The 57,193-nt window shown below is 72.2% G+C and carries 50 protein-coding genes (2 of these 50 running past the window's edge); 23 read left to right on the plus strand and 27 right to left on the minus strand.

The annotated features are described in order from the left end of the window. From ACFYZS_RS22665 to ACFYZS_RS22685, 5 genes are all read left to right on the plus strand, one after another. Window positions 1–590, plus strand: the 3' portion of a protein-coding gene (locus ACFYZS_RS22665) for an extracellular solute-binding protein (protein ID WP_389015434.1). The gene continues 682 nt to the left of window position 1, outside the view; the window shows 590 of its 1,272 coding nt (coding positions 683–1,272); the start codon falls outside the window, past its left edge; it ends in the stop codon at window positions 588–590. 8 nt (window positions 591–598) lie between these two features. Next, entirely contained in the window at window positions 599–1,636 is a 1,038-nt protein-coding gene (locus tag ACFYZS_RS22670) for a carbohydrate ABC transporter permease (protein ID WP_389015437.1), read from the plus strand. Window positions 1,637–1,638: 2 nt separating this feature from the next. Further along, window positions 1,639–2,538 carry a sugar ABC transporter permease gene (locus tag ACFYZS_RS22675; RefSeq protein ID WP_389015440.1) on the plus strand — a complete coding sequence of 300 codons (900 nt, stop codon included), beginning with the start codon at window positions 1,639–1,641 and terminating at the stop codon, window positions 2,536–2,538. 75 nt (window positions 2,539–2,613) lie between these two features. Next, window positions 2,614–4,221: a glycoside hydrolase family 13 protein gene (locus ACFYZS_RS22680; RefSeq protein ID WP_389015443.1), complete on the plus strand. Its 1,608-nt coding sequence runs from the start codon at window positions 2,614–2,616 to the stop codon at window positions 4,219–4,221. Further along, window positions 4,209–5,225, plus strand: coding sequence for a LacI family DNA-binding transcriptional regulator (locus tag ACFYZS_RS22685; RefSeq protein ID WP_389015445.1), 1,017 nt, complete (start codon window positions 4,209–4,211; stop codon window positions 5,223–5,225). Before ACFYZS_RS22680 ends, ACFYZS_RS22685 begins: the two co-directional genes overlap by 13 nt. 152 nt (window positions 5,226–5,377) lie before the next feature. Here ACFYZS_RS22685 and ACFYZS_RS22690 read toward each other — a convergent pair whose 3' ends face one another. The 4 genes from ACFYZS_RS22690 to ACFYZS_RS22705 form a co-directional block, all read right to left on the minus strand. Beyond that, on the minus strand, window positions 5,378–5,629 hold the full coding sequence (locus tag ACFYZS_RS22690; protein ID WP_229340233.1) for a hypothetical protein: 252 nt from the start codon (window positions 5,627–5,629) through the stop codon (window positions 5,378–5,380). 192 nt (window positions 5,630–5,821) lie between these two features. Then, window positions 5,822–6,367, minus strand: coding sequence for a hypothetical protein (locus ACFYZS_RS22695; protein ID WP_389015449.1), 546 nt, complete (start codon window positions 6,365–6,367; stop codon window positions 5,822–5,824). A 68-nt stretch (window positions 6,368–6,435) separates the two neighbouring features. Continuing rightward, a complete protein-coding gene (locus ACFYZS_RS22700; RefSeq protein ID WP_389015452.1) occupies window positions 6,436–7,593 on the minus strand; it encodes a hypothetical protein in 1,158 nt (385 codons plus the stop codon). A gap of 52 nt (window positions 7,594–7,645) precedes the next feature. Next, a complete protein-coding gene (locus ACFYZS_RS22705; RefSeq protein ID WP_389015455.1) occupies window positions 7,646–8,710 on the minus strand; it encodes a gluconolaconase in 1,065 nt (354 codons plus the stop codon). 478 nt (window positions 8,711–9,188) lie between these two features. Between ACFYZS_RS22705 and ACFYZS_RS22710 the strand changes: the two genes are divergently transcribed. Next, on the plus strand, window positions 9,189–10,901 hold the full coding sequence (locus tag ACFYZS_RS22710; RefSeq protein ID WP_389015458.1) for a carbohydrate-binding module family 20 domain-containing protein: 1,713 nt from the start codon (window positions 9,189–9,191) through the stop codon (window positions 10,899–10,901). A gap of 142 nt (window positions 10,902–11,043) precedes the next feature. Then, complete coding sequence (gene pulA / locus ACFYZS_RS22715; protein ID WP_389015461.1) at window positions 11,044–16,386, plus strand: pullulanase-type alpha-1,6-glucosidase; 5,343 nt, start codon at window positions 11,044–11,046, stop codon at window positions 16,384–16,386. Window positions 16,387–16,442: 56 nt separating this feature from the next. On the opposite strand, the gene ACFYZS_RS22720 is transcribed toward pulA, so the two are convergent. The 8 genes from ACFYZS_RS22720 to ACFYZS_RS22755 form a co-directional block, all read right to left on the minus strand. Continuing rightward, a complete protein-coding gene (locus ACFYZS_RS22720; RefSeq protein WP_389015463.1) occupies window positions 16,443–16,967 on the minus strand; it encodes a GNAT family N-acetyltransferase in 525 nt (174 codons plus the stop codon). A gap of 22 nt (window positions 16,968–16,989) precedes the next feature. Continuing rightward, window positions 16,990–17,712 carry a TetR/AcrR family transcriptional regulator gene (locus ACFYZS_RS22725; RefSeq protein WP_389015466.1) on the minus strand — a complete coding sequence of 241 codons (723 nt, stop codon included), beginning with the start codon at window positions 17,710–17,712 and terminating at the stop codon, window positions 16,990–16,992. A gap of 31 nt (window positions 17,713–17,743) precedes the next feature. Further along, window positions 17,744–18,790, minus strand: a complete 1,047-nt coding sequence (locus ACFYZS_RS22730; RefSeq protein WP_389015469.1) for a PDR/VanB family oxidoreductase — start codon at window positions 18,788–18,790, stop codon at window positions 17,744–17,746. Further along, on the minus strand, window positions 18,787–19,683 hold the full coding sequence (locus tag ACFYZS_RS22735) for a metal-dependent hydrolase (RefSeq protein WP_389015471.1): 897 nt from the start codon (window positions 19,681–19,683) through the stop codon (window positions 18,787–18,789). The genes ACFYZS_RS22730 and ACFYZS_RS22735 overlap by 4 nt, the downstream gene beginning before the upstream one ends. A gap of 117 nt (window positions 19,684–19,800) precedes the next feature. Further along, on the minus strand, window positions 19,801–21,231 hold the full coding sequence (locus ACFYZS_RS22740) for a hypothetical protein (protein WP_389015474.1): 1,431 nt from the start codon (window positions 21,229–21,231) through the stop codon (window positions 19,801–19,803). 175 nt (window positions 21,232–21,406) lie between these two features. Then, window positions 21,407–23,350 (minus strand): hypothetical protein, encoded by a 1,944-nt coding sequence (locus ACFYZS_RS22745; protein ID WP_389015476.1) that lies wholly within the window; start codon window positions 23,348–23,350, stop codon window positions 21,407–21,409. 98 nt (window positions 23,351–23,448) lie between these two features. Continuing rightward, window positions 23,449–24,246 (minus strand): tyrosine-protein phosphatase, encoded by a 798-nt coding sequence (locus tag ACFYZS_RS22750; protein ID WP_389015479.1) that lies wholly within the window; start codon window positions 24,244–24,246, stop codon window positions 23,449–23,451. A 53-nt stretch (window positions 24,247–24,299) separates the two neighbouring features. Beyond that, on the minus strand, window positions 24,300–24,902 hold the full coding sequence (locus ACFYZS_RS22755; protein WP_389015481.1) for a rhomboid-like protein: 603 nt from the start codon (window positions 24,900–24,902) through the stop codon (window positions 24,300–24,302). 65 nt (window positions 24,903–24,967) lie between these two features. On the opposite strand from ACFYZS_RS22755, the gene ACFYZS_RS22760 reads away from it, so the two are divergent. Together ACFYZS_RS22760 and ACFYZS_RS22765 are read left to right on the plus strand one after the other, a co-directional pair. Beyond that, entirely contained in the window at window positions 24,968–25,684 is a 717-nt protein-coding gene (locus tag ACFYZS_RS22760) for a hypothetical protein (RefSeq protein ID WP_389015484.1), read from the plus strand. A gap of 91 nt (window positions 25,685–25,775) precedes the next feature. Next, window positions 25,776–27,254 carry a PepSY-associated TM helix domain-containing protein gene (locus tag ACFYZS_RS22765; RefSeq protein ID WP_389015487.1) on the plus strand — a complete coding sequence of 493 codons (1,479 nt, stop codon included), beginning with the start codon at window positions 25,776–25,778 and terminating at the stop codon, window positions 27,252–27,254. A 234-nt stretch (window positions 27,255–27,488) separates the two neighbouring features. Here the strand turns inward: ACFYZS_RS22765 and ACFYZS_RS22770 are convergent, their stop codons facing one another. Together ACFYZS_RS22770 and glnII are read right to left on the minus strand one after the other, a co-directional pair. Beyond that, on the minus strand, window positions 27,489–28,094 hold the full coding sequence (locus ACFYZS_RS22770) for a winged helix-turn-helix domain-containing protein (protein ID WP_389015489.1): 606 nt from the start codon (window positions 28,092–28,094) through the stop codon (window positions 27,489–27,491). Window positions 28,095–28,521: 427 nt separating this feature from the next. Then, the gene (glnII, locus tag ACFYZS_RS22775; protein ID WP_389015492.1) at window positions 28,522–29,541 is read right to left on the minus strand and encodes a glutamine synthetase; all 1,020 of its coding nucleotides are present in this window, start codon (window positions 29,539–29,541) and stop codon (window positions 28,522–28,524) included. 263 nt (window positions 29,542–29,804) lie between these two features. On the opposite strand from glnII, the gene ACFYZS_RS22780 reads away from it, so the two are divergent. Continuing rightward, complete coding sequence (locus ACFYZS_RS22780; RefSeq protein WP_389015846.1) at window positions 29,805–30,734, plus strand: Gfo/Idh/MocA family protein; 930 nt, start codon at window positions 29,805–29,807, stop codon at window positions 30,732–30,734. A 24-nt stretch (window positions 30,735–30,758) separates the two neighbouring features. Here ACFYZS_RS22780 and ACFYZS_RS22785 read toward each other — a convergent pair whose 3' ends face one another. Continuing rightward, window positions 30,759–31,343 carry a hypothetical protein gene (locus ACFYZS_RS22785; protein ID WP_389015495.1) on the minus strand — a complete coding sequence of 195 codons (585 nt, stop codon included), beginning with the start codon at window positions 31,341–31,343 and terminating at the stop codon, window positions 30,759–30,761. Window positions 31,344–31,454: 111 nt separating this feature from the next. Beyond that, a complete protein-coding gene (locus ACFYZS_RS22790) occupies window positions 31,455–31,826 on the minus strand; it encodes an ArsC/Spx/MgsR family protein (RefSeq protein WP_389015498.1) in 372 nt (123 codons plus the stop codon). A 118-nt stretch (window positions 31,827–31,944) separates the two neighbouring features. Here ACFYZS_RS22790 and ACFYZS_RS22795 point away from each other — a divergent pair, with 118 nt between their 5' ends. Further along, window positions 31,945–32,202, plus strand: coding sequence for a hypothetical protein (locus tag ACFYZS_RS22795; protein WP_030291668.1), 258 nt, complete (start codon window positions 31,945–31,947; stop codon window positions 32,200–32,202). A gap of 84 nt (window positions 32,203–32,286) precedes the next feature. Here the strand turns inward: ACFYZS_RS22795 and ACFYZS_RS22800 are convergent, their stop codons facing one another. Continuing rightward, the gene (locus ACFYZS_RS22800; protein ID WP_389015502.1) at window positions 32,287–33,441 is read right to left on the minus strand and encodes a PP2C family protein-serine/threonine phosphatase; all 1,155 of its coding nucleotides are present in this window, start codon (window positions 33,439–33,441) and stop codon (window positions 32,287–32,289) included. A gap of 173 nt (window positions 33,442–33,614) precedes the next feature. On the opposite strand from ACFYZS_RS22800, the gene ACFYZS_RS22805 reads away from it, so the two are divergent. The 3 genes from ACFYZS_RS22805 to ACFYZS_RS22815 all read left to right on the plus strand — a co-directional run bounded on the left by ACFYZS_RS22805 (window position 33,615) and on the right by ACFYZS_RS22815 (window position 36,786). Continuing rightward, window positions 33,615–34,298, plus strand: a complete 684-nt coding sequence (locus ACFYZS_RS22805; RefSeq protein WP_389015848.1) for a VIT family protein — start codon at window positions 33,615–33,617, stop codon at window positions 34,296–34,298. A gap of 69 nt (window positions 34,299–34,367) precedes the next feature. After that, window positions 34,368–35,261, plus strand: a complete 894-nt coding sequence (locus tag ACFYZS_RS22810) for a TIGR01777 family oxidoreductase (RefSeq protein WP_389015505.1) — start codon at window positions 34,368–34,370, stop codon at window positions 35,259–35,261. Between the two features lie 268 nt (window positions 35,262–35,529). Further along, on the plus strand, window positions 35,530–36,786 hold the full coding sequence (locus tag ACFYZS_RS22815; RefSeq protein ID WP_389015508.1) for an FAD-dependent oxidoreductase: 1,257 nt from the start codon (window positions 35,530–35,532) through the stop codon (window positions 36,784–36,786). 64 nt (window positions 36,787–36,850) lie between these two features. Here the strand turns inward: ACFYZS_RS22815 and ACFYZS_RS22820 are convergent, their stop codons facing one another. Continuing rightward, window positions 36,851–38,314 carry a regulator gene (locus tag ACFYZS_RS22820; RefSeq protein ID WP_389015511.1) on the minus strand — a complete coding sequence of 488 codons (1,464 nt, stop codon included), beginning with the start codon at window positions 38,312–38,314 and terminating at the stop codon, window positions 36,851–36,853. A gap of 173 nt (window positions 38,315–38,487) precedes the next feature. Between ACFYZS_RS22820 and ACFYZS_RS22825 the strand changes: the two genes are divergently transcribed. The 5 genes from ACFYZS_RS22825 to ACFYZS_RS22845 all read left to right on the plus strand — a co-directional run bounded on the left by ACFYZS_RS22825 (window position 38,488) and on the right by ACFYZS_RS22845 (window position 41,896). After that, entirely contained in the window at window positions 38,488–38,784 is a 297-nt protein-coding gene (locus ACFYZS_RS22825) for a hypothetical protein (RefSeq protein WP_389015513.1), read from the plus strand. Window positions 38,785–38,860: 76 nt separating this feature from the next. Continuing rightward, window positions 38,861–39,658 carry a lipoyl(octanoyl) transferase LipB gene (gene lipB, locus ACFYZS_RS22830; protein WP_389015516.1) on the plus strand — a complete coding sequence of 266 codons (798 nt, stop codon included), beginning with the start codon at window positions 38,861–38,863 and terminating at the stop codon, window positions 39,656–39,658. Between the two features lie 110 nt (window positions 39,659–39,768). Continuing rightward, window positions 39,769–40,716, plus strand: coding sequence for a lipoyl synthase (gene lipA, locus ACFYZS_RS22835; RefSeq protein ID WP_389015519.1), 948 nt, complete (start codon window positions 39,769–39,771; stop codon window positions 40,714–40,716). A 273-nt stretch (window positions 40,717–40,989) separates the two neighbouring features. Further along, entirely contained in the window at window positions 40,990–41,187 is a 198-nt protein-coding gene (locus ACFYZS_RS22840; protein ID WP_030863404.1) for a hypothetical protein, read from the plus strand. 10 nt (window positions 41,188–41,197) lie between these two features. Next, window positions 41,198–41,896: a DUF4191 domain-containing protein gene (locus ACFYZS_RS22845; RefSeq protein WP_389015522.1), complete on the plus strand. Its 699-nt coding sequence runs from the start codon at window positions 41,198–41,200 to the stop codon at window positions 41,894–41,896. A gap of 104 nt (window positions 41,897–42,000) precedes the next feature. On the opposite strand, the gene ACFYZS_RS22850 is transcribed toward ACFYZS_RS22845, so the two are convergent. After that, window positions 42,001–42,468 (minus strand): RDD family protein, encoded by a 468-nt coding sequence (locus tag ACFYZS_RS22850; RefSeq protein ID WP_389015525.1) that lies wholly within the window; start codon window positions 42,466–42,468, stop codon window positions 42,001–42,003. Window positions 42,469–42,652: 184 nt separating this feature from the next. Here ACFYZS_RS22850 and glnA point away from each other — a divergent pair, with 184 nt between their 5' ends. Next, window positions 42,653–44,062, plus strand: coding sequence for a type I glutamate--ammonia ligase (gene glnA / locus ACFYZS_RS22855; RefSeq protein WP_048477813.1), 1,410 nt, complete (start codon window positions 42,653–42,655; stop codon window positions 44,060–44,062). 78 nt (window positions 44,063–44,140) lie between these two features. Here the strand turns inward: glnA and ACFYZS_RS22860 are convergent, their stop codons facing one another. Beyond that, a complete protein-coding gene (locus ACFYZS_RS22860; protein ID WP_389015528.1) occupies window positions 44,141–45,100 on the minus strand; it encodes a hypothetical protein in 960 nt (319 codons plus the stop codon). Window positions 45,101–45,346: 246 nt separating this feature from the next. Here ACFYZS_RS22860 and ACFYZS_RS22865 point away from each other — a divergent pair, with 246 nt between their 5' ends. Both ACFYZS_RS22865 and ACFYZS_RS22870 read left to right on the plus strand, forming a co-directional pair. Beyond that, complete coding sequence (locus ACFYZS_RS22865) at window positions 45,347–46,702, plus strand: hypothetical protein (protein WP_389015531.1); 1,356 nt, start codon at window positions 45,347–45,349, stop codon at window positions 46,700–46,702. Window positions 46,703–46,722: 20 nt separating this feature from the next. Beyond that, window positions 46,723–46,938: a hypothetical protein gene (locus ACFYZS_RS22870; RefSeq protein ID WP_389015534.1), complete on the plus strand. Its 216-nt coding sequence runs from the start codon at window positions 46,723–46,725 to the stop codon at window positions 46,936–46,938. Here the strand turns inward: ACFYZS_RS22870 and ACFYZS_RS22875 are convergent. Continuing rightward, window positions 46,935–47,630 carry a TetR family transcriptional regulator gene (locus ACFYZS_RS22875; protein ID WP_389015851.1) on the minus strand — a complete coding sequence of 232 codons (696 nt, stop codon included), beginning with the start codon at window positions 47,628–47,630 and terminating at the stop codon, window positions 46,935–46,937. The genes ACFYZS_RS22870 and ACFYZS_RS22875 overlap by 4 nt on opposite strands. Before the next feature lie 83 nt (window positions 47,631–47,713). Here ACFYZS_RS22875 and ACFYZS_RS22880 point away from each other — a divergent pair, with 83 nt between their 5' ends. Continuing rightward, window positions 47,714–48,484, plus strand: coding sequence for an SDR family NAD(P)-dependent oxidoreductase (locus ACFYZS_RS22880; RefSeq protein WP_389015537.1), 771 nt, complete (start codon window positions 47,714–47,716; stop codon window positions 48,482–48,484). A gap of 64 nt (window positions 48,485–48,548) precedes the next feature. On the opposite strand, the gene ACFYZS_RS22885 is transcribed toward ACFYZS_RS22880, so the two are convergent. The 6 genes from ACFYZS_RS22885 to lpdA all read right to left on the minus strand — a co-directional run. Beyond that, window positions 48,549–49,067: a DUF4240 domain-containing protein gene (locus ACFYZS_RS22885; protein WP_389015540.1), complete on the minus strand. Its 519-nt coding sequence runs from the start codon at window positions 49,065–49,067 to the stop codon at window positions 48,549–48,551. 134 nt (window positions 49,068–49,201) lie between these two features. Then, window positions 49,202–51,883 (minus strand): pyruvate dehydrogenase (acetyl-transferring), homodimeric type, encoded by a 2,682-nt coding sequence (gene aceE, locus ACFYZS_RS22890; protein WP_389015543.1) that lies wholly within the window; start codon window positions 51,881–51,883, stop codon window positions 49,202–49,204. 220 nt (window positions 51,884–52,103) lie between these two features. Further along, window positions 52,104–52,727 (minus strand): GntR family transcriptional regulator, encoded by a 624-nt coding sequence (locus ACFYZS_RS22895; protein ID WP_030156168.1) that lies wholly within the window; start codon window positions 52,725–52,727, stop codon window positions 52,104–52,106. A 109-nt stretch (window positions 52,728–52,836) separates the two neighbouring features. Continuing rightward, window positions 52,837–54,165 (minus strand): esterase/lipase family protein, encoded by a 1,329-nt coding sequence (locus ACFYZS_RS22900; protein WP_389015546.1) that lies wholly within the window; start codon window positions 54,163–54,165, stop codon window positions 52,837–52,839. A gap of 115 nt (window positions 54,166–54,280) precedes the next feature. Next, window positions 54,281–56,056, minus strand: a complete 1,776-nt coding sequence (gene sucB, locus ACFYZS_RS22905; protein ID WP_389015549.1) for a 2-oxoglutarate dehydrogenase, E2 component, dihydrolipoamide succinyltransferase — start codon at window positions 56,054–56,056, stop codon at window positions 54,281–54,283. 57 nt (window positions 56,057–56,113) lie between these two features. Further along, a protein-coding gene (gene lpdA, locus ACFYZS_RS22910) for a dihydrolipoyl dehydrogenase (protein WP_030863427.1) crosses the window boundary here: on the minus strand, window positions 56,114–57,193 show its 3' portion. Its footprint extends 309 nt past the window's final position; only the last 1,080 of its 1,389 coding nucleotides appear in the window; its start codon lies beyond the right edge, outside the window; it ends in the stop codon at window positions 56,114–56,116.

Genomic DNA, 57,193 nt, shown 5'->3' on the forward strand with positions numbered 1-57,193 from the left:
CGGGCGTCAAGGCGTTCAAGACCGCCCGCGACCTGGTCACCTCGGGTGCGGCGATCACCAACGCCACCGACGGCTGGACCAACATGCAGACCGCCTTCAAGTCGGGCGAAGCCGCGATGATGATCAACGGTCCGTGGGCCGTCGCCGACACCTACGCCGGCGACCAGTTCAAGGACAAGGCCAACCTCGGCGTCGCCGCCGTTCCGGCCGGCTCCGCCAAGGCCGGTGCCCCGCAGGGCGGCCACGACCTGGCCGTCTACGCCGGGTCCAAGAACCGCGCCGCCGCGCACGCCTTCGTCGAGTACATGACCTCGCAGGACGTGCAGGTGCAGTCCACCAAGGAGCTCAGCCTGCTCCCGACCCGGACCGCCGCCTACGAGCAGCCGGACGTCAAGTCCAGCGAGATGGTCCAGTTCTTCAAGCCGGCCGTGGACAAGGCCGTCGAGCGCGCCTGGATCCCGGAGAACGGCTCCCTCTTCGAGCCGCTGAAGGTCGAGTACACCAAGGCGATCACGGGGGCCTCGAGCCCGGAGGACGCGGCCAAGGCGGCCGGCATCGAGTTCCGCAAGATCCTCAAGGGCTGGAAGTAGACAAGACGATGGCTGCTCACACCAGCCAGTCGGTGGCGAAGGCCGCGGGCGGCGACGGGGAAGAACCCGTCGCGGCCCGCGGCCGGAGCCGCAGGACTGACACGGCAACGGCCCAGAACAACGGTGGCGTCAGGCGTGCCCTCGCCACCCACTGGTACGCCTGGGCCATGATCGCCCCGGTGGTGCTCGTCCTCGGCGTGATCATCGGCTGGCCGCTCGCCCGCGGCATCTACCTGTCGCTGACCGACGCCAACGAGCGCAATGTCGGCCGTACGATCGGCGCGAACCACATCGAGGCCACGTACAAGTTCGTCGGCCTCGACAACTACGCCGACGTCCTGGCCGACCCGGTGTTCCTGCAGCGGCTGGTGTGGACGGTGGTGTGGACCGTCCTGTGCGTGTCGATCACCTTCACGCTCGGACTGGCCCTGGCCAACATGCTCAACCGGGAGTTCCGGGGCCGCGCCGCCTACCGGATGGCGCTGATCCTGCCCTGGGCCGTTCCCGGCTTCGTCTCCGTCTTCGCCTGGCGGTTCCTGTTCAACCGCGACAGCGGCATCCTGAACAAGATCCTCGACGGGGGCGGCATTTCGGCGATCCCGTGGCTCGACGACCCGACGTGGGCGAAGTTCTCCGTCGTCGCCGTCAACGTCTGGCTCGGCGTCCCCTTCATGATGGTCGCCCTGCTGGGCGGGCTGCAGTCGATCCCCGGCGAGCTGTACGAGGCCGCCGAGATGGACGGGGCCACCGCCTGGCAGCGGTTCCGGCACATCACCCTGCCCGGGCTGCGGGCGGTGAGCATGACCGTGATCCTGCTCTCCACCATCTGGACCTTCAACATGTTCCCGGTGATCTTCCTGCTGACGCGGGGCGGGCCGGGCGACTCCACGGAGATCCTGGTGACCCAGGCGTTCCGGGAGGCCTTCGTGGCCAGCCCGCGCGATTTCGCCGGCTCCGCCACCTGGGGCGTGCTCATCCTCGCCCTGCTCATGATCTTCGCGCTGGTCTACCGGCGCTCGCTGCGCAAGCAGGGAGAGGTGTGGTGACCGTGACGACGACCGACGTCCCCGCGACCCAGCAGGGCACGATCAAGCAGGACGCGAGCAGGCAGGGCGTGCGCAAGCGGGGGGAGCGCTCCCCGCTCGCCTCCGCCGGACTGCACGTCACCCTGATCGTCGCCTCGGTGATCGCCGTCTTCCCGGTGCTGTGGGTCCTGCTGACCTCGATCAAGCCCGCGAAGCACGCCATCTCCACGGACTTCGTGAAGGAACCGACCCTCGAGAACTACCGCTACCTGGTGGAGTCGACCTCCTTCTTCACCTGGTTCGGCAACTCCGTGCTCGTCGCCGGCATCACCACCGTCCTCGGTGTGTTCATCGCCGCCACGACCGGGTACGCGGTCAGCCGCTTCAAGTTCCCGGGCATGAAGCCGCTGATGTGGACCCTGCTCATCACGCAGATGTTCCCGATGGCCATCCTGATCGTCCCGCTCTACAACCTCATGGGACAGCTCGGACTGCTCAACCAGCCGCTCGGGCTGATCATCACGTACCTCACCATCGCCGTGCCGTTCTGTGCCTGGATGATGAAGGGGTTCTTCGACACCATCCCGGTCGAGATCGACGAATCCGGCCGCGTCGACGGGCTCAACCCCTTCGGCACCTTCTGGCGCCTGATCCTGCCGCTGGCCAAGCCCGGCCTGGCCGTCACCGGCTTCTACTCGTTCATCACCGCCTGGGGCGAGGTCGCGTACGCCTCCGCCTTCATGGTCGGCGACGAACACCTCACCCTCGCCGGGGGCCTGCAGACCTTCGTCACGCAGTACACCTCCAACTGGGGTGCGATGAGCGCCGCTTCGGTCCTCATCGCCATCCCGGCGGCCATCTTCTTCCTCTTCGCCCAGCGTCACCTCGTCGCCGGGATGACGGCAGGCGCGACCAAGGGCTGACGCCCCTCCCGCGACCCAGGGCCGACCACCCTGCCTGCCCCCTCTCACCCCCGGCCCGATCTCTCCAAGGACGACATGACCCAGCACCTCGCCGACGCACTGACTTCGGACAGTGGCCTTCCCACCACCACCGGCACCCTGCCCGGCTGGTGGAGAGAAGCGGTGATCTACCAGGTCTATCCGCGCAGCTTCGCCGACTCCAACGGGGACGGCATGGGGGACCTCGAAGGCATCCGCAGCCGTCTGCCCTACCTGAAGGAGCTGGGCGTCGACGCCGTCTGGCTCAGCCCCTTCTACGCCTCCCCGCAGGCCGACGCCGGCTACGACGTCGCCGACTACCGGGCCATCGACCCCATGTTCGGCACCCTGCACGACGCCGACGCCGTGATCCGCGAGGCGCACGGACTGGGGCTGCGCATCATCGTGGACCTCGTCCCGAACCACTGCTCCGACCAGCACGAATGGTTCAAGCAGGCGCTGCGGGAAGGGCCCGGCACCCCGCTGCGCGAGCGCTTCCACTTCCGTCCGGGGCGGGGGGCCGACGGCGCGGAGCCGCCGAACGACTGGGAGTCGATCTTCGGCGGTCCGGCGTGGACGCGGGTCGCCGACGGGGAGTGGTACCTGCACCTCTTCGCCCCCGAGCAGCCCGACTTCAACTGGGAGCACCCGGCCGTCCAGGACGAGTTCCGCTCGATCCTGCGCTTCTGGCTCGACCTGGGCGCGGACGGCTTCCGGATCGACGTGGCCCACGGCCTGGTAAAGGCCCCCGGCCTGCCGGACCTCGGGCGTGACGAGCAGCTCAAGCTGCTCGGCAACCAGGTGCTGCCCTTCTTCGACCAGGACGGGGTCCACGAGATCTACCGCTCCTGGCGGAAGGTGCTCGACGAGTACGCGGGCGACCGCATCGGCGTCGCCGAGGCCTGGACCCCGAGCGCGGACCGCACGGCCCTGTACCTGCGCCCCGACGAGCTGCACCAGGCCTTCAACTTCCACTACCTGAACACCGGCTGGGACGCGCAGGCGCTGCGCGCCACCATCGACGAGTCGCTCGACTCGATGCGGCCCGTCGGGGCCCCGACCACGTGGGTGCTGTCCAACCACGACGTGGTCCGCCACCGCACCCGCTTCGGCAGCCTGGAGCGGGCGCGCGCCGCCGCGCTGCTGATGCTGGCGCTGCCCGGGTCGGCGTACGTCTACCAGGGCGAGGAGCTCGGCCTCCCGGAGGTCGTGGACCTGCCGGACGAGGTGCGCCAGGACCCCTCCTTCTTCAAGGCCAACGGCCAGGACGGGCTGCGCGACGGCTGCCGCGTGCCGATCCCGTGGTCGGGCGACCGGGCGCCGTACGGCTTCGGCTCGGGCGGCAGCTGGCTGCCCCAGCCGGCCGAGTGGGCGGGGCTGAGCGTCGAGGCCCAGACGGGCGATGCGGGCTCCACGCTGGAGCTGTACCGGGCCGCGCTGCGGATCCGCCGGGAGCGCGGGGACCTGGGCGCGGGCGACGCGGTGGAGTGGCTGGAGGCGCCGGAGGGCGTACTGGCCTTCCGGCGCGGGGACTTCGTCTGCACGGTCAACACGACGCCGGAGCCGGTACGGATGCCCGCCCCGGGCACGGTGCTGCTGGCCAGCGGCGAGGTGGCGGACCCCGGGGTCCTCGGGGCCGACACGGCGGTGTGGTGGCAGGGGTGACCTCCCCGCTCCGGCTGACGGACATCGCCGCGCAGGCCCAGGTCAGCGAGGCGACGGTCAGCCGCGTGCTCAACGGCAAGGCGGGCGTGGCGGCCGGCACCCGGCACAAGGTGCTGGCCGCCATGGACCTGCTGGGCTACGAGCGCCCCGTACGGCTGAAGCGGCGCAGCAACGGGCTGGTCGGGCTGCTGATACCGGAGCTCACGAACCCCATCTTCCCGGCGTTCGCGCAGGTCATCGAGCAGGCGCTGGCGGGCCACGGGTACACGCCGGTGCTGTGCACGCAGACGCCGGGCGGGGCCACCGAGGACGAGCTGGTGGAGCAGCTGGAGGAGCGGGGGGTGACGGGCATCGTCTTCCTGTCGGGCCTGCACGCGGACTCCTCGCTGGACCCCTCCCGCTACCAGCGCCTGTCCTCGCGGGGCATCCCCTTCGTCCTGATCAACGGGTTCAACGAACACGTCAACGCCCCCTTCATCTCGCCGGACGACCGGGCGGCGGCGGACATGGCGGTACGCCACCTCGCGGACCTGGGCCACCGGCGGATCGGCCTGGCCATAGGCCCGACGCGGTACGTCCCGTCGGCCCGCAAGGAGGCGGGGTTCAGGGCGGCGGTGCCCGAGGCGGAGGGCGAAGGCCGGATCCAGCGCACGCTGTTCACGGTCGAGGGAGGCCACGCGGCGGGCGGAGCCCTGCTGGACCGCGGCTGCACGGGCATCGTGTGCGGCAGCGACCCGATGGCGCTCGGCGTGATCCGCGCGGCGAGGGAGCGCGGCCTGCGGGTCCCCGAGGACGTGTCGGTCGTCGGCTTCGACGACTCCCCCCTGATCGCCTTCACGGACCCCCCGCTGACGACGGTCCGCCAACCGGTGCGCGCCATGGCCACGGCGGCGGTGGGAGCCCTCCTGGAGGCGGTGGCCGGGACCCCGGTCCAGCGCACGGAGTACGTCTTCCAGCCGGAACTGGTGGTGAGGGGCTCGACGGCCCAGGTCCCGACGGACTAGGGGGTGTCCGCGAAGTAGCGCCGTGCGCCCGCACGCCGCGGGGCAGGCGGGACTTCGCGGACACCCCCTAGGGGTGTCCCGGTGCCGGCCCCCGGCACGCCGAGGGGCGGCCCGACGGTGACGTCGGCCGCCCCTGCGGTGCGGGCCGGGGGTCAGGCGCCGAGGTGGTGGCCCTTCAGCCACTCCTTCTCGCTGCTCTTCTCGCAGGACGAGTTGTAGACCGGGCCGGCGAACGCGGGCAGGTTGTGCGGCACCGCGGCGAACGTGGAGCAGTTCGACGACTTGGCCGCGTGGCCGCCGCCGAAGTAGTCGATGTCGACTCCGTCGGCCAGGGCGGCGCCGGCGCCGCCGAGCAGGATGCCTGCAGCCAGGACGGACGCGGTGACAGCGGAACGAATGCGCATGACTCCCCTAAGGATCATCGGATGGACGCGCTGTTCGGTCCGCGCGTCGGCCGGTCCAACCGTCCGTGGGCGCCGCGGGGAACGGGCGTTCACCCCAATGCCAGCAGCTGTATCGTTTCGACACTTCGCGCCCCCGCTCACGCCGCCCATTCGGGGCCCGTCCGGCGCGCGGCGCCGGCGGCTCCGGCGCTCTCAGGGGGTACGGGGTCCGCGGCCGACGACGGGGCGGCCGCCGTCGTCCGGCAGGACGACGAGGTAGCGCCACTGGCCGTCCTCGACGTTGGCCAGTCCGATCGTCGCGGCGGAAGCGAACGCCTCGGCGGCGGGCCCGCCGCCGTCGGTCAGCTCGTCGAGCCCGGCGTAGGACGTCGCCAGGTCCGCGGAAGGGCCGTTGATCCACAAACGGACCGCCGCGCCCCCGCGGAGGGCGGCGAGCAACTCCTCGCGAGTCCGGCCCCGGGCCGCGGCCCGGACCCGTTCGTGAAGGCGCTCCTGGACGCACGGCTCCGTCGGGGCCGCCTTCGCCTCCCGGCGGCACCGCCGGCACGACTGCAGGGCATCGGGCTCGAACAGGTGGAGATAGGCCGTAAGGCAACGGGCCGATATGCCGCACAGCGTTCCGCGCCGCCCGCCCAGGGCGTGCTCGACACCGGGAGCACCCCTCACCTCGCACACCCCGAAGCGGGCCGGCACCCGCGCCGTCGCGAACGACCAGCGGTCGCCCTCTCCATCGATCACGCCCAGGAGCATGCCACGGGCGGGCAGGGGCGCCGCCGCGCCCCTGCCCGTTCGGCGGTGAGGACGCCCTACGCCGCGACCTTGCCCACCCCGCCCATGGGCCGGGTGTCGCGCTGGGTGATCTGCCAGAGCTGGGTCTCCCGGTTGCTGACGTAGATCTGCCCCTTGGCGGTGTCCAGGGCGAGGCCCTCGCAGGTCGCCAGGCCACTGGCCACCACGCGCTGCGCGCCGTCGGCCAGGGTGATCTCGTACAGGCGGCCGTTCAGATGGTCGATGGTGAACGCCTGGCCGTCGCCGGTGAGCTCCACGCGCATGGCGCTCGCCCCGGGGAGGGTGGTCACGAGGCGCTTCGCGCCGTCGGCCAGGTCGACCTCGTACACGTTGCCGCCGTGGTCCTTCTGGCCGACGTACGCCTTGCCCCTGCCGTCCAGCGCCACCGCGGCGACGCCGACCGGCAGGCCGGTGGCGACCGTGGTCTTCTGCCCGCTCCGGAGGTCCACCGCGACGAGTTTGCCCTCGCTGTAGCTGACGACGTAGGCCTTGCCCGCTCCGTCGAGGGCGAGGCCGTACGCGCCCGGGACGCTCGCGACCGTGCCGGAGGCGCCGGTGGACAGGTCCACCGAGAGCAGCCGCGCACCGCCGTAGTCGGCGGCGTAGGCCTTGCCCCCGCCGTCCAGCTTCACGTCGCAGATGTCGCCCAGACCGCTCGCGACCACGCGCTGCGCGCCGGTGGCGATCTTCACCGCGGAGAGCTTCTGGCCGCCCCGGTCGGCGACGTACGCCGTGTTCTGCGCCGGGTCCACCGCGAGCCCCTCGGACGTCCCCAGGCCCGTCGTGACGAGGGCGAAGCTGCGCCTGGCGGCGATGAGCTTCGACAGGTCCTCGAGCTTCGGCATGTCGTCCTCGCCGATGGTCGGCCGGGGCGGTCCGGCCGCCTTCAGCGTCGACGAGGCCATGGCGGAGGTCGAAGCGGGGTTCTCGGCGACCAGGCGCTGGGCGGCGGACGAGTCCTGGATGTTCCGGAAGAGGGGACCCAGGAATCCCATGACGTCGAACGCGCCGTGCGCCGTCTGGCGCACGAGCCAGGGGTCGCGCTCACTCTCCAGTTTGCGTACGGCCTCGGAGACGTCCCCCGCGCCGGGGGTGTCCTTGTCGAGGGATTCGGCGGACTTTGCTGCGGAGCCCGCTTCGCTGCCGCCGCCGTCGAAGATGTTTCCGAATGACACGCTGTTCCTCCTGAAGTGGCTCATCTGGCCTGCCCGGTGGGTGGTCGCCTTTTCAGAGAGGCTGTTTCTGGCTCTCGTAGTCGAGCGTTTCGGGCTGGAAGACCCGGTGTTCCCCGGTGCGGACGGCCACGATTTCGGCCGCCCCCTTCTGCAGGAACCTCTTGCCCTCATCGGCCAGATCGAAGTTGGCCCGGTCCTCGACGCAGTCGCCGAGTTTCCATGCGACGACCCGGGAGTACTTCGGCTCCTTGGCCTGCGGGGGAGTTCCCCTCACTTCGACCGGCCGGGGGTAGTACAGGGCGACCCATCCGCCGAAGGTGACCGGGAATTCGTAGTCGAACTGCCGTATTTGGCGCCGGGTCGTGGCCATGACGTCCGCCCGGCTCATCACTTCGAAGCTGACCGAGGACTGGTGCTTCCATTCGGTGGTCAACGAGCCGCTGACGGAGCCGGTGATGCCGAGCAGCAGGTCCGCCCACAGCTCGCCGGTGCCCGTGGCGGACGTCGTGGCCGTCGTCGTGCTCGTCGCCTCCGTCTGCGACTCCTGGTCGACGCCCTGGTTGTCCTTGCTGTTCTTCAGGGTGGTCTTCTGGTACTGCATCATCGCCATGCTCTTCTGCATCTCCTGCTGCAGCGACGCGATGGATTTCGCCCCGAAGGTGAGCTTCACCTCGCCCTGGAGCGACCAGCTGACCGTGTTCGAGACGGAGAATTCGACCGTGTCCGTCACCGTGATCTTGATGGGGTCGGTTCCGTTGACGTACGTCTGCTTGGAGATCATGTCGGGCGGCGGCTGCGTGATGTCGCCGCGCTCCTCGACGACCGGCACGCCCATGTTCATGAACGCGCGCCACCCGCGCTCCTGCGCCGTCTTCTCGTCCTCGGGAAACGCGCCGTAGCGCTTCTTGTTCAAGGAGAAGCCGATGGGGCCGATCGGCTCGCCCCCTCCTTCGGGGGTCCTCTTCAGCGCGCCCCGCAGATTGTTCCGTTCCAGGATCGCCTCGGCCTTGGCCGGTATTTCGAGCTCGTCCTGGTTCCGCGTGGTGAGCGGGTGGCGCATGAACACGTCGTTGACATAGGCCTTGCCCACATCGCTCTTCGCGCTTTTCTCCGACATGTACCTGGGGTCTCCCTGCGTCGCGGAATCGACGGATTTTTCCGGTGCACGGTGAAACTACGCGGCAGGTGTCAGATGATCATCGAGCGGAAATGGTCACGGGGTGAAAATCGGACAACTCCGGTTCCACCTGCCCGATCGTCCGTTCGGCGGAGGCCGGAGCGGGCCCGCCTCCCTGCGGTGCGGGGCGTCCGGGGTGGCCGGATCCGCCGTTTCGGGCGGTGCGCGGGGCCGGAGCGATCGGGAAGTGGCGGGGATGTGCCGCTGTCGGGGATGCGCCGCTCCCGCGGGTGTGCGCCGGTGTGAGCCGGCGTCATGTCGCGTCGTACGCGCGCGGTGTGGGCCTGCCCGACCCGTCTGTCCGGCAGGACACGCCCCGGAAACAATTCTGCAATCTCTTGCGCAAACTCTTGCAGCGCTCTTACCTGGCCCCTACGGTCTCTGCAATCCCCACCTCTCCCGCCAGGAGGCCCCCCGCATGCCTGCCAGAGCCGCCAGAGCTGCAACTCTTTTCACCTCCACCGCCCTTGCCGCCACCGCCCTCCTCACCGGCTCGGCGCCGCAGGCCGCCGCGGCGGCGCCCGGCGACAAGGACGTCACCGCCGTCCTCTTCGAGTGGCGCTTCGATTCCGTCGCCAGGGCCTGCACCGATTCGCTCGGGCCCGCCGGATACGGGTACGTCCAGGTCTCGCCGCCCCAGGAGCACATCCAGGGCCCCCAGTGGTGGACCTCGTACCAGCCCGTCAGCTACAAGATCGCCGGGCGGCTCGGCGACCGCGCCGCGTTCAAGGCCATGGTCGACAGCTGCCACGCCGCCGGGGTGAAGGTCGTCGCCGACTCCGTGATCAACCACATGGCCGCGGCTGACGGGGTGGGGACCGGGGGTTCTTCGTACACGAAGTACGGCTACCCCGGGATCTATTCGGGCTCCGACATGGACGACTGCCGGGCGACCATCTCCAACTACCAGAACCGGGCCGACATCCAGAACTGCGAGCTCGTGCAGCTCGCCGATCTGGACACCGGCGAGGACTACGTGCGCGGGCGCATCGCCGGGTACCTGAACGACCTGCTGTCCCTGGGCGTCGACGGCTTCCGGATCGACGCCGCCAAGCACATGCCGGCCGCCGACCTCGCCAACATCAAGTCCCGGCTGGCGAATCCTTCCGCCTACTGGAAGCAGGAGGCGATATACGGAGCCGGCGAGGCCGTCTCGCCCTCCGAGTACCTGGGCAACGGCGACGTGCAGGAGTTCCGCTACGCCCGGGACCTCAAGCGGGTCTTCCAGAACGAGAACCTCGCCTACCTGAAGAACTTCGGCGAGGCCTGGGGCTACATGCCGAGCGGGCAGTCCGCCGTCTTCGTCGACAACCACGACACCGAGCGCGGCGGCGACACCCTCAACTACAAGGACGGCTCCGCCTACACCCTCGCAGGCGTCTTCATGCTGGCCTGGCCGTACGGATCCCCCGACGTGCACTCCGGGTACGAGTGGACCGACAAGGACGCCGGCCCGCCGAACGGCGGCACGGTCAACGCCTGTTACGCCGACGGCTGGAAGTGCCAGCACGCCTGGCGGGAGATCTCCTCCATGGTCGGCTTCCGCAACGCGGCCCGGGGCCAGGCCGTCACCAACTGGTGGGACAACGGCGGCGACCAGATCGCCTTCGGGCGCGGAGCCAAGGCGTACGTCGCCATCAACCACGAGGGCGCCTCCCTCACCCGCACCTTCCAGAGCTCGCTCCCGGCCGGCGACTACTGCGACGTCCAGAGCGGGCGCACCGTCGGCGTGAACTCCGCCGGGCAGTTCACCGCCACCCTCGGGGCCGGTACGGCCCTCGCCCTGCACGTGGGCGCCCGCACCTGCGCCGGCGGTGGCACCACTCCGCCGCCGGCGACCGCGGGCGCCTCCTTCGCCGTCAACGCCACCACCACCCCCGGGCAGAACATCTACGTCACCGGGGACCGCGCCGAGCTCGGCGGCTGGAACACCGGCAGCGCCCTCAAGCTCGACCCGGCGGCCTACCCCGTCTGGAAGCTGGACGTGTCGCTCCCGGCCGGGACCGCGTTCTCGTACAAGTACGTACGCAAGGACGCCGCCGGGAACGTCACCTGGGAGAGCGGCGCCAACCGCACCGCGACCGTCCCGGCGAGCGGCAGGACGGTACTCAACGACACCTGGCGCAACTGACCTCCACCCGCACCCCCGCGCACCCGTACTCGTACCCGCACCCCTCACCCCACCCCACCGACCAGGGCCGCCCGGCGTCCACAGACCCCGCCATCCGCCGGGCGGCCCTCATCCACGCGACACGTAACCAAGGAGATCCGCCTTGATACGCCCCGCCGCAGGAGTCCTCGCCGCCGCACTGGCCGTGACGCTCCTGCCCGCCCTCCCGGCCGTGGCCGCCGCCCCGCCCGCCCCGCCCTCGGACGCGAAACTGGCCGCCGAGCCCGCGCGGCACGACCTGACCCGGGAGCAGTTCTACTTCGTCCTCCCGGACCGGTTCGCGAACGGCGACCCGCGCAACGACACCGGCGGCCTGACCGGCAGCCGGCTGGAGACCGGGCTGGACCCGACGGACAAGGGCTTCTACCAGGGCGGCGACCTCAAGGGGCTGACCGACCGGCTCGACTACATCAAGGGGCTCGGGACCACCGCCATCTGGATGGCGCCGATCTTCAAGAACCAGCCGGTGCAGGGGAAGGGGGCCGACGTCTCCGCCGGGTACCACGGGTACTGGATCACCGACTTCACACAGGTCGACCCGCACTTCGGCACCAACGCCGACCTGGAGCGGCTGATCGACAAGGCGCACGCGAAGGGGATGAAGGTCTTCTTCGACGTCATCACCAACCACACCGCCGACGTCGTCGACTACCGGGAGCAGTCCTACTCCTACCTGTCGAAGGGAGCCTTCCCCTACCTGACGAAGGACGGGGTGCCCTTCGAGGACTCCGACTACGCGGACGGGAAGCGGAAGTTCCCCGCCGTGGACGCCGAGTCCTTCCCGCGGACCCCCTTCGTGCCCGAGGCGAAGAAGAACCTGAAGGCTCCGGCCTGGCTCAACGACCCGACGATGTACCACGACCGGGGCGACTCCACCTTCGCCGGGGAATCCTCCGACCAGGGCGACTTCTTCGGCCTCGACGACCTGTGGACCGAGCGCCCCGAGGTCGTCAGCGGGATGGAGAAGATCTACGAGAAGTGGGTCAAGGACTTCTCGATCGACGGTTTCCGCATCGACACGGTCAAGCACGTCAACACCGGGTTCTGGACCCAGTGGGCCACCGCCCTCGACAAGTACGCCGCCCAGCGCGGGCGGAAGAACTTCTTCATGTTCGGCGAGGTCTACTCCGCCGACACCGCCGTCACCTCCCCGTACGTGACGCAGGGGCGCCTCGACGCCACCCTCGACTTCCCGCTCCAGGACGCGATCCGCGCGTACGCCTCCCAGGGCGCGGCGGCCTCGCGGCTGGGCTCCGTGCTGGCCGACGACTACCGGTACACCACGGACAAGGCCAACGCGTACGAGCAGGTCACCTTCCTCGGGAACCACGACATGGGCCGCTTCGGGAGCTTCCTGAAGCAGGACCGGCCGGGGGCGGGGGAGCAGGAGCTCCTGGACCGGTACCGGCTCGCCAACGAGCTGATGTTCTTCTCGCGGGGCAACCCGGTGGTCTACTCCGGCGACGAGCAGGGCTTCACGGGCGCGGGCGGCGACAAGGACGCCCGGCAGCCGCTGTTCGGCACCCGGATCGCGGACTACCTGGACGACGACCAGCTCGCGACGGCGCGCACACACGCGAGCGATGCCTACGATCCGGGACACCCGCTCTACCGGCAGATCAGTGCTCTCTCGAAGCTGACGAAGGACCACCCCGCCCTGCGCGACGGCGTCCAGAGTGAACGATTCGCCGACGGGTCCGTCTACGCCTTCGCCCGTACCGACCCCCGCTCCCGCACCGAGTACCTCGTCGCCGCCAACAACGCCGCCGAGGCCCGGACCGTAGAGCTCGACGCCCCGGCCGGGGCCCGGTACCGCACCCTCTACGGCGGCTCCGCGCAGCTTCGCGCCTCCGCGGCCGGCAAGCTCACCGTCACCGTCCCCGCCCTCGGCTCGGTGGTCCTCCAGGGCGCCGCGCCCCTCGCCGCCCCCGCCACCAAGCCCGCCCTCACCCTCAAGGCCCCGGCCCCCGGGGCCACCGGCACCGTCGAGCTCTCGGCCGAGGTCACCGGAGGCGGCCTGAACCGGGTCGTCTTCGCCGCCCAGACCGGCACCGGGAAGTGGCAGGTCCTCGGCTCCGCCGACCACGCCCCGTACAAGGTCACCCAGCACATCACGGCTCCGGCCGGCACCGCCCTGCGCTACAAGGCCGTCGCCGTGGACGCCTCCGGCCGCACCGCGAGCGCCCTCGCCGAGTCCGTCTCCGGCCAGGTCCCGCCCACCCCGGTCCCCACCGCCACCCAGCGCGACTACGCGGTCGTCCACTACCGCCGCCCCGACGGCGACTACACGAACTGGCGGCTGTACGCGTGGGGTGACCTCGCCGACGGCGAGGCCACGCCCTGGCCCGCCGGGCACGACTTCACCGGCCGCGACGCGTACGGCGCCTTCGCCTACGTCAGGCTGAAGCCCGGCGCCTCCTCGATCGGCTACCTCGTCATCGACAAGGACGGCAACAAGGACGTCGCCACCGACCGCACCCTCGACGTCACCAAGAGCGGCGAGGTCTGGCTGGAGCAGGGCAAGGAGGCGGCCACCACCGACCGCCCCGCCCACCCGCCCCAGGACCAGGCCAAGGCCGTCCTCCACTACCAGCGCCCCGACGGCGCCTACGAGGGCTGGGGCCTGCACGTCTGGACCGGCGCCGCGAACCCGACCGACTGGTCCAAGCCGCTGATGCCCGCCCGCACCGACTCCTTCGGCGCCGTGTACGAGGTCCCGCTCGCCGCCGGGGCGACCAGCCTGAGCTACATCCTCCACAAGGGCGACGAGAAGGACCTCCCCACCGACCAGTCCCTCGACCTCAAGGCCACCGGCCACGAGGTCTGGATGCTGGGCGGCCGGGCCCCGTACCTCCTGCCGCAGCCCGCCGGCTCCTCCGCCGCCCTCGACCTCACCAAGTCCGAGGCCGTCTGGATCGACCGCTCCACCCTCGCCTGGAACGCCCCCGCGGCCGCCGCCTCCGTCCAGCTCCTCGCCTCCCGCGAGGGGACCGTCACCACCGAGAACGGGGCCCTGCACGCGGACGGCGCACAGTGGCTGCGCCTGGCCAAGACCGAACTCACCGCCGCCCAGAAGCAGAAGTTCCCGCACCTGGCCTCGTACTCCGCCTACACCGTCGATCCCCGCGACCGGGACCGCGTACGGGAGGCCCTGCGCGGGCAGCTCGTCGCGAGCGCCCGCGCCGCGGGCGGCGCCGTCCTGGCCGCGACCGGCGTCCAGCTCGCCGGCGTGCTCGACGACCTGTACGCCAACACCGCCGCCCTCGGGCCGGTCTTCAAGGACGGCCGCCCCACCCTCTCCGTCTGGGCTCCCACCGCCCGCCAGGTGGCCCTCGAACTCGACGGCCGCACCGTCCCCATGCGCCGCGACGACACCACCGGCGTCTGGTCGGTGCGCGGCGAGCGCGGCTGGAAGGGCAAGCCGTACCGGTACGACGTGACCGTGTGGGCCCCCGGCACGCGCCGGATGGTCCGCAACCTCGTCACCGACCCGTACTCCACCGCCCTGACCACCGATTCCACCCACAGCCTGGCCGTCGACCTGGCCGACCCGAAGCTGGCCCCGCCCGGCTGGCGCGACCTGCGCAAGCCCGCGGCCGTCCCCTTCACCTCGGCGCAGATCCAGGAGCTCCACATCCGCGACTTCTCGGTCGCGGACCCCACCAGCGCCCACCCCGGCCAGTACCTGGCCTTCACCGACAGCGGCTCGGCGGGCATGCGGCACCTGCGCTCGCTCGCCGCCTCCGGCACCTCCTACGTCCACCTCCTGCCCGCCTTCGACATCGGCACGATCCCGGAGAAGCCCTCCGACCGCACCGAACCGGCCTGCGACCTGAAGGTGTACGCGCCCGACTCGCCCGAGCAGCAGGCCTGCGTGGCCGCCGCGGCCGCGAAGGACGCGTACAACTGGGGCTACGACCCGCTGCACTACACCGTCCCGGAGGGCTCGTACGCGAGCGACCCGAACGGCACGGCCCGTACGGTCGAGTTCCGCAGGATGGTCCAGTCGCTGAACGGGGCCGGGCTGCGGACCGTCATGGACGTGGTCTACAACCACACCGTGGCGTCGGGCCAGTCGGACAAGTCGGTCCTCGACCGGATCGTGCCGGGCTACTACCAGCGGCTGCTGGCGGACGGCTCGGTCGCCAACTCCACGTGCTGCGCCAACACGGCCCCCGAGAACGCCATGATGGGCCGGCTCGTCGTGGACTCGATCGTCACCTGGGCCAAGGAGTACAAGGTCGACGGCTTCCGCTTCGACCTGATGGGCCACCATCCGAAGGCGAACATCCTGGCCGTCCGCCAGGCCCTGGACGCGCTGACCGTCGCCAAGGACGGCGTCGACGGCAAGAAGATCATCCTGTACGGGGAGGGCTGGAACTTCGGCGAGGTCGCGGACGACGCCCGCTTCGTCCAGGCCACGCAGAAGAACATGGCCGGCACCGGCATCGCCACCTTCTCGGACCGCTCGCGCGACGCGGTCCGCGGCGGCGGCCCCTTCGACGAGGACCCGCGCGTCCAGGGCTTCGCCTCCGGCCTGTTCACGGCGCCCAACGCCTCGCCCGCGAACGGCACCGCGGAGCAGCAGCGGGCCCGGCTGCTGCACGCCCAGGACCTGATCAAGGTCGGGCTGTCCGGGAACCTCGCCTCGTACGCCTTCACGGACAGTGCGGGCAAGCGCACCAAGGGCTCCGAGGTGGACTACAACGGCTCCCCGGCCGGGTACGCGGCCGCTCCGGGCGACGCCCTCGCCTACGCGGACGCCCACGACAACGAGACCCTGGCCGACGCGCTCGCCTACAAGCTGGCGCAGGGCACCTCGGCCGCGGACCAGGCACGGATGCAGGTCCTGGCGATGGCCGTCGGCACCCTCTCGCAGGGCCCGTCACTGTCCCAGGCCGGTACGGACCTGCTCCGCTCGAAGTCGCTGGACCGCAACTCCTACGACAGCGGCGACTGGTTCAACGCCATCCACTGGGACTGCCGGGAGGGCAACGGCTTCGGGCGCGGCCTGCCGCCGGCCGCCGACAACGGCTCCAAGTGGCCTTACGCGAAGCCGCTGCTGGCCGGCGCCGGGGCACCGGGCTGCGCGGAGATCACGGGTGCCTCGGCCGCCTACCGCGACCTGCTGCGGATCCGTACGACGGAGCCGGCCTTCGCCCTCACCACGCCCGAGGCGGTCCAGGCGGCGCTCGCCTTCCCGCTCTCCGGCACGGACGAGACCCCGGGGGTGATCACCATGACCCTCGGCGACCTGGTGGTGGTCTTCAACGCCACCCCCGCCGCCCGGCCCCAGCGCGTCCCGGCCCTCGCGGGCACCGCCTACGCCCTGCACCCGGTCCAGGCGGCCGGCGCGGACCCGGGGGTCAAGCGGGCCGCGTACGAGGCCGGCACCGGCGAATTCACGGTTCCGGCCCGCACGGTGGCCGTCTTCAAGCGGCACTGACGGACCGGACGAGGGGGCGATGGGGGCGGACCGGACCACGGATCCGGTACCGCCCCTCACGCGGCGAGGCGGCGCTCCAGCAGGATCACCCCGTACACCCGGCCGTCCTTGCCCTGCTTCGACGGGAATTCACCGACCACCCGGTAGCCGGCGCCGCGGTAGTACGAGAGCAGCCTCGGGTTGGAGGAGACGCAGTCCAGCCGGGCACGCTCCCGGCCGGTGGCCGCGATCCGGGTCTCGGCGTGCTCCAGGAGCCGCAGTCCCGTCCCGGGCGGCGCGGTCTCGCGGTCCACCATCAGCCGGTGCACGTAGCCGGCGACCGGCGGCTGTACGCCCCAGGCCTCCTCGTCGGACCACCACAGCTCGTACGCGCCGATGATCCGCCCGTCGGCGTCCCCGGCGAGCCACACCTCGCCCTCGCGCATCTTCGCCAGGAAGTGCGCGGCGCCCTTGTCCCCGGGCTTCCACTGGTCGATCCCGTGCTTGCGCATCCACCGGGCGGCCTGGTCGTACAGGGCCACCAGGGTGGCGGCGTCCTTCTCCACGGCACGCCGGAACAGGATCCCGTCATTAATGATCACGGGCGCATTATCACGCGGATGATCAGCGGGGGTTCGGAACGGGGGTCTCCACGGCCGGGGGCACGAGCCCCACGAGCCGGCCCACCAGCTCCCCGAACGGCCCGTCGGCCGGCTCGTCGGCGAGGATCCGGCCGAGGATGGCGGCCATCTCCGCGTCGTACGCGGCGCTCACGGCGGCCAGCGCGGCGAAGTCGTGCACGAGCTGCAGCTCCAGCTCGGCCCGCGGGATCTTCCGCCCCTCCAGCCAGATCAGCGCGGTGGACTCCGCCAGCGACACCCAGGACCGCACCACGAGCTCCAGCCGCGCGGGCGGGTCCTCGATGCCGATGTGCGTCACGATCTGCTCGTACGCGGCCTGCCGCACCTCGTCGATCATCGCGTTGGTCCGGTTGCTCCCGACGGCCGGACCGCCGCGCATCAACGCCGAGAAGCCGGGCCCGTGGTCGTCGACGAACGCGAAGAACCGGCCCATGACGCGCAGCAGCCGCGCCCCGAGCGGCCCCTCCCGGGGCTCCACGAACCGCTGGGCGAGGTCGTCGGCGGCCCGCCGCAGGGCGGCCTCGTACAGGCTCAGCTTGCCGGGGAAGTAGTGGTAGACGAGCGGCCGCGATATGCCCGCGGCCGCCGCGATCTCGTCGATCGACACGTCGTCGGGCGACCTGAGGCTGAACAGCTCCAGGGCCACCCCGATCAGCTGCTGCCGCCGCTCCTCGACACCCATCCTGCGCCGCGTCCCGGTAGTCATGCGCCACACCCTACTGGGCCTGCGGCAACGCTCAGAGGTCGAGGACCAGGTGGTCGTCCTGGGCACGGGAGACGCACAGCAGCATCGAGTCCTCGCGCTCCTGGTCCGTGAGGAGGGTGTCGCGGTGCTCGACCTCGCCCGCGAGGACGCGGTGTTGGCAGGTGCCGCAGAAGCCCTGCTCGCAGGAGTACGGGGTGTCCGGGAGCTCCCGGCGGACCGCGGCCAGGGTGGATTCGTCCGCCGCGACCCCGATCGTGCGGCCCGAGCGGTGCAGTTCCACCGTGAAGGGGCGGGAGGTTCCGGTCGCCGCAGTCGCGGTGAAGCGCTCCAGGTGGACCGGGACGGCGGGTGGGGCCGCCTCCCGGACCGCCTCCATCAAGGGGGCCGGGCCGCAGCAGTAGACCAGGGTGCCGGGGGCCGCCGCGGCGAGCACGGTCAGGTCGGGGAGGCCCGCCTCGTCCTCCGGGACGACGGCCACCCGGGAGCCGTACGCCTCCAGTTCGGCGAGGAAGGGCATGGAGGAGCGCGAGCGGCCGCCGTACAGGAGGGTCCACTCCGCGCCCGCCGCCTGCGCCGCGCGCAGCATCGGGAGGATCGGCGTGATGCCGATTCCGCCCGCGACGAAGACGTACGAGGGCGACGGCACCAGCTCGAAGCGGTTGCGGGGCGGGCGGACGGGCAGTTCCGCGCCCTCCACCAGTTGGGCGTGCGCCTCGCGGGAGCCGCCGCGGCCGTCCTCGATCAGCCGGATCGCGATCGTGTGGCGGCCCGCGTCCGCCGGGTCGCCGCAGAGGCTGTACTGGCGGACCAGGCCCGACGGGAGCTGTACGTCCACGTGCGCGCCCGGGGTCCACGGGGGCAGTTCCGGGGATTCGAGGGTCAGCATCAGCACCCCGTCCGCGGGCTCCGTACGGGACACGACGAGCGCGGGCAGCCAACGGCGCGGGGAGTGGCCCGAGATCGGGGTCTCCAGCGCGGGGAGGGGCCACAGCGGGGAGCGGGCGATGCGTCCGCGCAGGGCGCGCCGGGTCAGCAGCGCCGCGCCCGCCACCGCCGCCAGCTTCAGGGCGCGGCTCATGCGGCGGCACCGCCGTTCGCGCCGGGGGAGGAGGCCAGGTAGGCCACGGCCTGGGCCGTGGAGCCCTCCTGGGACGGGTGGTACGTCCGGGACAGGTACGTCGGGATCGACTTGAGCATCGCGCCCGCCGAGGGCAGGGTCCCCTGCCGCCCCGCCCGGAAGAACTGGCCGAGCGAGGCCTTGGCGGCGGTCAGCTCCGGGTCGTTCTCCATGAAGAAGCGGGCGCCCCGCTGCCACAGGAAGACGAGCGCCGTGAACGCGGTGGCCCAGGTCCGGGCGCGCCGGCGGTAGCCGCCGTCCACGTGCATGAAGAGGTCGAAGGCCACCGAGCGGTGCTCCACCTCCTCCGCGCCGTGCCAGCGCAGCAGGTCCAGCATCACGGGGTCCGCGCCCCGCCGGTCCAGTTCGTCCGCGTTGAGCACCCAGTCCCCGAGGAACGCCGTGTAGTGCTCGATCGCCGCGATCAGCGCGACCCGCTCCATGAGCCACCAGTGGCGGGCCCTGCCCGGGGGCAGCGTCCGGTCGCCGAGCAGCTTCTCGAAGAGCCAGTCCACCTGCGCCGTGTAGGGCGTCGGGTCCAGGCCCAGCCGCTTCAGGTGGGGGAGCACGTCGTCGTGGGCGGCGGCGTGCATGGCCTCCTGGCCGATGAACCCGACGACGTCCGCGCGCAGTCGCTCGTCCTTGATGTACGGCAGCACCTGCTTGTAGACGTGCACGAACCAGCGCTCGCCCGCGGGCAGCAGCAGGTGGAGCACGTTGATGGTGTGCGTGGCGAACGGGTCTCCGGGCAGCCAGTGGAGCGGGGTGTCCTCCCAGCCGAAGGACACGTTCCGCGCCTTGAGCTCGATGTGCTCCGACGCCACGGGGGCGGGCGCGTGCGGCGTATTAGACATGGCGTCAATGTACTGAGGGGTAGGGGAGAGGAAAACCCCTCTGCGGCCATCAAGTTCGAAGGCCCCCGGGTGCGCGCGGCGCACCCGGGGGCCTTGCGGCGATACCGCCGGCTCCGGCTACCGCTCCGCGTGCCCGCTCGCGAGCGCCCACTCGCGGTTGAGGGCGCCGAGCGGGATCTTGCGCTCGAAGACCGGCGTGCCGAACAGGGACAGCTGGAGGTGGAGCTGCCCGCTCAGGTCGAAGCCGCCGTACAGCGCCCACGAGCCGCTGAGGGAGGTCTTGCCGTCGCTGGACGCGCTCGCCTTGGCGTCCGCCTCGCCGCGCAGGTACGGGGCGAAGTCCGCGCTGACGCCGACGGCCCCGTACAGGCCGACGGAGGCCTCGGCGCCGAGCGCGCCCTTGACCTTGCCCGAGGCGGTGACCGTCGCCGTGACCGGCGTGCTCTTGACGTTGGACTGGCTGACCGGCGTCCACCCCTTGCCCAGCGCGTAGCTGCCGCCGACCTTGAAGTCGCCCTTGACGTCCTGCTGGACGTCGAGGGTCACGCGGCCGTCGGCCTCCACCTGGACGTAGCAGGTCAGGTCGAGGTTGACGACGACCGGCACCGGGCCGACCTGGATGACCGGGGCGCTGTGCAGCTTGGCGAACGGGATGCGCTTGGGCGCTCCCGTGCTCGCGGCGGCGCGGCCCTGGAGCTTCCACTGCGAGGACCAGTCGCCGCTCATGCCGAGGAAGGCGCCGCGCGGGCCGGAGCCGCCGCCCGGGGTGCCGTCGTAGGAGAACTCCACCTGCGGGGCGAGCTGGACGAACCCGGACACCGAGGCGCCGGCCGAGGCGGGGGCGTCGGGGGCGGTGTCGACGGCGGCGTTCACGTCGAGCCGCAGGTTGCCGAGCGGCAGCTTCGCGCCCTCGGGCCCGAACTTCACGCCCCCGCTCTTGGCCCAGGAGAAGGTGACGCCCTTCATCAGGGGCTCGACGGTGACCGACGAGGGGTCGACGGGGACCTTGCCGTCGGCCTTGTCTTCGTTCAGGACGGAGGCCAGCGTGGTGGAGGCGGTCTTGACCTCGGTGCCGCGGTCGGTCTTGCCGACGACCTCGGTGACCTTGGCGAGCAGGCCGTTGGGGGCGCCGGGCGCCGGTGCGCTGGCGATGACGTCGCCCACGGCGACGGGCTTGTCGGCCGCCGCGGAGGCCGATGCCGAAGGGGAGGCGGAGCCGGAGGGCTTGGCGGACTTGGCGGGTGCGGGCCCCTGCGGGGCCTTGGCTATGACGGCCCGTCCGGTCGCCGGGTCGTACGAGGCGACCTTGAGCGAGGACTGCTCCGTCCTGCCCTTCCCGCCGGCGCGGGCCACGGCCGCCGGTGTCGGCGTCCCCTGCGGCGCCGCGGCCACGTCGAGCTGCTGCGACGTGCCGTCGCCGGCGGGCGCGAGGGTGGCGGGGGCGGCCGCGTCGGCGGCGCCGGTGTGCGGGGTCGAGGAGCAGCCGGTGGCGGTGAGCGCGAGTGTGGTCAGGCCGGGGAGCAGGAGCCGTCGGGCGAGCATGCGCACGTGGGTGAACCTTCAGTACGTGAGGGGGGTGTGGGTGGGTTACCGAGTGGTAACCGGAACCCGATCATGCCATGTGCGCCGTGTGGCCGTCATGTCCGGATCCCGCCAACTCCCCGCCCCGTCAGGATGGTTGAGACCCCGACGGTTGAAGATTCACCCACGCCGCCCCGTGGCGCTACCGGAGCACCCCCGCCTTCGTACCGTCCGTCAGCTTGCCCGTCAGCTCCACCTGCGCCCCCGCCGGCGCCTTCACCGCCAGCCGGTTGCCGTTCGCCGAGCCGGACACCGCGCCGCCCGACACCGACAGCGACGCGAACTGCGCACTGCCGGCCGCCAGTACGTACCACTGGCCGGCCTTCGACTTCCACAGCACGCCCGCCAGCACCCGCGGCTCCCGCGCCCCGCACGCCGGCGAGCCCTCCGCCTTCGCGGCCTGCGCCGCAAGCGGGGCGCCCGGGGCCAGGAACTGCGCCTGCACCCTGTCCTCCGTACCCGCCCAGGTCTCGGCCCGGGTGCACAGCCAGGTCGCCGTACCGTCGCCCTCGGGCAGCGGCTGCTTCGCGTACGTCCAGGCGTTGACGCTGCGGACGCCGTGCGAGCGGACCGAGGGCAGCAGGCAGGCGATCCGCGACCAGTCCCCGAGCTCCGCCCCCTCCGCGACGTCGCGCTCCGCGCCCGGCGCGCCCGAGGTCAGCCGGGCCGGGGTCAGCTCGCCGAGGTCGGTGACCAGCCGGGTGGCACCGCCGCCGGTCAGCGCCAGGGCGTTCCAGCCGGTGCAGTTGCCCGTCGGAGCCGGGCTCGCCACCGGCGGGGTGATCCCGTCCCGGCCCAGCTTCAGCGCCGCCGGGGCGTCGCCGGGCTTGAGCAGGTCCCGCAGCCCCACCCCGGTGACCCAGGGCGCGGTCAGGTAGCGGACGTTGCCGTCGACGCGGCTCAGCACCAGCGCGGTCGCGGACTCCGCCGCGGCCGCGTCGGTCCGGGCGAAGTCGAGGGCCGCGACCGAGGTCCCGGTGCGGGGCTCGGCGTACCGGACCACGCGCAGTCCGTCGTACAGCAGGACCACGACCGCCTGGTCGACGGTGCCCGCGAACAGCAGCTGCGGCGGGCCCATCGGAGGCCCGGGCGGGGTGCCCGGGGTGGCCGAGGCGACCACGGTCCGGCCCGGCCGGGCCCACACGGCCAGCGCCCGGCGCAGCAGTTCGGCGTCGTCGGTGCGGTCGCCGCGGGCGGGCCAGGTGGAGAAGCCCGTACGGGAGGACGTGCGCCAGGCGGTGGGCGCGACCCGGACCAGCCTGCCCGGGTCCAGGGCCTGCTCCGCAGCGGCGTTCTGCGCGTACGGCGGGGCCGCCGCCCCGTCCGCACCCCAGCCGCCGCCGGGCAGCGCGAGCAGCGCCCCGCACACGGCGAGGGCGGCCCCGGCGGCCAGGGCGGCCCGCGCGAACCGGCGCCGGCGCAGCAGGTCGGTGGGGCGCGCCTGGAGCACGCACGGGTCGAACTCGGGGGAGGCGAACAGGGCGTCGTTGGCCGGATCCCCCGACTCCGCGACCGCGGCGGCCGGGTTCGCCACCCCGGCCTCGGTGAGCACCCGGAGCACCTCCGCCTCCGGCAGCCGCTCCAGGGCCCGCAGTACGCAGGCCGCCCGGCCGGGGCCGTCGAGGGTGGCCAGCCACTGGTCCAGGGCCAGCTCCTCGGCCCCGCCGGAGCGTGGGAACAGCCGAAGCCCCCACACCTGGGGGAGCAGCGGAGGCAGTTGGGCCCGCCGGGGCAGCGCCCGGAAGGTCAGCGGGATCCCGGCCTCCAGGGCGGCGCGCAGCACCCTCAGCCGTACGTAGGCGTACCCCGACTCGGCGCCCGGGGTCCCGCGCTGGCCCGGGACCCCGCCCTGTACGGCGGCCGCGGCGGCGGCCTCCGCCCCCGCGCCGCGCCGCCCGCGCGGCAGCGCCCGCTGGGCCAGCGAATGGGCGGTGAGCACACGCCGGTTGCGGCCCATGGCGGGCGGCAGCACCAGATAGGCGAGCCGCACCAGCCGCGGGTAGTGCTCGACGATGGCGGCCTCGGCCAGCTCGACGTCGGGCGGCACGGGGGACGGGGGGAGGGTGGCGGTGTCCGGCGCAGTCACGTTCAGCAGAACGAGCGAATCGTCGGATGGTCACCCGCCCCCGGGTCGCACGTTCGGGTCGGAAGGCGCCGGGCCGAAGGGGGCCGGGCGGCCCCCGGTCAGGCCGTCAGGCGGGTGCGCAGCGCCTCGACCGCCTCGTCGGGGACGCCGAGACCCTCGCGCACGTACTTCTCCATCGAGCCGTAGCGCGTGCTCACCTCGTCGAGCGCCGCCTGCAGGTACTCGGGGAACACCCCGATCAGGCCCAGCGCGATGTCCGGGTTGCCGCCGGCGACGGTGAAGCCCTCGATCATCGGCGCGAACGCCTGCTTGACCGCCGGATTGACGGACAGGTACTCGGTCATCAGGGTCTCGTCGTCCGCGCCGAGCAGCGCCAGGACGACGGTCGCGCCCCAGCCCGTACGGTCCTTGCCGGCCGTGCAGTGGAACAGCAGCGGTCCGGCCTGCGGATCCGCGAGCTCGGTGAGCAGCGTCCGGTACGCGGCCTGCGCGGAGGCGGTGGACACGAAGGAGCGGTAGGTGTCGGCGAACAGCGCCTGCACCTTGCCGCCGCCCAGGTGCTCCTCGGCCATCGCCGGGTCGGACAGCAGGTCCTTGAGCTGGGTGGCGGCCGGCATCTTCCCGGAGCTCATCTTGTCGGCGAGGACGTCCTCGACCAGGAGGCGGGTGCCCTGCGGTATCCGGTCCGGGTGGGCGGCGCGCTCGGCGTCGGTGCGGAAGTCGATGACCGTACGCAGGCCCAGCGCGGCCACCACCGGGTCGGCGTCCACGTCGAGCCGGTCGAGCTGGCCGGAGCGCAGGACCAGGCCGGGGCGGACCGTGCGGCCGCCCGCGAGGGGGGTGCCGCCGAGGTCGCGGAGGTTGGCGACGGTGGTGGAGGGGGTGGTCGTGGTCATCGTGGCGGCTCCAGCGGTGTGGGTGCGGCGTGGGTGGTGCGGCGGATGTTCGTTCATCCGATTTTCGGGTGTTTCGTCCCGGATAGGTAATCGAAGGCGAGCGACAGCCCGACCCCCACCCCCAGCGCCGCCAGGTGGCCCGCGTCCGTGAAGGTCCGGTCCCGCCTGAGCACCGGCCCCGCGGCGAGCGCCAGCAGCCCCACCCGGGCGGCCGTGCGGACCGGGCCGCGGGGCAGTGCGGAGGTCAGCGCACCGAGCACGGCGTTGAAGCCGTAGCTGGCGCCCACGTCCAGGGCCCGCCGGGTCGGGGTGTCGGCCGTCCCGCGCAGGGCGCCGAAGACGAGGAGCGTCGCGGTGGCGTGCCCGAAGAGGAACACCCCGACCGTCCACCAGGCCCCGTACGCGTACTCCGCGTACCCGAGGACCGTGACGAGCAGCAGCGCGTACGGCAGCGGCATGGGCTCCTCGACGACGAAGGCGCTGCTCAGCAGGGTCTCCCAGCGGCCGGCGGCGAGATTGTCGACATTCGTCGAGCAGCCGCGCAGCACCCGCTCCCGCTCCGCCCACCCCCGTCGCTCCAGGGCGTACGCGCCGACCTGGAGCCCGCCCGCATACACCAGACCGAGGGCCGGTGGCGGCCAGAGCAGTGAATTCATCCGATCATGATCGGATACGACCCTCGGACTGGCGGAGTCGGGGCCCGTGCGAGCATGTTTCAGCCATGTCTGGAACCCCCGCGCCACTGCGCGCCACACGGGCCGCGATGTTCGCGGCGGTGTGCACCGCCTTGGGTGCCGTGGGGCATTCGTACATGTCTGGTGTGGACATCCCCCTGATAGGCCTTCTGGGTGCTTTCGCGGTGACGGGCGGCCTCGCATGGCTCGGCGCCGGGCGCCGCCGCGGGCCCGTCGGGATCAGCGCGGCGCTGCTCGCGGTACAGGGCGTACTGCACCTCCTCTTCTCGGGCAGCCAGGCGGGGCGCGCGGGCCACCGGGCCGCGATGTCGATGTCCATGCCGATGCCCGAGCACCACCACGTGTCCGGCGGCACGGACGGCATGCGCGCCATGGACGGCATGGCCGGGATGGACGCCATGGCCGGCATGGCCGGACACGGCGGACTCGGCATGATCGCCGCGCACGTGCTCGCCGGTCTGTTCTGCGCCGCCTGGCTGGCCCGCGGCGAGGCCGCCGTGTTCCGGCTCGCCCCGGTCCTCGGCGCCGCCGCGCTGCTGGCGGCCCGCCCGCTGGCCCGCGCGTTCGCGCTGCTCCGGGCCCGGGTGGCCGCCGCACCGGCGCCGCCCGCGCCGCGGCCCTCGTACGAACCCCCGCGCAGGCTGCGCGGAGCGGTGCCCGCCCACGCCCTGGTGCGCCGCGGCCCGCCCGGGTGCCGAGACGTCCGCGCCACGGCCCCCGGCCGTCCTGCCTGCGCCGCCTGAACCGGCGGCGCACCTCCCTCATGGGCGAGGAGGCGAGACCTGGGGCCTGTTCACCCATGTCTGCGCCAACGCGCCAAGAGCTAGGACCCACATGTCCCTTGACGAGGTTCAGGACGTCCACACCCCGGACGCCACCGCACCGACCACCACACCCGCCCCGGCCGACGCACCCGACGCGCCCGACGCGTCCTCGAAGCCCGGAGCCTGGGCCGCCCTGCGGCCGCTGCTCCTGCGCATGCACTTCTACGCCGGGATCCTGATAGCCCCGCTGCTGTTCCTCGCCGCCGCCACCGGCCTGCTGTACGCGGGCTCCTGGCAGGCCGAGAAGATCATCTACGCCGACGAGCTGACCGTCGCCAAGGTCGGCGAGAGCACCGTCCCGCTCAGCGCCCAGCTCACCGCCGCCCGGGCCACCGTGCCCGAGGGCAAGGTCGTGGGCGTGTGGCCCGCGCCCGACCCCGAGGCGACCACCCGCGTGATCATGGAGGTCCCGGGGCTGGAGGAGGGCCAGACCCGCACCGTGTTCGTGGATCCGTACTCGGCCCACGTCAACGGAGTGCTCACCACCGAAGGCGACGCGCTGCCGCTGCGCGCCTGGCTCAGCGAGTTCCACTCCAGCCTCCAGCTCGGCGAGTTCGGCCGGAACTACAGCGAGCTCGCCGCGAGCTGGCTCTGGGTCGTCGCGCTCGGCGGACTCGCCCTGTGGATCGGCCGCCGCCGCTCCCGCAAGGCCCTGCTCGTCCTGCCCGACCGTGCCGCCACCGGCCGCCGCAAGACCCTGTCCTGGCACGGCACCGTCGGCCTCTGGGCCGTCGTCGGACTCGTCGGGCTCTCCGCGACCGGCCTGACCTGGTCGAAGTACGCGGGCGAGAACATCGGCCGGCTCCAGGACGGGCTCGGCGGCGCCACCCCCTCGGTGTCCGCGGCCCTCGCCCCCGGTTCGGGCGCCGGCTCCGACGAGCACTCGGGGCACGCCGGGCACGGCATGCCCGACGGCATGGAGATGCCCGCGGCCGCGGCCCCCGCGGAGATCGGCATCGACAGGGCCGTGGCCGCCGCCCGCGCCGCCGGGGTCACCCACGAGCTCCGCGTCACCCTGCCCGCCAAGGGCAAGGGCTACGTGGTCAAGGAGCAGGACAAGCAGCTGCCGGTCCACCTCGACTCGGTCTCCGTCGACCCCGCGGACGGCCGGATCATGGACGAACTGCGCTTCGCCGACTACCCCGTCCTCGCGCAGCTGACGCGCTTCGGCATCGACCTGCACATGGGGAAGACCTTCGGGCTCGCCAACCAGATCGCGCTCGGAGCGCTCGCGGTCGCGGTGATGTTCCTGGTGTTCTGGGGCTACCGGATGTGGTGGCTGCGCAGGCCCACCAAGGACCGTGCGCTCTCGGTCGGCCGCGCGCAGCCGCGCGGGGCCTGGCGCAAGGTGCCGCTGACGATGCTGCTCCCGCTCGCCGCCGTGACCGCGGTGGTCGGGTGGTTCGTACCGCTGCTCGGCATCAGCCTGGTCGCGTTCCTCGCGATCGACGTGCTGCTCGGCGCGGTCGCCGCGCGCCGCGCGGCCTAGGTCGTGTCGTCAAAGTCCCGTCTGGTCGGCGGGGTCTGGCACGCACGCTCGCCGCGTTGTCGTCGGTCACCGACGCTCCGCGTCGGGTCCCTCCTCCGCCTTGCGATCGCACGCACCAGACCCCGCCGACCACCGCCCTTCGGGCGGCCGACGCTACTTTGACGACACTCCCTAGCTCGGCAGCCGGTGGGCCCGTACTCCGCGCTGGAGTACGGGCCCACCGGCGCATCTGGCTCAGGGGGCGTACTTGTAGCCCACGCGGCGCACGGTCTGGATCGCGCCGCGGTGCGCCGCGCCCAGCTTGCGGCGCAGGCGGGCGACGTGGACGTCCACGGTCCGGCCGTCGCCGACGTGGCCGTAGCCCCAGACCGTGGTCACCAGCTGGTCCCGGCTGTGCACCCGGTGCGGGTGCGCCACCAGGTGGGCCAGCAGCTCGAACTCCAGGTACGTCAGGTCGAGTACCCGGCCGTCGACCTCGGCGGTGCGCTGGGCGGCGTCGATGCGGACGAGCTCGTCCCCGGCGACGGCGGCGGCCGCGGGGGCCGGGGGCTGCGGCTGGGGAACGGACTGCGGGGCGAAGGCGATCGGCGGCAGATCGTCCGATCCGGCCGGTACGAGGACCAGGTAGCCGACCATCGGCGGCTGGCCCGGCAGCGCCGGCACGGCGTGCTGCGGCGCGGGCAGCCAGGTGGCTCCGGGCGGCAGCAGGTCGACGACGCGGGCGACCTCGTCGCGGTCCACGGCGCGCAGCCGGTGGCGCGGACTGGGCGGATAGGCGAGGGGCACGGTCGCAGCGGTCGCGGCGGAGGCGGCAGAGGTCAGGGAACGGGTGTGAGACATGAGTGGTCAGCTCTTTCACGCGAAGTGGCCGGCAGGAGACGTACGTACGTCATCGCGTACCGCGCGGACCGAAGGCCTCGGGGAAGCTCTGTTGGCGGATCCCGAAAGGCTTTAGAGGGTCGGCGCGTTCTCCGTGCGGCAACACACCCGGTCGAAATCGTGATCCTGACGGGAGGGCCAGAACGGCTCGAGGTCGCTGCGACCGTTCGAGGGGTGCGAGTGGCTGGCCATGGGCGCCATTGAAGCAGATGTGGGGGACCCGGGGCATACCCCGTCTCAATCAGTGGAGCGGAATCTCAAATTCCGCCATGAGCCCTCCAGCGGACCTCCGGTAACCCCAACGCGCGACGCCCGCCGGGCCACTGGGGCTCTCGGCGGGCGTCGCGCGTCATGTGTCATGCGTCGTGCCTGCGGGGCGGGCCGGGTCTCAGACCAGGCCCTCCTTCTTCAGGCTCGTGCAGCAGGTGTCCACGATGAGGCGGGTCACCACGTACGGGTCCACGTTCGCGTTCGGGCGGCGGTCCTCGATGTAGCCCTTGCCGTCCTTCTCCACCTGCCACGGGATGCGGACCGAGGCGCCGCGGTCCGAGACGCCGTAGCTGAACTCGTTCCACGGGGCGGTCTCGTGCAGGCCCGTCAGGCGCTCGTCGATGCCGGCGCCGTAGTTCTTGACGTGGTCCAGCGGCTTCGAGCCCTCGCCCAGAGCCTCGCACGCCGTGATGATGGCGCGGTAGTCCTCGCGCATCGCCTTCGTGGAGAAGTTGGTGTGCGCGCCCGCGCCGTTCCAGTCGCCCTTCACCGGCTTCGGGTTCAGCGTCGCCGAGACGTTGAAGTCCTCGGCGGTGCGGTACAGCAGCCAGCGCGCGATCCACAGCTGGTCCGAGACCTCCAGCGGGCCGACCGGGCCGACCTGGAACTCCCACTGGCCGGGCATGACCTCGGCGTTGATGCCGGAGATGGCCAGACCCGCGGCGAGGCAGTGGTCCAGGTGCTTCTCGACGATCTCGCGGCCGAAGATCTCGTCGGCGCCGACACCGCAGTAGTAGCCGCCCTGCGCGGCCGGGAAGCCGTTCACCGGGAAGCCGAGCGGCCGGGTGCCGTCGAAGAAGGTGTACTCCTGCTCGATGCCGAAGATCGGCTCCTGGTCCCCGAACTGCTCGGCGATCGGACGCAGCAGCGCGCGGGTGTTCGACTCGTGCGGGGTCATGTCGATGTTCATGACCTCGCAGAGCACGAGGACGTTGTCGCCGCCGCGGATCGGGTCCGGGCAGGAGAACACCGGCTGGAGCACGCGGTCCGAGGCGTGGCCCTCGGCCTGGTTGGTGCTCGATCCGTCGAAGCCCCAGATCGGCAGCGCCTCGCCGTCGGCCAGGATCTTCGTCTTGGAGCGCAGCTTCGCCGTCGGCTCGGTGCCGTCGATCCAGATGTACTCAGCCTTGTAGCTCACGGGCCCCATCCTTCGGTGCGTCGCTCCGGCGCAGACTCTGCGGGTACTGCGTTGCGGGTGCTGTGTTCGTCGTGCCGCGTTTGTCGTACTGCGGTGCGTTGCGGTGTAGACCGCAGCGTGCCCGCTCGCGATTTCTCTTCCGTTGCCCGTGTGTGAACCCCGTGTTACCGAGGTTTACGCCGCAGGTCGAGCGGGTTGTGCGGGTTGGTGGCAGCACACCCGTCCGAGTGGGGCAGACTGAGCAGGTGAGCATTTCGTACGATTTGACCTCGGCCGATGGCCCCACGGACTCCCCCCGCCTGCCGGCCCGCCCCCGGGTCGGCCTGCTGGGCACCGGCCCCTGGGCCCACCGCACCCATGCCCCCGCCCTGGCCGCGCACGCCGGCTCCGAGTTCGCCGGAGTGTGGGGCCGCCGCCCCGAAGCCGCCGCCGAGCTGGCCGACGCGTACGGCGTGAAGGTGTACGAAGACCCCGACGCGCTGTTCGCCGACTGTGACGTCGTGGCCTTCGCCCTGCCGCCCGACGTCCAGGCCCCGCTGGCCGTCCGGGCCGCCGCCGCGGGCTGCCAACTCCTGCTCGACAAGCCCGTCGCCACGACCGCCGAGGACGCGCACGCCGTGGCCGACGCCGCCGACCGGCACGGCGTCGCCTCCGTCGTCTTCCTCACCCTGCGCTTCGCCGAACCGGCCGCCGGCTGGGTCGCCGAGCAGGCCGGCCGCTCCGGGTGGTTCACGGCGAGCGCCCACTGGCTGGGCGCCGTGTTCCCGCCCGACGGCGCGCCCAGCGCGTACGCCGCCTCGCCCTGGCGCAAGGCCAAGGGCGGGCTGTGGGACGTCGGCCCGCACGCCCTGTCCGTCCTGATCCCGGTCCTCGGCGACGTCACGTCCGTCTCCGCCACCCGCGGCCCCTCCGACGTGGTCCAGCTCGCCCTGCGCCACGCCTCGGGCGCCGCCAGTACGGCCGTGCTCAGCCTGGGCGCGCCGACGGCGGCGGCCGGGGTGGGGCTGGAACTGCGCGGGGCGGAGGGGGTCTTCTCGCTGCCGAACTGGACCGACGTGCCGGGCGCCTACGGCCGGGCCCTCGACGCCCTGATCGCGGCGGCCCGCACCGGCGTACCGGACCCCCGCGACGCCCGGTTCGCCGCGCGCCTGACGGAAATCCTGGCGGAGGCGGAGTCCCTGCTCCCGGAGTGAGGGGCCGGGGCCCGGCGGGCGGTGCTACTTGATGACCGCGTTGGCCACGATGATGGCCAGGCCGATGGTGGCGTCCGCCATGCCGATGAGCAGGGCCGAGGCGAGCCGGTAGCCGACGCGGAGGGCCACGAAGGAGCCCCACGCGAAGAGCAGCGCGGTGTTCAGGCCGAGTCCGACGGCGGTCACCGCGGAGGAGTCCCAGTGGGTGAACGCCGAGAGGATCAGGAGCAGGACGGTGGGAAGAGTGGCCACGATCATCGGCCACTCGTTCCACAGTGCCCGGGAGAGCACCCGCCACCGGTGGGCGGCGGAGCCGCCCTGATGGCTGCTCATGTGGTGCGAGTAGCCGTGCGCGAGCGCGGCCGCGCCGGCGGTGACCAGGACCCAGCTGGCGTCGTAGAAGGGGGTGGACTCCCCGCCCGCCTGATCGAGCGCGGCGAGCAGGCCGGACGCGAGCACGGTCCCGTAGACCCCGCCGAACATCCAGTCGGCGCCCCGGCGCGGCGGGGGGAGGTGGGGCCCGGGGAGGTGCTGCCGGTCCTGTGCGTCCGGGCCGTCCTGCCGGCCTTGTCGGCTCTGCTGGTCCTGCCGGGTCTGCTCGTCGGTCATCGTGGTCCCTTGCTGCGATCCCTTTGGTGCGGTGAATCCCTTTTGCTTGGTTTCACACCATATGGGGTGGCAGGGTGAGACCGAGATGAGGAACGGGCGCGGGCGGCCGGGTCAGGGGCGGCGCGACAGCGCCTCGCGGACCGCTTCCTCCGAGCGGCCGACGACCGCCGTGCCGTCCTCCGCCGTGATGATCGGGCGCTGGATGAGCTTCGGGTGCGCCGCCAGGTGGGCGATCCAGCGCCCCCGGGCCTCGTCCGTCTCCTCGCGCGGCAGGTCCCGTACGCCGGTCTCCTTCGCGAGCGGATCCGAGGTGCGCGTGATGTCCCACGGCTCCAGGCCGAGCCGGCCCAGGACCTCGCGGATCTCGGCTTCGGACGGTACGTCCTCCAGGTAGCGGCGCACCGTGTACTCGGCGCCTTCCGCGTCCAGCAGGGTCAGTGCGCTGCGGCACTTCGAGCAGGCGGGATTGATCCAGATCTCCATGGCCCCCAGCGTAGGGGGAGCCGTGCGGGAGCCCGTCTGGCCAGGGGCTTTTGTCAGTGGTCCCCGGTAAAATCGAGGGAGAACGACAGGAAGCCAACTACCGTTTGGGAGGCTGTAGATGGCCACTGCCACGACCATGGGGCCCGTCAAGAAGAAGCCGCTGCCGGCGGGCCTGCCCCGCGAGTGGTACGAGAGCCACAACCGCCGTCTGAAGGCGATGCGGCTGGCGATATCCCTGCTCGACTCGGGGACGTACGACGCCCGCCGCGCCACCAACCGCAAGATCCGGACGATGGCGGTCCGCACGGGCATCCACCGCCCGTCGAACGTCACGTGCAAGATGGTCCGCGCCTTTATCATCAGCAACGGAGCCTGAGCCCCGCACCCCGGCGTCCGGCCGCCCGTCGGCCGGACGCCGGTCGGGGTACGCTCCCGGGGCCCGGGGCCCGGGGCCCGGGGCTCAGGCCTCCGGCAGGGACAGGACCAGGAGGGCCACGTCGTCGCCGGGGCCGCCGGCGGTGAACTCCAGCAGGTCCTGCCACACCGCCTCGACCAGGCCCGCCGGGTCCGTTTCCAGGGCGGGGAGCCGGGCCGCCAGGGGGTAGAACTCGCCCGCCGCGTCCCGGGCCTCCGTCACCCCGTCCGTGTAGGCCAGCAGGCGGTCACCGGGCAGCAGCGGTACGTCGACCGCCACCGCGAGGTCCGGCCCGGCCAGCCCGAGCCCCAGCGGAGGGCCCGGTTCCACAGTCGGCTCCGAGACGGTGGAGGCCCGCAGCAGCAGCGGCGGCGGATGCCCGCACGAGACGATCCGTACGAGGTCCAGCCCGGGCGCGAACTCCAGCAGCAGCGCCGTCGCGAAGAGCTCCGGCTGCTCCCCCGATCCGTCCGGGGAGCCGGCCGATCCGGCCGATCCGGGCGAGTCGGCCGCGCCGGCCGCGACCGGGGTGTCCGCCGCGCCCGCCGTGTCCGCGAGCAGTCTGCGGTCCAGTCGGGCCGCCACCCCCACCAGCTCCTTGTCGTCCAGCACCCCCTCCCGGAAGGCGCCGAGCAGCGCGGCCACCGTGCCGACGGCCGCCAGGCCGTGCCCCTGCACGTCCCCGACCAGCGCCCGTACCCCGTACGGGCCGACCCGTACGTCGTACAGGTCGCCGCCGACCAGGGTGCCGCGCTGGGCGGCCCGGTACAGCCCGGCACAGCGCACTGCTCCGACCCGCACCGGTACCGGCGGCAGCACGGCCAGCTGGGCTGCCTCCGCGACGGTCCGCACGCTGACCAGCTGCGCGTCGCGCCGCCGCCGGACCCAGGCGATGACCACGCTCAGCAGAGCGATCACGGCCACGGTGGCCAGATCGGCGCCCTGGGCGTGTCCGACCCCGAGCGAGGACACGCCGAGCAGCAGCAGCACGATCCCGGCGAAGACGGCGGTGCCGGCCGCCCCGTACGCGAACGCCGCGACCGGGGGCAGGCCGGCCAGGAAGTAGCCCAGCTCGATGTCGCCCGGGGTGATGCCCTGTGCCAGCACCAGCACCACCAGGGCCACGGGCGGCGCGATCCGCGCCCAGCGCGGTGGCGGCTTCCCGTGCAGCCAGCCAGGCTCCTCCCGTCGGCGTCTCACCCCTCCACCCTGGTACGCGGGCGGGGGGCGCGCACGCCGGACCGGCCCGCCGGGTGGCCCTGCGGGGTCCCGGCGCCGACAGTGGTCCCGTGACGGATGCGGATGCGGATGCGGGAACCGGCGGCGGGCCGGGCGGGCGGGGCGGGCCGGGAGGGTCGCGCGGGTCGGGCGCGGTGGAGCAGAGCGCGGAGATCGGCTCGCGGCTGAACTGGCTGAGGGCCGGGGTGCTCGGCGCGAACGACGGGATCATCTCCACCGCCGGGCTGGTGGTGGGCGTGGCCGGGGCCACCACCTCGCGCGCGTCGATCCTGGCGGCGGGGGTGGCCGGACTGCTGGCGGGCTCGCTGTCGATGGCCGCGGGGGAGTACGTCTCGGTGAGTTCCCAGCGGGATTCGGAACGGGCCGCGCTGGAGACGGAGCGGCGGGAGCTGGCCGAGGAGCCGGAGGCGGAGCTGGCGGAACTGACCGGGCTGCTGGAGGCCAGAGGGCTGAGCCGGGACCTCGCGCGGGAGGCGGCCGTACAGCTCACGGAGCGGGACGCGCTGAAGGCCCACGCGCGGGTGGAGCTCGGGATCAACCCCGACGAGCTGGTGAACCCCTGGCACGCCGCGTTCGCGAGCCTGGTCGCCTTCACGGTGGGCGCGCTGCTGCCGCTGCTGGCGATCGTGCTGCCGGGGCCGTCGGGGCGGGTGCCGGTGACGGTGGCGGCGGTGCTGGCGGCGCTGACGCTGTGCGGGGTGATCAGCGCCCGCCTGGGCGGAGCCCCTCCCGGCCGGGCGATCCTGCGCAACGTCATCGGCGGCGCCCTGGCGATGGCCGTCACGTACGGGGTCGGCACCTGGATCGGCACGTCCTGACCGCGCCGCGCCGCGGGCCGTCGGGGCGGGGGGAGCGTGCGCCGGGGAGCGGAGCGGCATCATGGGGGCATGCGCATTGCGATCACCGGGGCGAGCGGGCTCATCGGGCAGGCACTCGTGCGGTCCCTGCGGGCGGACGGGCACGAGGCGGTGCGGTTCGTACGGCGTACGCCGGCCGCACCCGACGAGGCCGAGTGGGACCCGCGGCGCGGATACGTGGACCCCGCGGGGCTCGCCGGCTGCGGGGCCGTCGTCCACCTCGCCGGGGCCGGGGTCGGCGAACGGCGGTGGACCGCCGCGTACAAGAAGGAGATCCGGGACAGCCGGGTCGCGGGGACCGCGGCCATGGCCCGCGCGATCGCCGCGCTCGACGTGCCGCCCGCCGTCTTCGTCTGCGGCACCGCCGTCGGCTACTACGGGGACACCGGAGACCGCGCCGTCGACGAGCACGCCCCCGCCGGGCAGGGCTTCCTCCCCGAGGTCTGCGTCGACTGGGAGGCCGCCGCCGCCCCCGCACAGCTGGCCGGCGTACGGACGGTCTTCGCCCGGACCGGACTGGTCGTCGCCGCCGAGGGCGGGGCCTGGGGCAAGCTGTTCCCGATCTTCAAGGCCGGCCTCGGCGGCCGGCTCGGCAACGGCCGCCAGTACTGGTCCTTCATCTCCCTGCACGACGAGATCGCCGCCCTGCGGCACGCCATCGACACCCCCGGGCTCTCCGGCCCCCTCAACCTGACCGCCCCCGAGCCGCTGACCAACCGCGAGGTCACCGCCGCGATGGGCCGCGTACTGCACCGGCCGGCGGTGTTCGCCGTACCGGCCCCCGCCCTGCGCGTCGTGCTCGGGGAGTTCGCCGGGGACGTGCTCGGCAGTCAGCGGGTGCTCCCCTCCGGGCTGTTGGAGTCCGGCTTCACCTTCCGGCACCCGGGGATCGAGGAGTCGATCCGGGCCGCGCTGGCCCGATAGCCCCGGGCCCGATAGCCCCGGGCCCGTCCGCCCCGGGCCCGCCCGCGGCGGCCGCTTCGCCCCGGCCCCTCCGTACGGGCCCTCCGTACCGGCCCCTCCGCCCCGGCCCGCGGCCGGGTCTTCGCCCCCCGTGCGACCGCCTGTGACCCGGATGCGACCGGTGTGCGACCGGAGTTGGCCGTAATACCCCACCGAACTCGGGTTCCCCTGGAGCCCGTTGGGGGAAGGAGGATTCCCACACAGCCGCGCCGACCTCGGGGAGGGGCACGTGCTCACCAGCTCGCACCGCACCGCACAGCACGCGGACGTCGTCATCGTAGGAGCCGGAGTCTCAGGACTCGCGGCGGCGCACCACCTGATCGCGGCAGGAGTCACGGTCACCGTCCTGGAAGCCGCGGACGATCCCGGCGGCCGGATGGCCACCGAGCACGTCGACGGATTCCGCCTGGACCGGATCGGACAACTGCTCAACACCTCGTACACGGAGCTCGACCGCACCCCCGGACTGGCCGGCCTGGTCCTGCGGCCCTTCGCGCCGGGGGTCCTCGTCCACACCGACGGCCGGCAGTCGCGCGCCGGGGCGCTGACCCCGGCCCGTGCGCTGGCCAGCGGATCCTTCGACCAGGCCCGGCTCAGTGCCTACCTGGGCCGGCTCGCCGCCCTGCCGGTGGAACGCGTACTGGCCCGCCCCGAGCGCACCGCGCTCGCCGCCCTGCGCTCCCGGGCCCTCGGCGCGACCCTGCGCCCGCTGCTCAGCGCGCTGCTCCGCGATCCGGAGCTCACCACCTCCAGCCGGGTCGCCGACCTGGCCCTGCGCACCTTCGCCCGCGGCCGGCTCGCCGTGCCCGAGGGCGGGGCCGCGGCCCTGCCCGAACTGCTCGCCGCCACCCTGCCGCCCGGCACGGTGCGCACCGGGGTCCGGGTCCGGTCGGTGGCGACCAAGCTGGTCACCACCGAGGAGCACGGGGACTTCAGCTGCCGCTCCGCCGTCCTGGCCACCGGCGCGCGGGCCGCCGCCGAACTGCTGCCGGGGCTGCGGGTGCCGGCGTTCCACGAGGTCACCGTCATCCACCACGCGACCTCCGCCCCGCTCCCGTGGGACGGCTCGCTCCTGCTCGACGGCGATCCGCGCTGGCCCGTCGCCCACACCGCCGTGATGAGCGCGGTCGACCCGACGCGGGCCCCGGCCGGCCGGAGCCTGGTCACCACGACCGTGCTCGGCCCGCCGCCGCCAGCCCGTACGGTCGCCTCGCGCCTGGCCCGGCTGTACGAGACCGGGACCCGCGACTGGGAGCTGCTGGCCGTCCACCACGCCCCGGAGGCCGTTCCGGCGATGCCCCCGCCGTACGACCTGCGCCGCCCGGTCCGGGTCCTGGCCGGGCTGTACGTGTGCGGGGACCACCGCGACTCCAACACCGTCCAGGGGGCCCTGCACTCGGCCCGCCGCGCCGCCACCGCCGTCCTGCGCGACTTCGGCGTCCGGCTGCCGGCGAGTGCGGAGCCCGCCGTCCGGGCGGTGGCCTGAGAACCACCACGGACCGGGCCCGGTTCCCCCGCGGAACCGGGCCCGCCCCCGTCCCCTCACGCGCTCACGACAGCGCCGCCACCCGGTCCCGGTAGGTCCGCACCGCCGAGGCGTCCCGGTACGGCTCCAGCCGCCGCTCGAAGTCCCGTACGTACTCCACCGCCCGCACCGACCGCATCTCCATCGCCTGCTGCGCCGCCTCCGCGCCCAGCGCGCACGCCTGGTCCAGCTCGCCCAGCCCCAGCCGCGCCGTCGCCAGCACCACCCGGCAGAACAGCCGCGAGCGGGCGAAGCCGGGCGCCCGCAGCTGGAGCGAGCGCTCCGCGTGCTGCGCCGAGGCCCGGTACTGCTGCAGGTCCCGGTGGCAGTGCCCGAACTCGTCCGCCAGCTGCCCCTCGTCGAACAGCCGGGCCCAGTGCGGTACGTCGTCGCCCGGCCGGGCCGCGCCCAGCGCCCGCTCGGCCCGCACCAGCGAGGCCGTCGCCGCCCGGACCTCGCCCAGCACCGCGTGCCCGCGGGCCTCCGCCGAGTGCAGGAGCGCCTGCACCACCGGCGGCGGCCCGGAGCCGACGCCCTGCTGCGCGACGCGGGCCAGCTGCACCGCCTCCCGGCCGTGGCCGAGGTAGACCGCCTGCCGGCTCATGGTCACCAGCACGTACGAGCCGTACGGCCGGTCCCCGGCCGCCTGCGCAAGCCGCAGGGCCTGCACGAAGTAGCGCTGGGCGAGCCCGTGGGCGGCGATGTCGTACGAGGTCCAGCCCGCGAGCCGGGTCAGGTCGGCCGCCGCCGCGAAGAGCCGGCGCCCGGTGGTCTCCCCGTACGTGCCGCGCAGCATCGGCTCGGCCTCGTGCTCCAGGTAGCGCACCAGGGCCTGCCGGGCGTGCCCGCCGCCGTAGGTGTGGTCCAGGGTGCGGAACAGCTCGCTCACCGAGCGCAGCGCCGCGATGTCCCCGCCGGTCACCCGCTGGCCGGGCCCCCGGTCGATCTGCCGCTGCCTCGGCACCGAGCCGCGCCCCTGCACCGGCACGCGGGCCGCCGCCGCGACGGCAGCGGCGGCGGCCGCCGGATCCGCGCCGCGGCCCACGCGCTCGTCGGCGCGCCCGATGAGCCAGTCCCGGCTGGGTACGACCAGCCCGGCGGGGGTGAACGCGATCTTCCGCAGCTCGGCGTGGGAGCCGGAGTCCTTGCGCCACAGCCCGCTGGCGATGTCGACGGCCTCCTCCGGGGTGGCCGCGAACTCCAGACCGGCGTAGACGGGCGCGCAGGCGTCCAAGCCCAGGTCCTGCGCGGAGAGCCGGCGGCCCAGGCGCCGGGTGAAGACCTCGGCGATCAGCGCCGGGGTGGTTCCGCGCGGCTGCTGCCCGCGCAGCCACCGGGTCACGGAGGTCTTGTCGTACCGCAGATCGAGACCGTGCTCCAGGCCGAGCTGGTCGACGCGCCGGGCCAGACCGGCGTTGGAGAACCCGGCTTCCGCGATCAGCGCCGCGAGCTGCCGGTTGGGGACGCGCTGGGCAGGTCGTTCCGTCATCGGCTCCACGGTTTCCTGACGTGACGGACCGGAGTCCCGGCCCTGTGAACGGCGTGAATGTAGCGGCGAACTCCGCTCATGCCGCCCCCTCTGTCCCACATTCATCCGATCGTGTGCAGAATCGGTAGGGCGCTTTACGGACTGACCCCCTCCGTCCGCGTACGCTGCGCGACATGACCCGCAGGCCCACCCGGGCGGAGCCCTCCGCCGACGACACCGCACGACTGCCCGCACCGCTGCCCGCGCCCGAGCTGACCGAGGCCGAGTGCCGGCGGTGCGGCACGTACATCGCCGGGCTGGACGGGCGGTACGCGTGCGGCGTGTGCGGCTGGGTCAACGACCACTCCGAGGGTCACCGGCGGCTGCCGACGGCCGACGAGGACCCGGACCGGCCGGTGGCCCGGAGCCGGTCCCGGCGGCCGAGGCCGCTGCCTCCCGGCCCCGCCGAGCCCTCGTGGACGGGCCACTGAGGGGGCGAGATCCGGCCGCCGTACCCTTGGCTGGTGCGATACGTGCACACGGCAGGTTCAACGAGGAGGCGCTGCGGTGGCTGAGCTTGGGTTTGTCCATCTGGGCTTCGGACCCGATTACGTCGAGTACACCCAGGCCTGGGAGGAGCAGCGGCGGGTCCACGCCGCGCGCTTCGCGGACGAGATCGGCGACACCTGCCTCCTGCTGGAGCACCACCCCGTCTACACCGCCGGGCGGCGCACCGCCGAGAGCGAGCGCCCGCTGGACGGCACCCCCGTCGTGGACGTGGACCGCGGCGGCAAGATCACCTGGCACGGCCCGGGCCAGCTGGTCGGCTACCCGATCATGAAGCTGCCCCGGCCGGTCGACGTCGTCGCGCACGTGCGCCGGCTGGAGGAGGCGCTGATCCGCACCGCCGCCGAGTTCGGCCTGGAGACCACCCGCGTCGAGGGCCGCTCCGGGGTCTGGGTCCTCGGCGACCCCGTGGAGGACCGCCCGAAGGTGGGCGGACTCTCCCTCGACCTCGACCCGCGGCTGGCGGACGAGGAGTTCGACCCGCGCCTGAACGGCCCCGAGTACGCCCCCTCCAACGCCGGCCAGCGCCGCGAGGACCGCAAGCTGGCGGCGATCGGCATCCGCGTCGCCAAGGGCGTCACCATGCACGGCTTCGCGATCAACGTGAACCCGGACAGCACCTGGTTCGACCGGATCATCCCGTGCGGGATCCGGGACGCCGGTGTGACCTCGCTCTCGTACGAACTGGGCCGCGAGATCACCATCGCCGACGTGCTGCCGGTCGTCGAACGCCACCTGAAGGACGTACTGGAGCAGGCGGAACCGCGGCCGCGGGAGATCGAGCCCGCAGTCGGCTGACGGCCGGGGGAATGCGGCCGGTCACCGCCAGGTTGGCCGACGTAAGAGCGTATGAAATTACGGGCGTACCCTGGTGGGCGCCGAAGAATCGAAGTCACAGGGAGCCGGTCGTGTCCGCAGTCGCACCCGACGGACGCAAGATGCTGCGCCTGGAGGTCCGTAACAGCCAGACCCCCATCGAGCGCAAGCCCGAGTGGATCAAGACCCGGGCGAAGATGGGTCCCGAGTACACGAAGATGCAGGCCCTGGTGAAGGGCGAAGGACTGCACACCGTGTGCCAGGAAGCCGGTTGCCCCAACATCTACGAATGCTGGGAGGACCGCGAGGCCACCTTCCTCATCGGCGGTGACCAGTGCACCCGGCGCTGTGACTTCTGCCAGATCGACACGGGCAAGCCCGAGGCCCTGGACCGGGACGAGCCGCGCCGCGTCGGCGAGTCGGTCGTCACGATGGACCTGAACTACGCCACCATCACCGGCGTCGCGCGCGACGACCTGGCCGACGGCGGTGCCTGGCTGTACGCGGAGACCGTGCGCCAGATCCACCAGCAGACGGCGGGCCGCGAGGGCGGCCACACCAAGGTCGAGCTGCTGGCCCCGGACTTCAACGCGGTCCCGGAGCTGCTGGAGGAGGTCTTCGCCTCCCGCCCCGAGGTCTTCGCGCACAACGTCGAGACCGTGCCCCGGATCTTCAAGCGGATCCGCCCCGGCTTCCGCTACGAGCGCTCGCTCGACGTGATCCGGCAGGCCCGTGCCTACGGCCTCGTCACCAAGTCCAACCTGATCCTGGGCATGGGCGAGGAGCGCGAGGAGGTCTCGGAGGCGCTGAAGGAGCTGCACGAGGCCGGCTGCGAGCTCATCACCATCACCCAGTACCTGCGCCCCTCGCCGCGGCACCACCCCGTCGAGCGCTGGGTGAAGCCGGCCGAGTTCGTGGAGCTGGCGAAGGAGGCCGAGGAGATCGGCTTCTCCGGCGTGATGTCGGGCCCGCTGGTCCGCTCCTCGTACCGTGCGGGGCGGCTGTACACGCAGGCGATGGAGAAGCGCGCCACGGTGTGACGCGCCTTACCGCACGGACTGTGTGAACTCACGCACAAAGTCTTACCAACGGGTAACACCGCATCGACGCGGCCCCTAGGCTCTCTGTAACGAGAGTCCGGCGGGCCGCGTAAATGTTTCATCACCGTTTGACCGACCGGTCATGCCCTGGTAACACCAGTCAGTGACGATTGCTCCACGCACCGCGCACACCGGCGCACACCACCGCCATGCGCCCGCCGTGCGCTCCGGACCGTCCCCGAACCGCCCAGCACCGTGAAAGGGATCGACATCATGCAGGCCGCGCCCGTACGCGCCATTGCCATTCCGTCGTTCACCGACGCCTTCCGGGGCTTCGAGTCGCTGCTCATGAGCGGCGCCCGCCGCAACGCATGGAGCGCGGTCCTCGAGGACCGCCGCAGAGCCAAGGACCGGGTCGAAACCGAGCACGTACTCGAGGCCGCGGCGACCCGGACCCCGCAGGCCACGTAAACTTCGCTGTATGGCGAGGAAGTCAAACGCAGAGACTGCTGCGAACCCCGGGCGACTGAAGCAGATCGCCCTGACGTACAAGATGACGCGCAAGGCCGACCCGAAGGTCGGTCTGATCGTCGCGGGCGTGGGAATCGTCACCTTCGGTGTCTTTCTTGCGATCGGCTTCCTGATCGACCACCCGGTCTACCTGGGCATCCTGGGCTTCCTGGTGGCGTTCCTCGCGATGGCGATCGTCTTCGGACGGCGCGCTGAGCGGGCTGCCTTCGGGCAGATGGAGGGACAGCCGGGCGCGGCCGCGGCCGTACTGGACAACGTGGGACGGGGCTGGACGACCACCCCGGCCGTCGCGATGAACCGGAGCCAGGACATCGTCCACCGGGCCGTGGGCAAGGCCGGCGTCGTACTGATCGCCGAGGGCAACGCGAACCGCGTCAAGCCGATGCTCGCCGCCGAGAAGAAGAAGCTGGCCCGGATCATGCCGGACATCCCGGTGCACGACTTCATCGTGGGCACCGGCGAGGGCGAGATCCCGCTTAAGAAGCTCCGTACGACGCTTCTCAAGCTGCCGCGCGTACTGGCCGGTCCGCAGATCACGCAGGTCAACGACAAGCTGCGGGCCATGGGCGATCTCATGAGCAACATGCCGCTGCCGAAGGGCCCGATGCCCAAGGGCATGCGGATGCCGCGCGGCGGAAAGATGCGCTGACCCGCTTTTCGTATACGAGACAGGGGCGCCCCCGAGCCGGTCGGCTCGGGGGCGCCCCTGTCTCGCGCTCTCGCGTCCTGTGCGTCCTGTGCTCCTGTCGGCCCCTAGATGCGGACCTGCACGGCGCGGGCGAGGCGGTCGTGCAGGCCGCGCCCGTCCCGGTCCCAGACCAGCGCCGGGATGACCAGGGCGAGCAGGACCGTACGCAGCACGACCCGGCCGAAGCCGAGGCGGCCGCCGTCCTCCGCGACCACGCGCAGGCCCACCAGGCGCTTGCCGGGGGTGAAGCCCACGGTGCCGACGGTGAGGATGCTCAGCACCACGAAGAGGGCCAGCGTCCAGTTGCCGGTGGCGGTCGCGTTGCCGTGCGTGATCAGCCCGAACGCGATCACCTGGCAGCCGATCCAGTCGATGGCGAGCCCGCCGAGGCGGCGGCCGAAGCGCGCCACCGAGCCCGGCCCCTCCTGGGGCAGGCCGAGGCGCTGGCCCCGGTAGCCGAAGTCGACGCCCATGTCCTCGGCGGCCGCGCGGGGGCCGGAGAGCCAGGATCCGATTGCCTGTCTGTTGTCCACCCGACCACGGTACCGGTGGTGTCCGACGGCGTTCCGACGGGACCCTGGTTAACTTGAGCGAAACAAATGGGTCATGCTTGAGAAATCCCGCCTGCTTATGGTCTGGTCAGCGTGCGGCACCGCACTGACGCACCACGAGCTATAAAGCCCGCCCTGCCCCGGGGCCGGGAGTAGGAGGAGTTGGATGTTCCAGAACGCCGACGAAGTGAAGCAGTACATCGAGGAGAACGACGTCAAGTTCGTCGACGTCCGCTTCTGCGACCTGCCTGGTGTGATGCAGCACTTCACCATCCCGGCTCGGGCATTCGACCCGGCGGAGGAGCTCGCCTTCGACGGCTCCTCGATCCGCGGCTTCCAGGCGATCCACGAGTCCGACATGGCGCTGCGCGCCGACATCACCACCGCGCGCCTGGACCCGTTCCGCAAGGACAAGACGCTCAACATCAACTTCTTCATCCACGACCCGATCACGGGTGAGGCCTACAGCCGCGACCCGCGCAACATCGCGAAGAAGGCCGAGGCGTACCTCGCCTCCACCGGCATCGCCGACACCGCGTACTTCGGCCCCGAGGCCGAGTTCTACGTGTTCGACAGCGTGCGCTTCGCGACCTCCGCGAACGAGGGCTTCTACCACATCGACTCCGAGGCCGGCGCCTGGAACACCGGTTCCGAGGAGAACAACCGCGGCTACAAGGTCCGCTACAAGGGCGGCTACTTCCCGGTGGCCCCGGTCGACCACTTCGCCGACCTGCGCGCCGAGATCTCCCTCGAGCTGGACGCCCAGGGCCTCCAGGTCGAGCGCCAGCACCACGAGGTCGGCACCGGCGGCCAGGCCGAGATCAACTACAAGTTCAACACGCTGCTGGCCGCGGCCGACGACCTGATGCTCTTCAAGTACATCGTGAAGAACGTCGCCTGGCGCAACGGCAAGACCGCGACCTTCATGCCGAAGCCGATCTTCGGTGACAACGGTTCGGGCATGCACGTCCACCAGTCCCTGTGGGCCGGCGGCGAGCCGCTGTTCTACGACGAGGCCGGCTACGCGGGCCTGTCGGACACCGCCCGCTACTACATCGGCGGCATCCTCAAGCACGCCCCGTCGCTGCTCGCCTTCACCAACCCGACGGTGAACTCGTACCACCGCCTGGTCCCGGGCTTCGAGGCGCCGGTCAACATGGTGTACTCGCAGCGCAACCGCTCCGCCGCGATGCGCATCCCGATCACGGGCTCGAACCCGAAGGCCAAGCGCGTCGAGTTCCGCGCCCCGGACCCGTCCTCGAACCCGTACCTGGCGTTCGCGGCGCTCCTGCTGGCCGGCCTCGACGGCGTAAAGAACAAGATCGAGCCGATGGAGCCGATCGACAAGGACCTCTACGAGCTCTCGCCCGACGAGCACGCGAGCGTCCCGCAGGTCCCGACCAGCCTCGAGGACGTCCTCAAGGCCCTGGAGGCCGACCACGAGTACCTCCTGGCCGGCGGCGTCTTCACCCCGGACCTGATCGAGACCTGGATCGACTACAAGCGCACGCACGAGATCGCCCCGATCGCCCTGCGCCCGCACCCGCACGAGTTCGAGATGTACTTCGACATCTAAGAAGCAGCACATGGGTCAGCCGTCGGCCGTGTTCCCGCCCTATTGGCGAGACGCGGCCGACGGCCGTTTTCGCGGACGTCAGACGGCGGGCTCGGCAACGCGCCACGTGATCTGGAATCGTTCGGCCAGCGGCAGTCCGACTCGGCCGACGGGCCGAATCTCCTTGATCAGGTACCCGAACACCATGTGGTGTGCCTCTTCCGACACCTCGTCCCAGGTGTCCGGGGTCACGGTCATGACCTCGCGCGTCAAGGCCATGTCCGACTCGGCCCGCAGCATCTCGGCCCGTTCCTCGCGGCTCATCGTCTCGTCGGTGCGCATGGCACGGATCGAGTCCTGCAAGAGGTTGGGCTCGGCGCGCAGCCGCTCAAGGATCTTCCAGCAGCCGTACCGGAACACTTCGTACGCCTCGACCGTCTCGAAGCCGGGATCCTGATAGCCGTACGGCGCACCGGACTCCGCTCCCACGTAGTCACCCTTCAGCGTGCGCAGCAAGGCGCGCAGTGCAAATTCCGCACCGAACTCTTCGATGAGCCGTACGCCCGCGCGGACCCACTCGTCCTCCGCCATCAGGGGTTCGTGCGGAATCGCCAGCGAGGGGTGGATCTCGATGGCGTTGAAGGGATTGAGCACGATTCCGGCGACCTGTTCGGGTGTCCACCGGCCGTCCTCGCCGCCCCACCCGCTCTGGGTTAATTCCCGGGCCGATTTCAGCCTGCCCTTCTCACCGTCCCGTACCGCACGCCACAGTGGCAGGAACCGGGCCACCTCGGACTGCGGGTCACGGGGCGGGCTGCACCGCTCGGCCAGTACCGCGACGATCGAGTGCACCGTCTCCCAGCGCGGAACGCGCAGTCCTTTCAGGGCCGTACGCACGCCCTCATGGCTGACGGGCGTCGGCAGATCCACTTCCCGCTCGGCTATGAGTGCGCTCACGCGGCGCGGGCTGGGCCACCCGGCCGCCCGGTGCAGCTCTTCGAGGGCCTGGACCAGTTCTCCGTGGCCGGCGGTTGCCGGGAGCGGTGAAGCAGCGGTCACTGTCTGAGGACCTTCCTTCCTGGACGCAGTGTCAGATTCTGCCAACATGCTAGGAGTCGCAGGCCAGGGGCGTGTCAGCTTTCGCCAAGTTGTCCGCCTGGGCTGTCAGACGGTGACATGCGGTCAGAGGCGCCAAGGAGCATGGGAGAAGACGCCGAGGGAGTCGGCGCGTTCTTTCGGAGGAGTTGGCCGCACATGCACATCCCTGGCTACGCTCATGCCACGATCCGGGCCGCACTACCCGCCATGCCCACCGCGCGCCACGTGGGCTGCTTGGACTGCTGCCTCTGCAACGAGCCCTTCGACGGCCGCCTGCCAGTCCCGCTGGGCCCGACGGAGACCTCCGGACTGTTCGCTTGCCGTCCCTGCCTGACCCGCTTCGTCGCGACGGCCCGACGCCTGCGCGACAGCGCGCTCGCCCAGCATGCCGAGCAGGCCCGGGAGGAGGCGGTCGAATGGGCCGAGGTACGTGGGCGACACCTGGCCGCTCTGGAGCGAGTGAGCGAGGCGGCCGAAGCCGTGACCCGGCTCGCCTCCGAAGCGGTTCTCGAACCCTTGAAGATCGCCTGGCTGCTGGTGTCGCTGGAGTCGGCACACTCCTGGGTCACGGGGGATGCTCCCGAGCCGCCGGCGTCGGCGGATCGTGAGGACGAGGAGCTGAAAGACACCGGCTTCCGGCTCTCCCTTGAGATGATCTCGGCGCGGGAGGCGGTGGCGGACCGGCTGGTGTACCACCTGATCAATGAGTCGACGCCCGTCGAGCCCGAGACGTGCGAGGAGTTCGAATGCCCGGCCGACTGCTCCGGCCGTCACGACATCTCGGAGATCGACTGCGGGCCGGACGACATCTTCGACTCCTTGGCTCGGGAGGGAGTCGTCCTGGAGTTGCCTGCTCCGGATCCTTCGCACCGCTGGCCCCGCACTCCGAAGCCGGGAACCTCTGCGGATCCTGCCAGCCAGGGCATGATCGAGAAGTGCGTCGAGATGCTGACGCACATAGGCATCGATGCGGATGACTCGGACGTCATCATCAGTGCCGCAGCCGTCGGGCTCGTCAACGACGCGTGGCGCGAAGGGCCGCTGGACCTGATCCACGCGGCCGACGGGGGTCCGAGCGACGGAGAGGTCTTCGCGCAGAGCGTTGATCTCTACCGCAGAGCCCGAGAAGCGCTCATCAACGCCCGGGAAGACGGCCCTGAAGCCTTGCTCGCGTTTCAAGCCGTCGCCTCGGATGTGGATCTGCCCTGGGCCGGGGGTTCGCACTTCACGCTGCGGTCGAGCGGTGAGACGACACAGGACTTCGTCCAGCACCTGGACGATCGGGTCTGGTACACCTCGACGGTCATGCGGGAGCAGGGGTGGCGGGCGGGGATTCTGCACAGAGCCGCGTCGGCGGCGCTCCTTGCGCCCTCTCATTTCGGGATGCCCGAATGGGACGGCTTCGTCACCTCGGCGATCGCGCACCTGGCCAGGCTGGATCGATCGGATGCCCCGGCGGCACTGGCCGACCTCGATGCGGTGGAAGCCGGACTGCGCGAGGCCCCCGACCGGCTGGGCGCGGAAGCCTTGGACTGGCTTTCCAGCCGGGTCCTGTTCGGTTAAGGCAGGGTGGAGACCACACGATGAAGTGGGATGACATCACCCTGTTTCTCCTCGCCCTGTTCGGCTGCGTGATGTTGCTGCTGGCGCAAGTGAGTGAGGTGCTGTCGAAGCTACCGCAGATCATTCGCGCCTGGCGTGCGGTGCGGCACGAACTGAACAGGGGGTCCGAATCCGGTGGTCGACACCCCGAATCGGGTTCCACCGACCCGGAAATGCCCGGCCGCGGCCCGGGTTAGGAATCGCTCCGCTGAGATGCGGCCCTTGCAGGATGGCCGTGAAGGAGGGGCATTCCGCTCGTCAGTTCGCGCAGGCAGCGGACCGCGAGTTCGGCCGGGGAGCCGGGGCCGGAGACGGGGGCTTCCGTCGTCGACCAGAGTTCCAGGGCGATGCGGATGGCGTCCGTCGCCGCCGCCGCGAGGAGGCGTACGCCCAGGGGGTCGGCGTCCTCGCCGGCGAGCCGGGCGATCACCGGGACCAGGCGTTCCTCGGAGTCCTGGTTCACGCGGTACCAGACCGCGCGCAGGGCCTCGTCGGTCGCCGCCGCGCGCAGCAGGCCGCGGGTGACCTCCAGGCCTTCCTCGACGGCCTGGAGGTCGGTGAGGGAGCGGGTCACCGCGCGTTCCAGGGCCTCGTCGAGCGGGGTGCCGGGGTCCTCCTCGGCGAGCAGCGCGCGCCACGCGTCGCCGCCGCCCGCCAGCAGCGGGCCGACGGCCTCCTGCTTGTTGCGGAAGTAGCGGTAGAACGTGCGCAGGGCCACACCGGCGCGGTGTGCGATGTCCTCGGCGGTGGTGCCGTCGGGGCCGTGTTCGGCGAAGAGTTCGCAGGCCGCGCGGGCGATGTCGAGCTGGGTGGCGGCCTTGCGGCGCTCGGTCAGCGACTGGGCTCCGGGGCCGGCCAGGGGAGAGTACGGACGTGGGGATCTCACCAGGGAAGAGTACTCCGTGGACCGAACAGCGATTGCATTCTTTGTCACTCTGGCAATACGTGTCATCGCACCGGTACGCTCGCGCCATGAACCGTTACGAAGGACGTCGCGTCCTGATCACCGGCGGCGGCTCCGGCATCGGCCGGGCCACCGTCCACCGCATCCTCGCCGAGGGCGGCCGTGTCCACACCGTGGACGTCAACGAGGAGGGGCTCGGGGGCACCGCGGCGCAGGCCGCCGCCGACGGCCACGGCGACCGCCTCACCACCGCGGTCCTCGACATATCCGACGAGGCCGCCGTCCAGAGCGGTGTGGCCGCCGCGGTCGGCGCGCTCGGCGGGCTCGACGTGCTGGTCAACGCGGCCGGCATCCTGCGCTCCGCGCACACCCACCAGACCACGCTCGACTTCTGGAACAAGGTCATCGCGGTCAACCTCACCGGCACCTTCCTGGTGATCCGCGAATCGCTCCCGGCGCTGCTGGAGGGCGACCAGCCGGTCGTCGTGAACTTCAGCTCCACCTCGGCGTCCTTCGCCCACCCCTACATGTCCGCGTACGCGGCCAGCAAGGGCGGCATCCAGTCCATGACCCACGCCCTGGCCGCCGAGTACAGCAAGCAGGGCCTGCGCTTCGTCGCCGTCGCGCCCGGCTCCATCGAGAGCGGCATGACCACGGGCAACGGCCCGGGCCTGCCCGAGGACACCGACTGGAGCCTGTTCACCAAGCTGGCCCCGGCCCTCGGCCAGGGCTTCGCCGGCCCGCAGACGGTCGCCGGGGTCGTCGCCATGCTGGGCTCGGAGGACGGCGCCTTCATCACCGGTACGGAGATCCGCATCGACGGCGGGACGCACTTCTAGGGGCCGGACACCCCCTAGGGGGCGTCTTGCCGATCAGGCCGGGCTCTGATCGACAAGACACCCCCTAGGAGCGGAAACGGTCCCAGAGCCGGGGGAAGCGCTCCGCGAGCACGGCTTCGTTCTCGAAGTCCAGCGCAGTGCCCTCCGGCTCGGCCGCCTGCAGCGCGATGCCCAGATCCGGCGCCACCGCCCCCGTCAGCTGCTCGTACGCCTCGTCGGCCGCGTACCCCAGTTCCTCGCCGTCCCCGTCGATCTCCTCGTCGAACTCGTCCAGGAGTTCCGCGAGCGCGTCCGGATCGTGCACCCCGCCCTCGAACACCTCCCGCCCCTGACCGATCAGCCAGCAGCGGAAGTAGTCGAACGCGTCGTCGCTCGCCCCGTCGAGCAGCACCCACGCGGCGCCCCACAGGTCCCACGTGTACGCCCGGTTGTACCGGGACTCGAAGTGCCGGGCGAAGTCCAGTACGGAGTCCGGATCGAGCTGCGCCAGCCGCTCCACGAGCAGCTCGGCGTGCTCCTCGGGGTCGCCCTCGGCGGCCTCGCGGGTACGGTCGACGATCTCCCAGAACTCCGTCTCGTCCATCACCGCTCCAGCATCACGGGTGCGCCCCCTCGCCGCCACCGCTCATACGGCCAAAGGCCGGTGTCCGACCCCCGTTCGCGGGGGGTCGGACACCGGCCTCTGCCGTGCGGTGTGCGTCGTGCGGTGCGCGGGCCCTACAGGCCGTAGCGCTCGCGCGCCTCCTTGATGGCGGACGCCGGCACCTCGCCGCGGCGGGCGAGCTGGGCCAGCGCGGCCACGACGATCGACTGCGGGTCGACGCCGAAGTGGCGGCGGGCGCCCTCGCGGGTGTCGGACAGACCGAAGCCGTCCGTACCGAGCGAGGTCCAGTCCTGCTCCACCCACTGGCTGATCTGGTCCGGAACCTGGCGCATCCAGTCGGAGACGGCCAGCACCGGGCTCGTGACGCCTTCCAGCGCGCGCGTGACGTACGGGGTGCGCACCTCGCCGCGCAGCAGCGCCTCGTCGCACTCCAGCGCGTCGCGGCGCAGCTCGCCCCAGGAGGTGGCGGACCAGACGTCGGCGGCCACGTTCCAGTCGGCGGCGAGCAGCTTCTGCGCCTCCAGCACCCAGTGGATCGCCGTACCCGAGGCCATCAGCTGGATCTTCGGGGCGTCGGCGGCCGGGGCGGACTCCAGCGAGGAGGCCTCGTTGAAGCGGTAGAGGCCGCGCAGGATGCCCTCTTCCACGCCCTCCGGCATGGCCGGCTGCACCTTCGGCTCGTTGTAGACCGTCAGGTAGTAGAAGACGTCTTCCGGCTTCTCGCCGTACATGCGGCGCAGACCGTCCTTGACGATCACCGCGATCTCGTACGCGAACGCCGGGTCGTAGTTGAGCGACGCCGGGTTCGTGGACGCGATCAGGTGCGAGTGGCCGTCCGCGTGCTGCAGGCCCTCACCGGTCAGGGTGGTGCGACCGGCGGTGGCGCCGACGATGAAGCCCTTGCCGAGCTGGTCGGCGAGCTGCCACATCTGGTCGGCGGTGCGCTGCCAGCCGAACATCGAGTAGAAGATGTAGAACGGGATCATCGGCTCGCCGTGCGTCGCGTACGACGTGCAGGCGGCGATGAAGTCGGCCATGGCGCCGGCCTCGGTGATCCCCTCGTTGAGGATCTGGCCGTCCTTGGCTTCCTTGTAGTACATGAGCTGGTCGCGGTCGACCGGCTCGTACGTCTGACCCAGCGGCGAGTAGATGCCGGCCGACGGGAAGAGCGACTCCATGCCGAAGGTGCGGGCCTCGTCGGGGACGATCGGCACCCAGCGCTTGCCGGTCTCCTTGTCCCGCATCAGGTCCTTGACGAGCCGGACGAAGGCCATGGTGGTGGCCATCTCCTGCTTGCCCGAGCCCTTGATGAGCGGGGCGAAGGAGCGGTCGGCCGGAGCCGGCAGGGCCACGTGGTGCACCTTGCGGGCCGGGGCCGGGCCGCCGAGGGCCGCGCGGCGCTCGTTGAGGTACCGGACCTCCGGGCTGTCGGCGCCCGGGTGGCCGTACGGGACGACGCCGTCGGCGAAGGCGCTGTCCGGGATCGGGAGCCCGAGCAGGTCGCGCATGCCCTTGAACTCGTCGATCGTCAGCTTCTTCATCTGGTGGTTCGCGTTCTTCGACTCGAACCCGGCGCCCAGCGTGTAGCCCTTGACGGTCTGCGCGAGGATGACCGTCGGCGCGCCCTTGTGCTCCAGGGCGGCCTTGTACGCGGCGTAGACCTTGCGGGGCTCGTGGCCGCCGCGGGAGCTGTGGAAGCACTCGGCGATCTTCGCGTCGGACAGCACGCCGGCCAGCTGCACGAGCTCGGCGTTGGCGCCGAAGAAGTGCTGGCGGATGTAGGCCACGTCGCGGGTCGCGTACGTCTGGAACTGCGCGTCGGGTACCTCGCGCAGGCGGCGTACGAGTGCGCCCGTGGTGTCCAGCCGGAACAGCTCGTCCCAGGCGGAGCCCCACAGCGACTTGATGACGTTCCAGCCGGCGCCGCGGAACTGGGCCTCCAGCTCCTGGACCACGCGGAAGTTGGCGCGGACCGGACCGTCGAGGCGCTGCAGGTTGCAGTTGATGACGAAGGTCAGGTTGTCGAGCCGCTCGCGGGAGGCGAGGGCCAGGGCGGCGGTCGACTCGGGCTCGTCCATCTCGCCGTCGCCCAGGAAGGCCCAGACGTGCGAGTTGGCGGTGTCCTTGATGTTCCGGTTCTGCAGGTAGCGGTTGAAGCGCGCCTGGTAGATCGCGGAGAGCGGGCCGAGGCCCATGGAGACCGTCGGGAACTCCCACAGCCACGGCAGGCGCCGCGGGTGCGGGTAGGACGGCAGGCCGTTGCCGCCGGACTCCTGGCGGAAGTTGTCGAGCTGCTGCTCGGAGATGCGCCCGTCGAGGAAGGCGCGGGCGTAGATGCCGGGGGAGGCGTGGCCCTGGATGTAGAGCTGGTCGCCCGATCCGTCGGCCTCCTTCCCGCGGAAGAAGTGCTGGAAGCCGGTCTCGTAGAGCCAGGCCGCCGAGGCGAAGGTGGCGATGTGGCCGCCGACGCCGTACTTGGAGCCGCGGGTCACCATGGCGGCCGCGTTCCAGCGGTTCCATGCGGTGATCTTGGCTTCCATCTCCTCGTCACCCGGGAACTCGGGCTCGGCGGAGGTGGGGATGGTGTTGACGTAGTCCGTCTCCAGCAGCTTCGGCAGGGCGAGGCCGGCGGCCTCGGCGTGCTGGAGGGTGCGGCGGAGCAGGTATTCGGCGCGGCGCGTACCGGCGGCCTTGGCGACGGCGTCCAGGGAGGCCGCCCATTCGGCGGTCTCCTCGGTGTCGCGGTCCGGGAGCTGGTCGAGCTCGCTCGGAAGCTTTCCTACGGGGTCGGACATCGGTGTGCGCCGCCTTCCGGACAAAGGAGAGGTGGTGAAAAATCCCTGACGGGCAGGACAGGGTCGATGGGCCCGGTTGGGGTCCGTCGACGACTGTAAATCGCTGATCGATGATCGATCAAACGAATGTGACGTTGAATTGGCCATCCGGCCAAAAGTAGGCACCCGGTGCCATGAACTCAGGCACCCGGTGCCGGGCAAATCGGGTCAGACCGCCCCGTCAGGCGCGGGGTGCGCACCCCAGGACATGGCGCTTCACGAGCACGCCGATGTCCGGATCCTGGCTGCGGAAGGCCTCCACGAGGGCCGCGTGCTCCTCCGCGTACGACTTCTGGACGGTGCCCAGCCAGCGGATCGACAGGGCCGTGAAGACCTCGATGCCCAGGCTCTCCCAGGTGTGCAGCAGCACGCTGTTCCCGGCCGCCCGCACCAGCTCCCGGTGGAAGCCGACGGTGTGCCGCACCTGCGCGGTGCCGTCCTCGGTCCGGTCGGCCTCCCACAGCGCCGCCACGTGCGGCTCCAGCGCCGAGCAGTCCGCCGCCAGCCGCGGCGCGGCCAGCTCGGCCGCGATCTGCTCCAGGCCGGCCCGGACCGGGTAGATCTCCTCCAGGTCGGCCGCCGACAGGTTCCGTACGCGCACGCCCTTGTTCGGCGCCGACTCGATCAGCCGCAGCGTCTCCAGCTCGCGCAGGGCCTCGCGCACGGGCGTCTGGCTGACCTCCAGCTCGACCGCGATCCGGCGCTCCACGATCCGCTCGCCGGGCTTCCAGCGCCCGCTGACGATCCCCTCCACGATGTGCTCGCGGATCTGCTCGCGCAGCGAGTGCACGACGGGTGGGGTGATCATCGGGGCTTCATCTCCTGAGGGGGCGTGCATCGCTTCGATGCGTAGACAATACGGCGGAGTCGGCCGCGCGGACGCGTTCCTGGTCAGGGCCGTTGGGTGAGGCTGGTTACAAGGCGCTGCGCCGGATCAGGCTCAGGGCCGTGACCGGACCCACCGACAGCCGGTACGCGCCCGGTTCGGGCGGCGGGAACACGACGCCGTAGCGGCCGCCGCCCAGGCTCCGCAGGGCGCGGGCCGCCGGCCGGCCGCCGTCGGCCGGGCGCAGCTCCGCCATGAGCAGCCGCGCGTCGTCGGGGGCCGTGACCGTGACCTCGTACGGGACCCCGGCGGGCAGTACATGCGGCGCCTGCACCCCCAGCCGGCCGGCCGGGTCCGCCGCGGTCGCGTCCTCGGGGGGCAGGGGCTCGTCGCCCAGGAGGCCGCGCAGGACCTCCCGTACGGCCCGGTTGTTCTGGAGCGAGCCGTGCTGCTCGTACGGGGTCCACCACGCGTAGGGGGTCCCCGGCTCCGCGACCGCGCCGGCCCCGCCCAGCCGGGGGACCGTGCCGTCGCCGTCGGCGGCCGCCAGGAGGGTCAGGCGGTCCCCGGCGTACCGCGCGGTCGCCGCCGTGGACTGGCCCGTGCCGGCGATCGCGTACAGATCGGCCCGCGGCGGGGCGCCGCGCAGGTCGGCGTGGAAGAGGGCCGCGTCCGCGAGCAGCGCCTCGTCCACGCCCGGCAGCCCCGGCAGGTCACCGGGGCGCGCGAGCCCGTCCGGGCCCTCCATACAGGGGTAGTCGGGGGCCAGCTGGTGCAGCGAGGGCAGGCTGCGGGCGAACGCGCCGAGCTCGGGGTCCCGGTGCCCGCCGCCCTCCACCAGGTCGGCCAGGGCCCGTACGGAGCCCCGGTGCGGGGTGCCCAGGGTGACCACGCGCCGGGTGATCCCGTCCCCGCCGAGGCGCTCCACGTAGTGCCGGGCCACCAGCCCGCCCATCCCGTGGCAGAGGAAGACCACCCGGGCCTCGCCGCGCTCGGGGGCCGAGGCCCGCCAGCGCTCCAGCTCCAGGTCGATCCGCCCCTTGAGCCGTTCCGCGTTGTAGCGGCAGGACAGCCGCCAGTCGTACGGGAACGTGAGGAGGTTGTCCGATACGGACAGGGTGAAATGGCGCTCCAGCCAGCGCAGCAGGTCGGTGTAGCCGTCCACCGGGTGCCAGATGCCCGGCAGGGCGTGCAGATCGGGCATCAGGCCCACGGGGACGACCCCGTCGCCCGGGTCGCCGTCGCCGATGTCCTTCGGGAGGCGCAGGGAGCCCGCGGAGCCGCCGAAGGCCCGCAGGCCGCGTAACAGGGCCGGGCCGGACAGGTCCCAGACCGCTCTGCCGTCCGCGTCCGCGAGCCGGCTGCCCAGGATCCCCGGCAGTACCACGACGAGATCCGTCACCTGTGCCCGTGCCATACGCAGCCCCCCGAGATGTCACACATGGACCCACCAGGGTATGACGACGGCGCCCCCGCCCGAAGTGGTTCCGGGCGGGGGCGCCGTGCGAGTCGCGGGCCTCGGGGCGTGGGCCTCAGAGGCCGAGCTCGACCTCGAACTCGCCGGCCTCGAGGATCGCCTTGACGGCCGAGAGGTACCGGGCCGCGTCCGCGCCGTCCACCAGGCGGTGGTCGTAGGACAGGGTCAGGTACGTCATGTCGCGGACGCCGATGACGGTGCCCTCGGGGGTCTCGATGACCATCGGACGCTTGACCGTGGCACCGATGCCCAGGATGGCGACCTGGTTCGGGGGCACGATCACGGTGTCGAACAGCGCACCGCGCGAGCCGGTGTTGCTGATGGTGAAGGTCGCGCCCGACAGCTCGTCCGGCGTGATCTTGTTGCCGCGGACCTTGGCGGCCAGGTCGGCGGTGGCCTTGGAGATGCCCGCCAGGTTGAGGTCACCGGCACCCTTGATGACCGGGGTCATCAGGCCCTTCTCGGAGTCCACGGCGATGCCGATGTTCTCCGAGTCGAAGTAGGTGATGGTGCCCTCGTCGTCGTTGATCCGGGCGTTGACGACCGCGTGGGCCTTCAGCGCCTGGGCGGCGGCCTTGACGAAGAACGGCATCGGCGAGAGCTTGACGCCCTCGCGGGCCAGGAAGGAGCCCTTGGCCTGCTCGCGCAGCTTCATGATCTTGGTGATGTCCACCTCGACCACGGAGCTGAGCTGAGCCTGCGAGTGCAGGGCCTTCATCATGTTGTCGCCGATGACCTTGCGCATGCGGGTCATCTTGACGGTCTGACCGCGCAGCTCCGAGACCGCGGCGGCAGCCGGGGCCTTGGCGGCCGGGGCGGCGGCCGGAGCCGGGGCGGCAGCGGCGGCCTTGGCGGCCTCGGCGGCGGCCAGGACGTCCTGCTTGCGGATACGGCCACCGACGCCGGTGCCCGAGACCGAGGCCAGGTTGACGCCGGACTCCGAGGCGAGCTTGCGCACCAGCGGGGTCACGTACGCGCCCTCGTCACCGGCGGAGACCGCGGCGGCGGGAGCGGCCGGGGCGGCCACCGGAGCCGGGGCGACCGGAGCCGGAGCGGCCACGGGGGCCGGGGCGGCGACCGGAGCCGGAGCGGCGACCGGCGCGGCAGCGGCCGGGGCGGCCACGACCGGAGCCGGGGCGGCGACCGGAGCGGCGGCGACCGGGGCCGGAGCGGCGACCGGGGCAGCGGCGACCGGAGCCGGGGCGGCGGCCGGAGCGGCACCGGCGGCGCCGATGACGGCCAGGACGGTGCCGACCTCGGCGGTCTCGTCCTCGTTGATCCGGATCTCCAGCAGGGTGCCGGCGACCGGCGCGGGGATCTCGGTGTCGACCTTGTCCGTGGAGACCTCGAGCAGCGGCTCGTCGGCCTCGACGGACTCGCCGACCTGCTTCAGCCAGCGGGTGACGGTGCCCTCGGTGACGCTCTCGCCCAGGGCGGGGAGAACGACGTCCGTGCCGGAGGCGGCGGGTGCAACGGCGGCCGGAGCCTCGGCGACCGGGGCCGGGGCCGCGGGGGCCTCGGCGACCGGAGCCGGAGCGGCGGCCGGAACCTCGGCGACGACCGTCTCGGCCTCGGCGGGGGCCGGGGCGCCGGAGCCGTCGTCGATGACGGCCAGCTCGGCGCCGACCTCGACCGTCTCGTCCTCGGCGACCTTGATGGAGGCCAGGATGCCGGAGACGGGCGACGGGATCTCGGTGTCGACCTTGTCGGTCGAGACCTCGAGCAGCGGCTCGTCGGCCTCGACGCGCTCGCCCTCGGCCTTCAGCCAGCGGGTGACAGTTCCCTCGGTGACGCTCTCGCCGAGCGCCGGAAGGGTTACGGAAACCGACATGGTTTCAGTTGCTCCTTACGAAAGTGCGGAAGTGGTCGTCGCGCCCGTGACTGTGGATTAGTCGTGGGAGTGAAGCGGCTTGCCGGCCAGGGCCAGGTGGGCCTCGCCGAGCGCTTCGTTCTGGGTCGGGTGCGCGTGGATGAGCTGCGCGACCTCGGCCGGCAGAGCCTCCCAGTTGTAGATCAGCTGGGCCTCGCCGACCTGCTCGCCCATCCGGTCACCGACCATGTGGACGCCGACCACGGCACCGTCCTTGACCTGGACGAGCTTGATCTCGCCCGCGGTCTTCAGGATCTTGCTCTTGCCGTTGCCCGCCAGGTTGTACTTCAGAGCCACGACCTTGTCCGCGCCGTAGATCTCCTTGGCCTTGGCCTCGGTGATGCCGACCGAGGCGACCTCGGGGTGGCAGTACGTGACGCGCGGAACACCGTCGTAGTCGATCGGGACGGTCTTCAGACCGGCCAGACGCTCCGCGACCAGGATGCCCTCGGCGAAGCCGACGTGCGCGAGCTGCAGGGTCGGGACGAGGTCGCCGACCGCCGAGATCGTCGGCACGTTGGTCTGCATGTACTCGTCGACCAGGACGTAGCCGCGGTCCATCGCGACGCCCTGCTCCTCGTAGCCCAGGCCCTGGGAGACCGGGCCGCGGCCGACGGCGACCAGCAGCACCTCGGCCTCGAAGGTCTTGCCGTCCGCGAGGGTGACCCGTACGCCGTTCTCGGTGTACTCGGCCTTGTCGAAGAAGGTGCCCAGGTTGAACTTGATGCCGCGCTTGCGGAACGCGCGCTCCAGCAGCTTCGAGCTGTTCTCGTCCTCGACCGGGACGAGGTGCTTGAGGCCCTCGATCACGGTGATGTCGGAGCCGAAGGACTTCCACGCCGAGGCGAACTCGACGCCGATGACGCCGCCGCCCAGGACGATCGCCGACTCGGGGACGCGGTCCAGGACCAGCGCGTGGTCCGAGGAGATGATGCGGTTGCCGTCGATCTGCAGGCCCGGCAGCGACTTCGGCACGGAGCCGGTCGCCAGCAGGACGTGGCGGCCCTGGATGCGCTGGCCGTTCACGTCGACGGAGGTCGGCGAGGAAAGGCGGCCCTCACCCTCGATGTACGTCACCTTGCGGGAGGCGACCAGGCC

This window comes from Streptomyces sp. NPDC001903, assembly GCF_042891345.1.
In the GTDB taxonomy this organism is placed as follows: domain Bacteria; phylum Actinomycetota; class Actinomycetes; order Streptomycetales; family Streptomycetaceae; genus Streptomyces.

Bases quoted from the DNA above. Each gene is read 5' to 3' on its own strand.
- ACFYZS_RS22670 (WP_389015437.1), top strand. From the start codon at position 599: ATGGCTGCTCACACCAGCCAGTCGGTGGCGAAGGCCGCGGGCGGCGAC.
- ACFYZS_RS22680 (WP_389015443.1), top strand. From the start codon at position 2,614: ATGACCCAGCACCTCGCCGACGCACTGACTTCGGACAGTGGCCTTCCC.
- ACFYZS_RS22690 (WP_229340233.1), bottom strand. From the start codon at position 5,629: ATGCGCATTCGTTCCGCTGTCACCGCGTCCGTCCTGGCTGCAGGCATC.
- ACFYZS_RS22705 (WP_389015455.1), bottom strand. From the start codon at position 8,710: ATGTCGGAGAAAAGCGCGAAGAGCGATGTGGGCAAGGCCTATGTCAAC.
- ACFYZS_RS22710 (WP_389015458.1), top strand. From the start codon at position 9,189: ATGCCTGCCAGAGCCGCCAGAGCTGCAACTCTTTTCACCTCCACCGCC.
- ACFYZS_RS22725 (WP_389015466.1), bottom strand. From the start codon at position 17,712: ATGACTACCGGGACGCGGCGCAGGATGGGTGTCGAGGAGCGGCGGCAG.
- ACFYZS_RS22730 (WP_389015469.1), bottom strand. From the start codon at position 18,790: ATGAGCCGCGCCCTGAAGCTGGCGGCGGTGGCGGGCGCGGCGCTGCTG.
- ACFYZS_RS22735 (WP_389015471.1), bottom strand. From the start codon at position 19,683: ATGTCTAATACGCCGCACGCGCCCGCCCCCGTGGCGTCGGAGCACATC.
- ACFYZS_RS22750 (WP_389015479.1), bottom strand. From the start codon at position 24,246: ATGACCACGACCACCCCCTCCACCACCGTCGCCAACCTCCGCGACCTC.
- ACFYZS_RS22755 (WP_389015481.1), bottom strand. From the start codon at position 24,902: ATGAATTCACTGCTCTGGCCGCCACCGGCCCTCGGTCTGGTGTATGCG.
- ACFYZS_RS22760 (WP_389015484.1), top strand. From the start codon at position 24,968: ATGTCTGGAACCCCCGCGCCACTGCGCGCCACACGGGCCGCGATGTTC.
- ACFYZS_RS22765 (WP_389015487.1), top strand. From the start codon at position 25,776: ATGTCCCTTGACGAGGTTCAGGACGTCCACACCCCGGACGCCACCGCA.
- ACFYZS_RS22770 (WP_389015489.1), bottom strand. From the start codon at position 28,094: ATGTCTCACACCCGTTCCCTGACCTCTGCCGCCTCCGCCGCGACCGCT.
- ACFYZS_RS22785 (WP_389015495.1), bottom strand. From the start codon at position 31,343: ATGACCGACGAGCAGACCCGGCAGGACCAGCAGAGCCGACAAGGCCGG.
- ACFYZS_RS22790 (WP_389015498.1), bottom strand. From the start codon at position 31,826: ATGGAGATCTGGATCAATCCCGCCTGCTCGAAGTGCCGCAGCGCACTG.
- ACFYZS_RS22795 (WP_030291668.1), top strand. From the start codon at position 31,945: ATGGCCACTGCCACGACCATGGGGCCCGTCAAGAAGAAGCCGCTGCCG.
- ACFYZS_RS22810 (WP_389015505.1), top strand. From the start codon at position 34,368: ATGCGCATTGCGATCACCGGGGCGAGCGGGCTCATCGGGCAGGCACTC.
- ACFYZS_RS22820 (WP_389015511.1), bottom strand. From the start codon at position 38,314: ATGACGGAACGACCTGCCCAGCGCGTCCCCAACCGGCAGCTCGCGGCG.
- ACFYZS_RS22825 (WP_389015513.1), top strand. From the start codon at position 38,488: ATGACCCGCAGGCCCACCCGGGCGGAGCCCTCCGCCGACGACACCGCA.
- ACFYZS_RS22840 (WP_030863404.1), top strand. From the start codon at position 40,990: ATGCAGGCCGCGCCCGTACGCGCCATTGCCATTCCGTCGTTCACCGAC.
- ACFYZS_RS22845 (WP_389015522.1), top strand. From the start codon at position 41,198: ATGGCGAGGAAGTCAAACGCAGAGACTGCTGCGAACCCCGGGCGACTG.
- glnA (WP_048477813.1), top strand. From the start codon at position 42,653: ATGTTCCAGAACGCCGACGAAGTGAAGCAGTACATCGAGGAGAACGAC.
- ACFYZS_RS22865 (WP_389015531.1), top strand. From the start codon at position 45,347: ATGCCCACCGCGCGCCACGTGGGCTGCTTGGACTGCTGCCTCTGCAAC.
- ACFYZS_RS22870 (WP_389015534.1), top strand. From the start codon at position 46,723: ATGAAGTGGGATGACATCACCCTGTTTCTCCTCGCCCTGTTCGGCTGC.
- ACFYZS_RS22880 (WP_389015537.1), top strand. From the start codon at position 47,714: ATGAACCGTTACGAAGGACGTCGCGTCCTGATCACCGGCGGCGGCTCC.
- ACFYZS_RS22885 (WP_389015540.1), bottom strand. From the start codon at position 49,067: ATGGACGAGACGGAGTTCTGGGAGATCGTCGACCGTACCCGCGAGGCC.
- aceE (WP_389015543.1), bottom strand. From the start codon at position 51,883: ATGTCCGACCCCGTAGGAAAGCTTCCGAGCGAGCTCGACCAGCTCCCG.
- ACFYZS_RS22900 (WP_389015546.1), bottom strand. From the start codon at position 54,165: ATGGCACGGGCACAGGTGACGGATCTCGTCGTGGTACTGCCGGGGATC.
- sucB (WP_389015549.1), bottom strand. From the start codon at position 56,056: ATGTCGGTTTCCGTAACCCTTCCGGCGCTCGGCGAGAGCGTCACCGAG.